Origin of the sequence: Neisseria sp. P0014.S009, assembly GCF_051958155.1 — a bacterium.
Taxonomy (GTDB): domain Bacteria; phylum Pseudomonadota; class Gammaproteobacteria; order Burkholderiales; family Neisseriaceae; genus Neisseria; species Neisseria flavescens_C.
This window is the reverse complement of sequence record NZ_JBQCVS010000016.1, coordinates 1-41,455: the sequence shown is the minus strand read 5'-3', so window position 1 is coordinate 41,455 and position 41,455 is coordinate 1. Positions and strand designations below refer to the sequence as shown.

The 41,455-nt window shown below is 49.5% G+C and carries 40 protein-coding genes, 2 tRNA genes, 1 pseudogene and 1 riboswitch; of the genes and pseudogenes, 12 read left to right on the top strand and 31 right to left on the bottom strand.

Annotated features, from left to right (window positions below):
• From ACTHS4_RS10245 to ACTHS4_RS10180, 14 genes and pseudogenes are all read right to left on the bottom strand, one after another.
• A partial coding sequence (locus ACTHS4_RS10245; protein ID WP_440365895.1) for an ESPR-type extended signal peptide-containing protein occupies positions 1-1,912 on the bottom strand: 1,912 nt, incomplete at its 3' end.
• Between the two features lie 769 nt (positions 1,913-2,681).
• Positions 2,682-2,810, bottom strand: a complete 129-nt coding sequence (locus ACTHS4_RS10240; protein ID WP_371460406.1) for a hypothetical protein — start codon at positions 2,808-2,810, stop codon at positions 2,682-2,684.
• Positions 2,811-3,009: 199 nt separating this feature from the next.
• Positions 3,010-4,590, bottom strand: coding sequence for a bifunctional phosphoribosylaminoimidazolecarboxamide formyltransferase/IMP cyclohydrolase (purH, locus tag ACTHS4_RS10235; protein ID WP_371460405.1), 1,581 nt, complete (start codon positions 4,588-4,590; stop codon positions 3,010-3,012).
• 162 nt (positions 4,591-4,752) lie between these two features.
• Positions 4,753-5,922: pseudogene (locus ACTHS4_RS10230) on the bottom strand (chloride channel protein).
• Positions 5,923-6,030: 108 nt separating this feature from the next.
• Positions 6,031-6,849, bottom strand: a complete 819-nt coding sequence (locus tag ACTHS4_RS10225; protein WP_440365894.1) for a hypothetical protein — start codon at positions 6,847-6,849, stop codon at positions 6,031-6,033.
• Positions 6,850-6,912: 63 nt separating this feature from the next.
• Positions 6,913-7,788, bottom strand: coding sequence for a DMT family transporter (locus tag ACTHS4_RS10220; RefSeq protein WP_440365893.1), 876 nt, complete (start codon positions 7,786-7,788; stop codon positions 6,913-6,915).
• A gap of 76 nt (positions 7,789-7,864) precedes the next feature.
• Positions 7,865-8,599, bottom strand: a complete 735-nt coding sequence (locus ACTHS4_RS10215; protein ID WP_070825658.1) for a glutamine amidotransferase-related protein — start codon at positions 8,597-8,599, stop codon at positions 7,865-7,867.
• Positions 8,600-8,642: 43 nt separating this feature from the next.
• A complete protein-coding gene (locus ACTHS4_RS10210; protein ID WP_003684241.1) occupies positions 8,643-8,882 on the bottom strand; it encodes a Fis family transcriptional regulator in 240 nt (79 codons plus the stop codon).
• 275 nt (positions 8,883-9,157) lie between these two features.
• The gene (locus tag ACTHS4_RS10205) at positions 9,158-9,529 is read right to left on the bottom strand and encodes a toxin (protein ID WP_070825657.1); all 372 of its coding nucleotides are present in this window, start codon (positions 9,527-9,529) and stop codon (positions 9,158-9,160) included.
• Between the two features lie 38 nt (positions 9,530-9,567).
• Positions 9,568-10,572: a tRNA dihydrouridine synthase DusB gene (dusB, locus tag ACTHS4_RS10200; protein WP_440365892.1), complete on the bottom strand. Its 1,005-nt coding sequence runs from the start codon at positions 10,570-10,572 to the stop codon at positions 9,568-9,570.
• A 131-nt stretch (positions 10,573-10,703) separates the two neighbouring features.
• Positions 10,704-11,354 (bottom strand): site-2 protease family protein, encoded by a 651-nt coding sequence (locus ACTHS4_RS10195; protein ID WP_070585035.1) that lies wholly within the window; start codon positions 11,352-11,354, stop codon positions 10,704-10,706.
• A gap of 71 nt (positions 11,355-11,425) precedes the next feature.
• On the bottom strand, positions 11,426-12,670 hold the full coding sequence (locus ACTHS4_RS10190; protein ID WP_440365891.1) for a hypothetical protein: 1,245 nt from the start codon (positions 12,668-12,670) through the stop codon (positions 11,426-11,428).
• A gap of 210 nt (positions 12,671-12,880) precedes the next feature.
• Positions 12,881-14,299: a type I glutamate--ammonia ligase gene (glnA, locus tag ACTHS4_RS10185; RefSeq protein WP_070589404.1), complete on the bottom strand. Its 1,419-nt coding sequence runs from the start codon at positions 14,297-14,299 to the stop codon at positions 12,881-12,883.
• A gap of 238 nt (positions 14,300-14,537) precedes the next feature.
• On the bottom strand, positions 14,538-14,921 hold the full coding sequence (locus tag ACTHS4_RS10180; RefSeq protein ID WP_070825653.1) for a surface-adhesin E family protein: 384 nt from the start codon (positions 14,919-14,921) through the stop codon (positions 14,538-14,540).
• A gap of 166 nt (positions 14,922-15,087) precedes the next feature.
• Between ACTHS4_RS10180 and aroE the strand changes: the two genes are divergently transcribed.
• On the top strand, positions 15,088-15,897 hold the full coding sequence (gene aroE / locus ACTHS4_RS10175; RefSeq protein ID WP_070825651.1) for a shikimate dehydrogenase: 810 nt from the start codon (positions 15,088-15,090) through the stop codon (positions 15,895-15,897).
• A gap of 2 nt (positions 15,898-15,899) precedes the next feature.
• Complete coding sequence (mtgA, locus tag ACTHS4_RS10170; protein WP_003684244.1) at positions 15,900-16,601, top strand: monofunctional biosynthetic peptidoglycan transglycosylase; 702 nt, start codon at positions 15,900-15,902, stop codon at positions 16,599-16,601.
• A 39-nt stretch (positions 16,602-16,640) separates the two neighbouring features.
• On the opposite strand, the gene pncB is transcribed toward mtgA, so the two are convergent.
• Both pncB and ACTHS4_RS10160 read right to left on the bottom strand, forming a co-directional pair.
• Positions 16,641-17,861, bottom strand: a complete 1,221-nt coding sequence (gene pncB / locus ACTHS4_RS10165; RefSeq protein ID WP_049332299.1) for a nicotinate phosphoribosyltransferase — start codon at positions 17,859-17,861, stop codon at positions 16,641-16,643.
• A gap of 92 nt (positions 17,862-17,953) precedes the next feature.
• Positions 17,954-19,249, bottom strand: a complete 1,296-nt coding sequence (locus ACTHS4_RS10160) for a M23 family metallopeptidase (protein ID WP_440365890.1) — start codon at positions 19,247-19,249, stop codon at positions 17,954-17,956.
• A 362-nt stretch (positions 19,250-19,611) separates the two neighbouring features.
• On the opposite strand from ACTHS4_RS10160, the gene ACTHS4_RS10155 reads away from it, so the two are divergent.
• Positions 19,612-20,592: a hypothetical protein gene (locus tag ACTHS4_RS10155; protein ID WP_440365889.1), complete on the top strand. Its 981-nt coding sequence runs from the start codon at positions 19,612-19,614 to the stop codon at positions 20,590-20,592.
• Positions 20,593-20,598: 6 nt separating this feature from the next.
• On the opposite strand, the gene rfaQ is transcribed toward ACTHS4_RS10155, so the two are convergent.
• Positions 20,599-21,681, bottom strand: coding sequence for a putative lipopolysaccharide heptosyltransferase III (gene rfaQ / locus ACTHS4_RS10150; RefSeq protein WP_440365888.1), 1,083 nt, complete (start codon positions 21,679-21,681; stop codon positions 20,599-20,601).
• A gap of 147 nt (positions 21,682-21,828) precedes the next feature.
• Positions 21,829-21,873, top strand: a riboswitch (PreQ1 riboswitch).
• A gap of 3 nt (positions 21,874-21,876) precedes the next feature.
• On the opposite strand from rfaQ, the gene queF reads away from it, so the two are divergent.
• Positions 21,877-22,350: a preQ(1) synthase gene (gene queF / locus ACTHS4_RS10145; RefSeq protein ID WP_003748427.1), complete on the top strand. Its 474-nt coding sequence runs from the start codon at positions 21,877-21,879 to the stop codon at positions 22,348-22,350.
• 101 nt (positions 22,351-22,451) lie between these two features.
• The gene (locus tag ACTHS4_RS10140; RefSeq protein ID WP_440365887.1) at positions 22,452-23,129 is read left to right on the top strand and encodes a 7-cyano-7-deazaguanine/7-aminomethyl-7-deazaguanine transporter; all 678 of its coding nucleotides are present in this window, start codon (positions 22,452-22,454) and stop codon (positions 23,127-23,129) included.
• Positions 23,130-23,191: 62 nt separating this feature from the next.
• Here the strand turns inward: ACTHS4_RS10140 and ubiM are convergent, their stop codons facing one another.
• From ubiM to rplU, 3 genes are all read right to left on the bottom strand, one after another.
• The gene (gene ubiM / locus ACTHS4_RS10135; RefSeq protein ID WP_315038174.1) at positions 23,192-24,376 is read right to left on the bottom strand and encodes a 5-demethoxyubiquinol-8 5-hydroxylase UbiM; all 1,185 of its coding nucleotides are present in this window, start codon (positions 24,374-24,376) and stop codon (positions 23,192-23,194) included.
• Between the two features lie 273 nt (positions 24,377-24,649).
• Positions 24,650-24,922 carry a 50S ribosomal protein L27 gene (rpmA, locus tag ACTHS4_RS10130; RefSeq protein WP_002212328.1) on the bottom strand — a complete coding sequence of 91 codons (273 nt, stop codon included), beginning with the start codon at positions 24,920-24,922 and terminating at the stop codon, positions 24,650-24,652.
• 27 nt (positions 24,923-24,949) lie between these two features.
• Positions 24,950-25,258 (bottom strand): 50S ribosomal protein L21, encoded by a 309-nt coding sequence (rplU, locus tag ACTHS4_RS10125; RefSeq protein ID WP_002216394.1) that lies wholly within the window; start codon positions 25,256-25,258, stop codon positions 24,950-24,952.
• Between the two features lie 263 nt (positions 25,259-25,521).
• On the opposite strand from rplU, the gene ispB reads away from it, so the two are divergent.
• From ispB to ACTHS4_RS10110, 3 genes are all read left to right on the top strand, one after another.
• A complete protein-coding gene (ispB, locus tag ACTHS4_RS10120) occupies positions 25,522-26,496 on the top strand; it encodes an octaprenyl diphosphate synthase (RefSeq protein WP_300482158.1) in 975 nt (324 codons plus the stop codon).
• A gap of 4 nt (positions 26,497-26,500) precedes the next feature.
• Positions 26,501-26,947, top strand: coding sequence for a DUF441 domain-containing protein (locus ACTHS4_RS10115; protein WP_371460404.1), 447 nt, complete (start codon positions 26,501-26,503; stop codon positions 26,945-26,947).
• Between the two features lie 18 nt (positions 26,948-26,965).
• Positions 26,966-27,040 (top strand) — tRNA-Arg (locus ACTHS4_RS10110).
• Positions 27,041-27,141: 101 nt separating this feature from the next.
• On the opposite strand, the gene ACTHS4_RS10105 is transcribed toward ACTHS4_RS10110, so the two are convergent.
• Positions 27,142-28,299, bottom strand: coding sequence for an NnrS family protein (locus ACTHS4_RS10105; RefSeq protein WP_440365886.1), 1,158 nt, complete (start codon positions 28,297-28,299; stop codon positions 27,142-27,144).
• 86 nt (positions 28,300-28,385) lie between these two features.
• Positions 28,386-28,766, bottom strand: coding sequence for a hemerythrin domain-containing protein (locus ACTHS4_RS10100; protein WP_440365885.1), 381 nt, complete (start codon positions 28,764-28,766; stop codon positions 28,386-28,388).
• A 146-nt stretch (positions 28,767-28,912) separates the two neighbouring features.
• Here ACTHS4_RS10100 and ACTHS4_RS10095 point away from each other — a divergent pair, with 146 nt between their 5' ends.
• On the top strand, positions 28,913-29,371 hold the full coding sequence (locus ACTHS4_RS10095) for an RrF2 family transcriptional regulator (RefSeq protein WP_070825645.1): 459 nt from the start codon (positions 28,913-28,915) through the stop codon (positions 29,369-29,371).
• Positions 29,372-29,968: 597 nt separating this feature from the next.
• Here the strand turns inward: ACTHS4_RS10095 and ACTHS4_RS10090 are convergent.
• From ACTHS4_RS10090 to ACTHS4_RS10055, 8 genes are all read right to left on the bottom strand, one after another.
• Positions 29,969-30,044, bottom strand: a tRNA-Ile gene (locus tag ACTHS4_RS10090).
• 93 nt (positions 30,045-30,137) lie between these two features.
• Positions 30,138-30,989: a dihydropteroate synthase gene (gene folP / locus ACTHS4_RS10085; RefSeq protein WP_440365884.1), complete on the bottom strand. Its 852-nt coding sequence runs from the start codon at positions 30,987-30,989 to the stop codon at positions 30,138-30,140.
• A gap of 84 nt (positions 30,990-31,073) precedes the next feature.
• Entirely contained in the window at positions 31,074-32,735 is a 1,662-nt protein-coding gene (locus ACTHS4_RS10080; RefSeq protein WP_107723696.1) for an electron transfer flavoprotein-ubiquinone oxidoreductase, read from the bottom strand.
• Positions 32,736-32,867: 132 nt separating this feature from the next.
• Positions 32,868-33,305, bottom strand: coding sequence for an ExbD/TolR family protein (locus tag ACTHS4_RS10075; protein ID WP_101755979.1), 438 nt, complete (start codon positions 33,303-33,305; stop codon positions 32,868-32,870).
• Between the two features lie 3 nt (positions 33,306-33,308).
• Entirely contained in the window at positions 33,309-33,968 is a 660-nt protein-coding gene (locus tag ACTHS4_RS10070; RefSeq protein WP_049332314.1) for a MotA/TolQ/ExbB proton channel family protein, read from the bottom strand.
• Between the two features lie 102 nt (positions 33,969-34,070).
• Positions 34,071-35,003, bottom strand: coding sequence for an energy transducer TonB (locus ACTHS4_RS10065; RefSeq protein ID WP_114926063.1), 933 nt, complete (start codon positions 35,001-35,003; stop codon positions 34,071-34,073).
• Positions 35,004-35,356: 353 nt separating this feature from the next.
• Positions 35,357-36,253 carry a tyrosine recombinase XerC gene (locus tag ACTHS4_RS10060; RefSeq protein ID WP_371460400.1) on the bottom strand — a complete coding sequence of 299 codons (897 nt, stop codon included), beginning with the start codon at positions 36,251-36,253 and terminating at the stop codon, positions 35,357-35,359.
• Between the two features lies 1 nt (position 36,254).
• On the bottom strand, positions 36,255-36,683 hold the full coding sequence (locus tag ACTHS4_RS10055) for an acyl-CoA thioesterase (RefSeq protein WP_070825639.1): 429 nt from the start codon (positions 36,681-36,683) through the stop codon (positions 36,255-36,257).
• A 150-nt stretch (positions 36,684-36,833) separates the two neighbouring features.
• On the opposite strand from ACTHS4_RS10055, the gene fba reads away from it, so the two are divergent.
• Together fba and ACTHS4_RS10045 are read left to right on the top strand one after the other, a co-directional pair.
• Positions 36,834-37,898: a class II fructose-bisphosphate aldolase gene (gene fba / locus ACTHS4_RS10050; RefSeq protein WP_003686828.1), complete on the top strand. Its 1,065-nt coding sequence runs from the start codon at positions 36,834-36,836 to the stop codon at positions 37,896-37,898.
• Positions 37,899-38,026: 128 nt separating this feature from the next.
• Positions 38,027-38,956, top strand: a complete 930-nt coding sequence (locus ACTHS4_RS10045; RefSeq protein ID WP_440365883.1) for a glycosyltransferase family 2 protein — start codon at positions 38,027-38,029, stop codon at positions 38,954-38,956.
• Positions 38,957-39,020: 64 nt separating this feature from the next.
• Here ACTHS4_RS10045 and ACTHS4_RS10040 read toward each other — a convergent pair whose 3' ends face one another.
• Entirely contained in the window at positions 39,021-40,697 is a 1,677-nt protein-coding gene (locus ACTHS4_RS10040; protein ID WP_070825637.1) for a formate--tetrahydrofolate ligase, read from the bottom strand.
• 176 nt (positions 40,698-40,873) lie between these two features.
• Between ACTHS4_RS10040 and ACTHS4_RS10035 the strand changes: the two genes are divergently transcribed.
• Positions 40,874-41,305 (top strand): EamA family transporter, encoded by a 432-nt coding sequence (locus tag ACTHS4_RS10035; RefSeq protein ID WP_070825635.1) that lies wholly within the window; start codon positions 40,874-40,876, stop codon positions 41,303-41,305.
• The last annotated feature ends 150 nt before the right edge of the window (positions 41,306-41,455 follow it).

Sequence of the window (41,455 nt, the reverse complement as noted above, 5' to 3'; positions counted from 1 at the left end):
TGCCGTTGTCTTTAACATTGGCTTGTGCATTCTTACCGTCTGCACCAGTGTCACCTTTATCGCCTTTAGCACCGGCTGCACCAGTATCGCCTTTAGGACCAGTCGCGCCAGTTGCACCTGTATCGCCTTTAGCACCAGTAGCACCACCACCAATTACGCTCAGGGTGTATTCGTTAGTGCCGTTTGAGGTCATTGTCAAACCGTCACCAGCGATCAGTTTCAGCGTAGTGCCGGCTTTATTTGGGTTGTAGGTATAAGTACCTTCAGGAGCATTGGCCGAACTACCGTTGATGCCATAGAATTCGAACGGATTCAGATTTTCGATGCGATTGGCTACGGCAAACAATTGAGAGCCGTTGATTGCATCGGTAGAAGTTGCAGAGATACGGCCTGCGGCAACGTTTTGGATTTGACGTTCTTTACCTGCAGAACCTATAGACAATACTGCGCCGTTGCCCAAGCCGCTGGTTGCACCTGCAAAGCCACTGTAAGTGTAGTTACCAACAGTAGCGCTGTTAGTAGGTACGAATTTGCTGGTTGTAGAACCGTTACCCAGAGCTACGCTGTTTTCGATAGTAGATTTAGCTTCAGTACCCAAAGCCAGAGTGTTTTTAGCTGTTGCTTGAGCATCGTTACCCAGAGCAGTTGCATATTCACCGCCATTGGCTTGAGCACCACGGCCTAATGCAATCGCTTGAATAGAAGCAGCGTTACTTTGTACGCCCAATGCTACTGCGTATTGAGCACCTGCTTTAGCAGCAGGACCGAAGGCAGCAGCAGAAATGCCGTCAGCGACAGAACCGCGACCGATTGCTACGTCAGAACCTTTTTTAGCTTGAGCGTCGCCACCCAATGCTACTGCACCGTTTTGAAGGGCTTGGGCGCGCTCACCGACAGCAATTGCTACGATACCAGTTGCTTGAGCTTCTGTACCGATTGCCGTTGCCGAACCGGCATTGTTTACTGAGCCTTCCGCATTAGTACCGGCAGAAGTACCATTGGCTTTAGCACCATGGCCTACTGCAACGTCGGAAGCTTGTTGGGCATTTGACTTAGAACCTACTGCAATAGAGTTATTACCAACTGCTTGAGCAGCTTCTTTTGCCTCCATTGAACCACCGACTGCAACAGAGTTTACACCAGCAGCATTAGCTGATGTACCACCAGCAAAAGAGGCTGTACCTGATGCTTTAGATGCAGCACCAACCGCAGTAGCGCGTTCAGCTGAAGCAGCAGAATAACCACCTAATGCAGTTGCCGAACGACCAGAAGCATTAGATTGGACACCAACCGCAACGGCATTATCAACACTTGCAGCAGCGTTCTTACCTGTCGCAACAGTATTGGCTGCAGATGCATTTGCATTAAGACCAACAGCTACTGCTGCGGTACCAGTACCTTTATCAGCACCAGCTGGTACTTCACCACCAGCTTTTGCATTTTGACCAAGAGCAACTGCGGAATCCGCACTAGCATTAGAGTATGAACCGATGCCAACAGATTGAACACCCAATGCGGTTGCTGATGTAGCCATAGCAAGTGCATGGTCTTTGCTTGCTACAGCGAGTTCACCAATAGAAATAGCATTGGTCCACTTGGCAGTAGCTTCGTTACCAATCGCAATTGAGTTTTCATGTGAGGCAGTTGCTTTAGGGCCTACGGCAACAGCATGGCGTCCGGCAGTAGGGTTGGGCACATTATTTGGCGCAACATTAACTGCATCATTAGTAGTAAGATCCGTGGAAGCAATTGCACCGTTTGACACCGCCAAAGCACCTGCCGCCGCAACTGCAGCAGCTACGGCTTTACGCTTGTCAGAAGCGGATTTTTTGCCGTGTGCATGGCTGATTTCGGAAACCGCGGTCCATGTCTGGGTCGCGTGGTTCCAAATGACTTTAAAGACTTTATTCATATCGATTTTCCTGTAAGGGGTTTGATTTCTTTTGGGACGTGTTGCTCGGCTGTAAACCGCCTGTCCACACATTTGCCGCATTTCAGAGTTTCCCCTTTATGCGGTTTCATGCCGTAATCTCGTGTATGCAATTCCCGTGCCAAAAGTCTCCATTCGGCCGAATAGCAGCTAAAAACCTGTTTTATGGGATTTTATACTGATACATTTTGGGAAGCTTGTGAAGTTTGGGAAACGATGTGCCGTTTTTTGTCAGCTTGTTTCTTAACAAGTCACTTTTTGTCAGCTTCTTTCAATGCATTCGGAATCCTGACTCAAATTTTATATGCGTTTGGTTTTACAAATCAATTCTTCCGATAAAGTGTTATTTTTTCAGCCTCAACGGTCATACCCGTTAGATTTACTTGTTGCTTTTTTTAAACGCTTTTTTCTAGTTATTTGATTTTAAAGCTTTATTCTCAAACAATAATAATTACTAAATAATATATGATTTGGATAGTTTCTTTAGTAATAGATTTGAATATTATCTTTTATTTAGAAAAATAATGAAGTTTATATTGAAAATCTGATTAAAACGTGAGACGGTTTTCCATAACCTGTTTTCAGACGGCCTTTGACGTTTTCTAACATAGCAAACAGCAGGCAAATGACACGAATTTATGCGCTATTGAGCCGATGGACAGCGTTAAAAAGGCAAGTGTAAAACTTGCCTTTACGTTTGGGATTTGTTTATTCGCTACTGCAGAAAACTGTGTTGTTTTTTCAGACGGCCTTACCAACGGAATGTTTGGGTCACGCCTGCGGAAGCGCCGTTGTTGCCGGCATAGCCGTAGCCACCGGTATGACTGGAGGCGCAGGCGGTAAGTGTGGCGAGGGCGAGGATGAAGAGGATGTGTTTCATGTTTCTTGCTCTGAGTGGGTTGGTTTTAGACTTGGGGCGTTGTGTTGCCGTATTAATCGGACGGGCTGGGGCTTGGTTGCTTTGTCCTGATTTGCAGTGAGACCGCTAAATTGTTTGATGATTAAAGAAGGCCGTCTGAAAACGGGTTTCACGATATTGAAACTTTGTTTTCAGACGGCCTTTATTTTATATCAGCTTATTAGTGGCGGAAATGGCGGATGCCGGTTACAACCATGGCGATGCCGTGTTCGTCCGCTGCGTCAAAGACTTCTTGGTCGCGCATGGAGCCTGCGGGATGGATGATGGCTTTGATGCCCTGCTCGGCAATGACATCTACGCCGTCGCGGAATGGGAAGAAGGCATCGGAAGCGGCACAGGCGCCGTTGAGGTCGAGATTGGCATCTTGCGCTTTGCGGGCGGCGATGTGGGTGCTGTCCACGCGGCTCATTTGGCCTGCGCCGATGCCGTAGGTTTGACCGCCTTTGCCGAAGACGATAGCGTTGGATTTGACGTATTTTGCGACGTTCCATACAAACATCAGGTCGTTCCATTCTTGTTCGGTCGGTTGGCGTTTGGAGACAACTTTTAAATCGGCGCGGTTGAGGCGGTGGATGTCGGGGGTTTGTACCAACAGTCCGCCGCCGACGCGTTTGAGTTCAAAGCGGTTGGCACCTGCTTCGAGCGGCACTTCCAATACGCGCACGTTTTTCTTGGCGGCGGCGATTTCGAGGGCTTCGGCGGTGAACTTCGGCGCCATGAGGACTTCCATAAATTGGTTGTCGGTAATTTGTTTGACGGTTTCGCCGTCCACTTCGCGGTTGAAGGCGATGATGCCGCCGAATGCGCTGGTAGTGTCGGTAGCGTAGGCGAGTTTATAGGCATCCAAGGTATTGGAGGCGATGGCTACGCCGCACGGATTGGCGTGTTTGACGATCACGCAGGCTGGCGCGTCAAAGGATTTAACGGCTTCCCAAGCGGCATCGGCATCGGCGATATTGTTGTAAGACAATTCTTTGCCTTGCAGCTGTTTGTAGGCGGAAAGACTGCCTGCAGCTGGGTAAATATCGCGGTAGAACGCGGCGCGTTGGTGCGGGTTTTCGCCGTAGCGCATATCTTGCACTTTAATCCAGCTTTGGTTGAACTGACTTGGAAATTCGCCGATTTGGGGCTGGCCGCTCAAGACGTCGTCTGAAAGCGAGGTCAGGTAGTTGGAAATCATGCCGTCGTATTGGGCAGTATGGCTGAATGCTTTGCGTGAGAGGTTGAAACGGGTTTTGTCACTCAATGCGCCGTTGTTGGCTTCGAGTTCGGCGGCGATGGCAGGGAAATCGGCTGTGTCGGTAACGATGGCAACGTGTTTCCAGTTTTTCGCGGCAGAACGCACCATGGTCGGGCCACCGATGTCGATGTTTTCAATCGCGTCTTCCAGTGTGCAGTTTGGTTTGGCGATGGTGGCGGCGAAGGGGTAAAGGTTGACGCACACGAGGTCGATGTTGCCGATGCCGTGTTCTTCCATCTTAGCGACGTGTTCGTCCAAATCGCGACGGCCGAGGATACCGCCGTGGATTTTCGGATGCAGGGTTTTCACGCGGCCGTCGAGCATTTCGGGAAAACCGGTATAGTCGGCAACTTCGATAACAGGAACGCCTGCATCAGCCAAGAGCTTTGCTGTACCGCCGGTAGAGAGGATTTCTACACCGAGCTTGGTCAGGGTTTGGGCAAATTCGACTGCGCCTGTCTTGTCGGATAGGCTGATCAGGGCGCGTTTGATGGAAGACATTTGGATTTCCTTTTTGAAGGTTTAATCAGTATGGGATGAATTTTCAGGGCGGTATTATCCGCTATTTTCGCCTTTTTGGCAGTAGGTTTTTATAGATATTGTTGACAATTTTATTGTAAAAGGCCGTCTGAAACGAGGTTTCAGACGGCCTGATGCTTTTGCCTATTTAAATCCCATTTTCTTTGCCACCCATACTGCGCCTGCCATGCCTGCACATAAGGGCATGAGCAAGGCAACGGGGGCGTAGGTGAGTTCTAAAACAAAGACGATGGCCGTCAGTGGCATTTTGAGGGAAACGCCAAGGAAAACGGCGGCTCCGACAACGGCCGCTCTTTCGGAGGACATTTCTGGGAAAACGCCGTTCCACGCGGCTGCGGCGGCAAAGGCGATGGTACTGCCGAGCATCATGGACGGGGTAATTAGGCCGCCGTATGCGCCTGCCGCCAGCGCCATCAAGACAACCAGCCATTTGACGGCGGTCAGCTCAAGGCTGTGTTGCCAGTCGGTCAATCCGCCAAAAGTCAATTGGTTGCCTGCTTTGCCGTTGCCCAAAATTTCGGGAAACCAAACGGAAATCGCGCCAATGAGTGCAAACATACAGACGGCCAAGGGAATGATTTTGATGTTGTCGCGCTTGATGAAGGGGAACTTTTGGGCTGTGCGCTGGAAAAAGACGGCGGTTGCGCCCAGTATCGGGCCGATGATGACGGAAAACCAAAGTAATGAGGTGTTGATGGAAAGGTTGGTCGGATGATATTGCTGCACGTCGCCCAAGCCGATGCGTGCGACGGCGGTGGCGATGACTGAAGTCAGCAATGCGGCGGCGACGGCTTGCTGCGTTCATACGCCCAGCATGGCTTCGAGGATGAAAAGTGTGGAGGCGAGCGGCACGTTATACACGGCCGCCAAACCTGCACCTGAGGCGCAAGCAATGACCAGCCTTGCGTCGTCTTCGCTCAATCCGAAACGGTTGACGCCGACTGAAGCGAAAGCGGCGGTCATTTCGCGCGGCGCAACTTCGCGGCCGAGCGGAGAGCCCAGCCCGACGGTGATGATTTGCAACAGGGCATGGCTGACTGTTTCAAAAAACGGAAAACCGCCAAGCGGATTTTTAACCACGGCTTTGATACCCGGTTGTGGCCTGCCGTAGCGTTTGAGCAACCACCACCCCAAGCCGACCACCACGCCGCAAAAGGCCACGACCACGACACGCCGCGCAGGGCTTGCCTGCGCTACGCCCTCTCGGAATGAAACATATAGGCCGTCTGAACCGTAACCATAGGCAAGATGTTGAATCGTATGCATGATTTCGGTTAATACAATGCCGACCATGCCGCCGATGATGCCGGTAATGATGAGGGCGGCCCAGAGTTTATGAGTGTCTTTCACGGGTTTTGACTTGAGGTAGTAATGGTTTGATCAAAGCGTTTTTCAGGGGAACTATTGTCCGCCCAAGGGATAGTTTTTGGGGGCAACGTGGGTTTTACCGTTATAAGGGAAAATATATTTCTGATTTTTATAATTTTTCTTTCCTGATACGCCGCTGAGTTTTGCTGTCAACGCCCATACGCCGGATACGGCAGGACGGCTTTTGTCAAAAGCAATTTTGGCTTCCAGGCTGGTATATCTGTCTTTGCAGTCTCGTTTTTCACGCCCTTTCAATTCATCGCAATCGCCAAAATATGCGCCGTTATCGTTACCGCTGATAATAAAGCTTTTACGGATGCGGTTGCTATCATCGGTAAACAGGAAGTTTTGCGAAGTCGTCGTGTCGCCTTGGCCTGTATAACTTGACTCGGCAACATAGCCCCAGTTTTGCGCGCCCACCTGAACAAACTTCCACGCCTTATTCTCCGGCACATCCCCCCATGCGCCGATTTCATCTCTTCCGTGCTGTTTGATTGCCCACTTGCCGTCTGTTTTTTCCAAAACAAACAATTCTGCCAGGCCGGGAGAAGCATGGGCGTCCTGTTTTATTTTTTGTTCCATATCGTAGGCAAAACCTGTGTACAGCACATAACGAGCGGCTTTGCCGTTGCGTGTGACGGTATGGTCGGCAACGGGTTTCATGCAATACATGATGTTGTTAGATGGTGCCTGTCCGTCTTTCGGCGGCTCGGTAAGCTGGCATTTGTGCGCGGCAAGCGGTTGGTTGTAATACTTGGCAATGACGGCCTGTACGGCGGCTTTGTCATTATCGGGTGCAGCCGACGCCAAAACGGGGCAGGCAAGCAAAAGCAGGGAGATGATGCGTTTCATAGAAATTTTCCCAAAATGTTTGATTGAAAAAGTACGGCTACTTTAGGCCGTCTGAAACTGTTTTCAGACGGCCTTTTTGTGTTTGCTGCCGATACGCGCCAACACTCCGGCGACAAAAGTGGACGAAATGACGACGGTAATGCCCAGCGCGGCCATGCTGCTTAAATGTTCGCCCAAAATCAACACCGCCATGATAACGCCGATGACGGGCTCAAGCGAAATCAGCAGGCCGGAGACGTTGGCAGGGACTTTGTTCATGCCTTTGTTCCACAACAGATAGGCGAGCCAGCTGCAGCCGATCCCCATATATAACACCGACAGCGTACCGCCCCACGACCAGTTGATTTGATAGCTGTCTGCCAACACCAGCGAAAACGGCAGACACAACAGCGCCGCCGCCGCCATGGAAGCCGCGGTAAATGCGGGCGCACCGATACGGGCAACCATCTGCTGGCTCGGACGTATCACGCCTGCAAAACCCAATCCCGCAAGTAAAATCAGCAGACAGCCGAACCAGTCAATCGTACCGCCCTCCTCCGCGCCGCCCATTACCATCATGCCCACGCCGGCAAACGCCGCCGCACCGCAAATCCAGTGGTACAGTTTGGCTTTGTCGTTGAAAAAGAAATGACCGACAAAAACCACCAGCAAAGGCTCCAACCCTACCATGGTAACCGCGCTGGCGGCAGACGTGTATTTCAAACCGATAAACTGAAGCATCAAAACGACAACGTAGTTGACAAAGGAAATCCATAACAACGGCTTCCACTCGCTCCGCGGAATCCTACCCAAATGACGGCGGCACGACGGCATCACCATCAATGCGGCAATCAACAACCGTGCCTCAACCATCAGCGCAGGGTCGATCATCTCGTAAGAATACTTGGCAGCGATAAAAGAGCTGCCCCAAATCAGCAGGGCAAGTATTTGATAGAACATGGTCCGACCTTTTAAAAAGGGTTAATCGTTTCTTCTCTATATTTATTATTCAGACGGCCTGGAGGGTTAGCCTTTTTTATTTTGTCTGCGTCAGCGAATCCAAAAAGTCAAAGAGTTTGGCATTCATTTCACTGAAATCCGCCGCTTCGATTTTATCCGGATGCTGGACATAAGTTTGGGCTTGGCTTTGTTCAGCCACATTTTCGCGTCCGTCCGCCGCAATCAGCAGCCCGACGGCTTCACGGTCAAACTCCAAATGGGCCTGGAAGGCATAATGTTTGGGCGCAAAACGGATAATCTGGCGCGGACAGCCTTTGCTGGTTGCCAACACAACCGCCTCATCCGTCAAACCGGGCATATCGCCGTGCCAATGGCCGGTATTCAGGGTTTTGCCCAACAGGGAAACATGGGCATCCGCCAAACCTTCCGCCGTCAGCTCAATCGGATAAATGCCGATTTCACGCTCAGGGCTGCGTGTGTGGCGCGCGCCGTAGGCAACGGATAAAAGCTGCGCACCCAAACACACGCCGACAATATATTTATCCGCCGCCATCCCCTGACGCATCAGGCGCAGCTCGGATTCGGGGTCGTAATACGGGAATGCCTGCCTGTCTTCATCAGGCGATTGCGGCCCGCCCATCACAATCAAAAAATCTATATCGTCCACATTGCCAGGTAGGGTTTCCCTTTCGTACACTTTGGTTGTACTGATGTTATGTCCGCGCCATTGCGCCCATTTCAAATATGCTCCCGGCACTTCAAATGCCTCGTGCAAGATGAAATGGATATTTAATTTATTCGGATTTTGCATTGTTATTTCTCCTTCGACCGTCAGGACGGATTGCCCTGCCGTATTACAGCATACCGTGCTGTTGTAATTTTTTACGCAGGGTATTGCGGTTCAAACCCAAAATGACCGCCGCTTTAGACTGGTTGCCGCCGCATTGCTCCATCACGCAGGCAAGCATCGGCTTTTCCACTTGATGCAATACCATATCATACACGCCGCAAGGTTCCGTACCATCCAAGTCTTTGAAGTATTGTCGTAAGTTTTGTTCAATACATTGCGCAATGTCAGTCGTCGTTTGATTCATCGTGATTGTCTTTCTTTAGATTTGTTTTTAAATGATGAAGCCGTCTGAACATTCAGACGACGTTTATTTGATTTGATTGAATTTACCCTATCCGATTTATATTTATTTTTGATTAACTATCGATTTATTTTGAAATAGATTTCTTTAACTCCTGTTCCCAATCCACATGTTCGAAACGATTGCGCGGAAACATAGAATCAGCTTGATGTTTTTTGACAAACAATTATTTTAACAACTTAAACATAGGGCTTCCTGAAACCATCTCCTCATGCACCCTACTCCTCAAAGCAAGTAATCTTGCCAACCTTTTCTCCGTCAGGTTCGATTTCTGCTACATTATCTCCATATTTATTACCCCAAAAGAAACGCCCATTCTCCTCATACCAAGGTTTGCCCAGTACATACCAAGCCTTATCCAAACTGTCACCGGGGCGGATGGTTTCGCATGTTGCTTTATCCTTCCCTGCACTCAGCATACAAGCATCATGTTGACGACAATCAGGATTCATGCACCTGCTCTTGTCTTCATTCCAATAGCGATCCATTAATTTACAGGCTATCAGATTGTAGTCATAAGCATAAATACCAAATCCTGTCAGCAACAGCGCGGCTATGCCGAAACGTTTGAACCGTGAGGTCAATTTCATATTTACTTCCCAAAAAGAAAAAGGCCGTCTGAAACCCTTTAGTCTTCCCGATAATGGCATACCCAACGGTCGGTTTTTTCTGAAAGTATCTCAAGATAGGCGGCAAGGGTATCGTATTGTGCTGAGGCACTGTCCAAGCGGTTGATTTCCCGGCGTGTTTGTTCGCCGTCGGGCATTTCGTCGATATACCAGCCTATGTGTTTGCGGGCGATGCGTACGCCGGCCACTTCGCCATAAAATTCATGCATGGCGCGGATGTGGTTCAAAATGGTGGCATTGCATTCTGCCAAGCTTAAGGCAGTCGGCAAAACGCCGTGTTCGGCGTAATGTTTTAAATCACGGAAAAGCCACGGCCTGCCTTGTGCGCCGCGCCCTATCATGATGCCGTCGGCAGCGGTTTGTTTGAGGACGGCGGCGGCTTTTTGCGGCGAAGTGATATCGCCGTTGACCCAAACGGGGATGTTCAGACGGCCTTTGGTTTCGGCAATCAGTTCGTAACGCGCTTCGCCTTTGTACATCTGCGTACGGGTGCGGCCATGAATGGCAAGGGCTGCGATGCCTGTTTCTTCGGCGATTTTGGCGATGGTCGGCAAATTTTGATGTTCATTGTGCCAGCCCAAACGGGTTTTGAGGGTAACGGGTACGTCCACCGCATTGACAACGGCTTTCAAGATTTCGGCAACCAAAGGCTCGTTTTGCATCAACGCGCTGCCTGCCTGCACATTGCAGACTTTTTTGGCCGGACAGCCCATGTTGATGTCAATCACCTGCGCGCCCAAGCCGACGTTGTAACGCGCAGCTTCCGCCATCTGCTGCGGATCGCTGCCGGCAATCTGCACGGCCACCACTCCGCCCTCGCCTTCAAAATCGCTGCGGCGCAAAGTTTTTTTGGTATGGCGCAAGCTCGGATCGCTGGTCAGCATTTCGCATACCGCCCACCCTGCACCAAACTCGCGGCAAATCCGGCGGAACGGTTTGTCCGTAATGCCTGCCATGGGGGCGAGTGCGATGGGGTTGTCAATGAAATAGCCGCCGATGTGCATGATGTGTGCGCCAAATTGAAAGGGCTGAAATTGTACAATTTTTAAGCAACTTTTCCAATCGTATTTACATGTTGCACAATGAAAAAGGCCGTCTGAAACTGAATTTCAGACGGCCTTTTCAGCCACAATATTTAAATAAACAGCATGACAACCATCTGCACTGCTGTCTGAATCATGGCAATAATCGGCCAAATCAGTTTGGCCAGCAGGCCGGTAAACAAAAGAATCAGGATAATCCATGTACCGTATGGCTCGATTTTACGGAACTGCATGGACTGTTTGGCGTTGAGAAAGGTATCGAGAAAAATACCGCCGTCCCAAGGCAAAATCGGAATCAGGCTGAATGCGACCCAAATCGAGTTCACCATCACGCCGTAACCGGCCATCTGCACCAACGGCGCTTGATAAGACTCAGGCACATACGCGGCAAGTACGACGACAAAACCCCAAAAGAACGCCAAAATCAGATTGGCAATCGGACCTGAAATCGACACCCAACGCCACGCGCGGCGCGGATCGCGGAAATTGCGCGAATCGATGGGCATAGGACGCGCCCAGCCGAACAGAAAACTGCCTATCATCAGACACACCAGCGGCACGACAATCGTACCGACAGGGTCGATGTGCGGCAGTGGATTGAGGGTCAAACGCCCGAACTGCTCGCCGGTATGGTCGCCCCAATACCGCGCCGTATAACCGCGTGCCACTTCGCGCACGGTAATGGCCAACAACACGGGCAATACTGCCAGCAAAAATACGCCTAAATCAAAATTTGCAAACATGGTTTTCCTTATCAAATATGCCGTCTGAAAACAAAAATATCCTTAAATATCCTTTCAGACGGCCTGAGGCTTTAATCTTCCTGTTTTTTGTCCGAACCGAAAAACTCTTTCAGCTCTCGCCAAGTAATGCCTTTACCTTGCGGATTAAATTTGAAGACTGGTTTGCCGTAATTGCTGTACACGTTGTCGCCGATAATATTGATGGCCTTATGCGTACCGTTAATTTGTATATACATACGGGAAGCCAAAATACGGCCTTTGCGGTCAAGATAATAGTCGACAACAAGATTGTTACCGAATATCCGCTGGACGCTAAGTGGCTGGTTATCACTTATGTTGACAGACATACTGAAAAATTCCCGCGCATTTTTATAATCTTCTTCTGTTGACCCTGGTTGAGGCGTTTTCTGTAATTTCGACAATTCTTCATCAAAAGCCTTAGCCACTGCCTTCATTACGATAGAATCATACTCTGGTTTCATGACATGACGTACACGATAGCGTGCATGATTTGCCTTACCAAAGGCATCCATTTCTTTAAATACATATGCATCGGCAGGCATAGCCTTATTGGCACTCAAAAAAGCACGTACTCCCGCCTCTGCAATATGATCAAAAGGCATACGTTTCGAATCACCGATTTCTTTCAAACTCAATTTTAAAGGTTCTTTGATTAAACGTTTGCCGATTGTCTCATCAGTGTACACACTAATAATGGCAGCAGCACTGGCAGGCGGATCCATATAAATTTCCCATTTTTCCGCATCCAGTTTCATAGGAAGTTTGATACTAAGTTTTTCATTGTGGTTGTTGATGGTCAATTCAGGAATCAACTCAAATTGACGCGTTGACAAATCAACTGCCGACTCATAATTCAGATGAACCCCTTCTATGTAACTGGATATGGCAGGATATTTATCCAGATAATCAACGGCAACTTGTGCGATATTGCCGTCCGGCAAGGCATCAAGCATTGCATTGCGGAACTCAGCCTCTTCTCGTTCAGAAAACTCCTGCTTCGAAGCAGCGTCGTCTTCTTGAGCAACCTCCATAGAGGCTGCCGCCTCCCCCTCTTTGGCTTTGGCATCCTCTGCTTTCGCTTCGGCTTTCTTTTCCACCTTTTCATCTGCCAATACAGCTTCAGCCAATGGGCTGATATATACTTGAGAGCTGCCTGTGATGTTAAAGCTGTGGTCTTCTTTTAAAATACGGTCATTGGAAATCGACATGACCTCGTGCGCGGTTTTGTGATCTAAATTACTGCACGCGCTCAAACCAAATGCCGCAGCAATGGCCAAACCAATTATTTTATTCATTTTGTCCAACCTTTTTGATTAAATGATTTCGTTAGCACAATTTAACACAAGGCACCGATTCCATAAAGGCCTTCAAACGGCATGACTCATTGCTTCTCGCTATTATGGCAAATCAGAATACCCTAGCCAATTCAAATCTAAAGGCCGTCTGAAACTTCAAATCCAGTTTCAGACGGCCTTTGATTTTCTATTTAAAATGCCTCAGCTGTTTTACAGGCTGTAATACATTTCAAATTCCAGCGGATGAGGTGCCATGCGGATACGGCGGACATCTTCCTCTTTAAAGGCAATGTAGCTGTCGATCCAATCTTTGCTGAACACGCCGCCGCGCAGGAGGAATTCGTGGTCGGCTTTGAGGGCGGCCAGTGCTTCTTCCAAAGAAGCGCAAACGGTTGGCACCAATGCATCTTCTTCCGGTGGCAGGTCGTACAGGTTTTTATCGGCAGGGTCGCCCGGATGGATTTTGTTTTGAATACCGTCCAAACCGGCCATCAACAAAGCGGCAAACGCCAAGTATGGGTTGGCGGTCGGGTCAGGGAAACGCGCTTCGATGCGGCGTGCTTTGCTGCTGTTCACGGACGGAATGCGGATGGAAGCGGAACGGTTTTTAGCGGAATATGCCAGTTTGGTCGGTGCTTCAAAGTGAGGCACGAGGCGTTTGTAGGAGTTAGTGGACGGATTGGTAATCGCGTTCAGGGCTTTGGCGTGTTTGATGATGCCGCCGATGTAATAAAGGGCGGTATCGGACAAACCGGCATAGCCGTCGCCTGAGAACAGATTTTGACCGTCTTTCCAAATGGATTGGTGAACGTGCATACCGCTGCCGTTGTCGCCCATAATCGGTTTGGGCATGAAAGTGGCGGTTTTGCCGAAGTTGTGGGCGACATTTTGAATCACATATTTCATGTCTTGGGTTTGGTCGGCGCGTTTAACCAAAGTGGCGAAACGGGTGCCGATTTCCATTTGGCTGCCGGTACCGACTTCACTGTGATGGACTTCCACTTCGATGCCGAGTTCTTCCAAAACATTGACCATGGCAGAACGTAGGTCTTGGCCGCAGTCAATCGGCGCAACGGGTGCGTAACCGCCTTTGACGGTCGGACGGTGGCCGGTATTTTGACCGTCCATGTGCAGGCCGCTTGACCATGCGCCGCTTTCGGAAGTGATTTCGTAACGGGTTTTGTGCATGTCGGTTTCGAATTCTACGCCGTCAAAAACGAAGAATTCAGGCTCGGGGCCGAAATAGGCGGTGTCGCCGATACCGGAAGATTTCAAATAGGCTTCGGCGCGGCGTGCGATAGAGCGGGGATCGCGGTCATAGCCTTGGCCGTCGGCAGGGTCAATGACATCACAGGTAAAGACAACGGTGGTATCATCGTAGAAAGGATCAACAAAGGCCGTAGACGCATCGGGACGCAACTGCATATCGGAAGCCTGAATACCTTTCCAACCGCCGATGGACGAACCGTCAAACGCTTGACCGTTTTCGAACCATTCTTCGGGATCGTCGAGGACGATGCGGGCGGGGATGGTAAAGTGGTGCTGCTTGCCTTTGGTATCGGTAAAGCGCAAATCTACGAAGCGGGCTTCGCTTTCTTCAATCAGTTTTACAGCGTCTTTGATGGACATCTTCAGCTCCTGAGGGAATGAGTTTAAGTTGTTATTCTACCACGGTAAGGCCGTCTGAAATACATCAGGGCACCCGTTTTTACGCAATGAAATATAGTTTCAGACGGCAAGATTGTCAACAATATGCTTCAGTTTGTCTGTTCAAAAGCGGAATGCCCGCCCTTTTGTCCGAATGCCGACAAAACAGATGCCGTCTGAAAGCAGTTCAGACGGCATCTGTTGTTTGGTTTGAAAACGGTCAGCGAGGATAGCGGTTGCAGACAAATTTGTACATACTCTCTCCAACCGTACCGGGAATAACATAATGCCATTCGGCATAGGATGGTGTCTCAGAGCCGATAGAGTTTCCCGATTTGGAATACGCCGTTATCGTCAAAATCCTACGACGTTTACCACCGCAATCTATTTCTTCCAACAATTTAGTTGTATTAAAAAATTTTCCATCGCCAATCGTTTGCGGCTTGGCGTACCTATGTTTAAACCATGCTCTATCGTCCGTACGGCTGTCTGCATCACCAAATATAGTAATGTCACTGTCATTACCCAACAACACCCAATCCGCCGCCACCGCCGGCGTTGCCAACCCTAATGCAAATACTGCCAAGCACAACATCTTTTTCATGTCCGCCCCTTAAATTGTAAAAAATAAAGTTAAATTGTAAAAAAGAAATGACTTTTTTCAAGAAACAAATATTCCATAATGCTACCTGACAACCGTTTCAGACAGCATCGTTTCCATATGTACGCCGCCGTTATAAAATAGCCATCCCGTCTTTTGGAACACGACCATGACTACCCTCCCGCGTTACGCCGTTTTCGGCAATCCCGTTGCACACAGTAAATCGCCGCAAATCCATCAGCAATTTGCGCTACAGGAAGGTGCAACCATTGAATATGAGCGCATTTGTGCCGAAATCGGCGGTTTTGCCGAGGCTGTTGCGGCGTTTCGTGCCGAGGGCGGGCAAGGTGCGAATGTAACCGTTCCGTTCAAGCAGGAAGCTTTTGCGCTGGCGGACGAACATTCCGACCGCGCTTTGGCTGCCGGCGCGGTCAATACGCTGGTGTGGTTGGAAGATGGCAGAATACGCGGCGACAATACCGACGGTATCGGTTTGGCCAACGACATCACGCAGGTTAAAAACATTGCCATCGAAGGCAAAACCATTTTGCTTTTGGGCGCAGGCGGCGCGGTGCGCGGCGTGATTCCGGTGTTGAAAGAACACCGCCCTGCCCGTATCGTTATTGCCAACCGTACTCATGCCAAAGCCGAGGAATTGGAGCAGCTTTTCGGCATTGAGGCCGTCCCGATGGCGGATTTGAACGGCGGTTTTGATATCATCATCAACGGCACGTCCGGCGGCTTGAGCGGTCAGCTTCCTGCCGTCAGCCCTGAAATTTTCCGCGGCTGCCACCTTGCCTACGATATGGTTTACGGAGAAGCGGCTCAGGCGTTTTTGAACTTTGCCCAAAGCAACGGCGCGGTCAAAGTTTCAGACGGCCTGGGCATGCTGGTCGGTCAGGCTGCCGCTTCTTACCATATTTGGCGCGGATTTACGCCCGATATCCGCCCCGTTATCGAATATATGAAAGCCCTGTAACTATGTTCCGCATCATCAAATGGCTGATTGCCCTGCCCATCGGCATCTTCATTTTCTTCAACGCTTATGTGTACGGCAACATCATTACCTACCGCGCCGTCGCACCCAGCAAAACCGCCTTCATGTCCATGCGCATGAGCCAGTTTGCAAAAGAAGGCCGCGATGTCGAGCTGGATTACCGCTGGGTGCCTTACGACCAAATCTCCGTCAACCTCAAAAAAGCCCTGATTGCTTCCGAAGACGCCAACTTTGCCGAACACAGCGGCTTTGACTGGAACGGCATTAAATACGCCATGAAACGCAATAAGCAAAGCGGCGAAGTCAAAGCCGGCGGCTCGACCATCAGCCAGCAACTGGCGAAAAACCTGTTTCTCAACGAAAGCCGCAGCTACATCCGCAAAGGCGAAGAAGCGGCGATTACGGCGATGATGGAAGCTGTTACCGACAAAGACCGCATTTTTGAGCTGTATTTAAACTCAATCGAATGGCACTACGGCGTATTCGGCGCGGAAGCTGCATCCCAGTATTTCTACAAGAAACCTGCCTCCGCCCTCACCCGCCAACAAGCCGCCAAGCTCACGGCGCGCGTTCCGGCTCCGCTGTTTTACGCAGACCACCCTAAGAGCAAACGAATGCACAACAAAACCAATATCATCCTGCGCCGCATGGGTTCGGCAGAATTGCCCGAAAGCGATATGGATTAATTAAAAAGGCCGTCTGAACATTTCAGACGGCCTTTGTTTTTAGGCTTTCTCTTCCGGCTCCGGTACATCAAACACTTGGCGCAGGTAAGCGAGGAAGGTGTTGTTGGTGGTCATGGTTTTGCCCGGGGAGTCGGAGAGCTTGGCGACGGATTGGCCGTTACACTCTACGAGCTTCAAGACAATGTTTAAAGGCGTGTGTCCCAAGTCGTTGGTCAGATTGGTACCGATACCGAAACTGGTTTTGAAACGGTCTTTGAAGTATTGGTGCAACGCCCATGAACGCTCAATATCGAGGCCGTCTGAAAAGGTCAGCATTTTGGTGCGGCTGTCGATTTTGAGTTTTTTGTAATGCTCGTAGGCTTTGTCGCCCCAAACATAAGGATCGCCGCTGTCGTGGCGCAGGCCGTCGAAGAGTTTGGCGAAGTAAAGGTCGAAGTCGCGCAAGAAGGCATCCATGCCGACTACGTCGGTCAGGGCGATACCGAGGTCGCCGCGGTATTCGTGTACCCAGCTTTCCAGCGCGGCTTTTTGGAAATTACGCAAACGTACGTCCAAGGCTTGAAAGGCTTGGAGGAACTCGTGCGCCATGGTGCCGATGGGTGTGATGCCGAGTTTTTTGGCCAGATAAACATTGCTGGTACCGCGCACGATATCGGGAGCAGCTTCTAACAAGGTGCGGATAACGTGTTCCTGCCATGCGAGGGTGTAGCGGCGGCGCGTGCCGAAATCGGAAATAAGGAACGGCGGATCATTCGGATTTTGTGTAGCCGCAATTTCTTTCAGCTGTTGCGCTTTGGCCTGCAAACGGCGCTCGCCCTCTTCGATGACGGCAGGCGTTTCCAAGCGGCGGAAATAGAGTTCGTTGACGATGGCAAGAATGAAAATCTCGAAGAACATCGCCTGTATCATCGGGCCTTCGATGCGGATGTTCAGACGGCCTTGATCGTCGGGGCTGACTTGGACAAAGCGGCGTTGGAGTTGGAAAAGTTCGAGATAATCGACAAAGTCGCTTTTGATAAAGCGCAGGCTGCGCAGATAGTCGAGTTCGTCATGGGTAAAGCGCAGCTGGCACAGGGAATCGAGTTCGCGTTCCAAGTCTTCTTGAATATCGGCCAGCGGATACACCATCTCTTTGTTGCGGCAGCGGAATTCGTAGAGGCTGTGGGTTTGCGGGAATTGGTGCAACACGACTTGCAGCATGGTGAATTTGTACAGGTCGGTATCAAGCAGGGATTGGATAATGGGCTGATGAGCAGACATAAGCTTTCTCTGAGTAAACGTGGGCGTTGAGGTATCGATTTTAATAGGAAAGGCCGTCTGAAAGAAACCTTATTCAGACGGCCTTTATCTTATTAATCCAGCTGCGCTACGGAAACCGGCAAAGAGCGGATGGTAGACAACATCGTGCTGGCATCTTTTTGCTGTTTGCGGAACGCGGCCATATTGGTCGGAGTCAATTTCGGCGTCGGCAGGGCAACGGTAGTCGGGTTAACCGGCTGGCCGTTGACGCGTGCTTCGTAGTGCAGGTGCGGACCGGTAGAACGGCCGGTTGTACCGACAAAACCAATCACTTCGCCGGCGCGGACTCTGCCATCGGCAGGGCTGAACGCGCTCATGTGGCCGTACAGGGTTTCCACACCGTTGGCATGGCGAATCATCACGGTATTACCGTAGCCGCCTTTCCAACCTTTAAAAATCACTTCACCGTCGGCAGCGGCCTTAATCGGCGTACCGGTCGGCGCGACATAGTCGATACCGGTGTGCATACGGACGGTATGCAGAACCGGGTGGACACGGTAGCCGAACGGGGAGGAAATGCGCGTATATGCAACAGGCTCGGTATTAAAGCCTTCTTTTTGTTGCAGGGACTTACCGTTTTGGTCGTAGTAGCTACCGCTTTCTTCGTCGCCTTTGCCTTGGCTGTAATAATAGGCTTGGTAGGTTTTGCCGTCTTTAACCACTTCAGCCGCCAAAATATCGCCGACCGCCATTTGCTGGCCGCGGAAATACATGCTGTTGTACAAAAGACGCACGGTATCGCCTTCGCCCAAGTCGCTCATATTGAACGAGTCGGCAAAGATTTCTTTGAGCTGGATATACACTTCGGAAGGAATTTCGGCACGGAGCATATCGCCGATAGCGGAAGTGCGAATTTGTACGGAGCGCAGGGTCGGCATGGTTTTCATGTCGATTTCGGCATTGGAGATGCGCCATTTGCCCTTAACTTTTTCCAAAGCCACCAAGTTGCGTTCCAATTCTTCATCGGTAAAGAATTGAACGTCGGTCACTTGACCTGAAGAATCGATGCGGATGTTGACGGATTGGTTGGTCCGCAGGTTTTTCATGTCGAGGTTGGCATTATTTTTCGCCATGATTTGCTTGATGTCTTCTTGGTTGACACCCATGCGCGTCAAAACGTCTGCCAAAGAGTCGCCGGCTTGGACGGCTTCTTGCGCCCAATAGCTGGATTGATAGGTATTGGTTTCCACATAAACGGCAGGCAGCTCTTCGGAAATACGCTCGACTTTGAAATCGGTTTGTGCAGGTTGAGGGTCGGTAATGGCGTATGCGGTCATGATGCCTGAAGCCGGCAACAGAAACGCTAAGAGGGTTGCTTTGAATCGAGTGGAATATTTGTTTTTAATCACGCGTTATCCTTAATGGGGCGATCTGTTTTTGAGGTTTGCAGAATGCCGGCACATCCGGCCTGCCGCGACCGCCTGCTGGTTTAAACAGTTTTGGGGATAAAGGACTTTGAGTCTTTTTTCCGATCTGAAAATCAGGTTTTCACTCGGAATGAATGAGGTCGTGTTTGAGATTGACGTTATTATCAGGGCTATTGTGTTGATTTTCACCCTGTTTTTCTGAAATTTACGCCACACATTCTAGCATGACAGTCCATTTTTTCCAAACCGGCCGTCCGAACAGATCTTTTTCAGGGCGTGAGGGCAAGGTTCCGAAACGCATCATTTGTCGCGTAAAATAACGGTTTTCCTATCTATTTGCGCTTATGAAGCTGACCCTCGCCCTCCCCTCGCTCAACCGCTTTGCCGACGAATCCGTCCCTGAGCTTGCCTTACCTGCTTTTAACCGTCTTTTGCGTTACGGCACATTACACAAAGAAACACTCAGGCCGTCTGAATTTTACGGACGCCATTTGTGGAACGGCAGCCTTATTGCCCAAGTGCAACGTTTACGCCACACAAGCCAAAAACGCACAGCCGCTTTTGCCTCTCCGGTTTGGCAACAAATGGGCATGCACCATGTCAACATTATCAGCGGCGAGTTTATCGGCATCCAAAAAGAGGAGGTGCAACGGTTATGTGTGGATTTGTCGGCGTTTTATCAAGATAAAGATTGGCAATTCGAGCCGCTTTGCGAAAGCATGTGGCTGCTCAGTATGCCGACAACGGAAGATTGGGGAGCGGAATGTGTTTTGGATGTGTGCGGGCAGCCGGAAATGGACGGTCAGGCACACGGCAAAGATGCGGTGTCTTGGTTGGCCATGCAGACGGAAATCCAAATGTTTCTCCACACGCATCCGATTAACCAAGCGCGTGAACAACAAGGATTGCCGGAAATCAACGGTTTGTGGCTGTGGAATGATGCGGACGGTACACAGTCTGCGGATATTGTCGCCTCAGACAGCGTATGGGCGCGTTTTTCGGATACGCCCAAACTCGATGCGCCATACGATTTGAAGGCTTGGTTTGAGATGGTTCAAGAAACAGGAAATACTGTTTCAGACGGCCTTATCTTTTTGGACGACTTGGTTTCCACCTTACAAACAGGCGATGTTTGGGCATACAAAGATATTTTGGAAAGCTGGGAAACCCGTTGGTTTGCGCCTTTATGGGACGCACTCGCTTCAGGTCGTCTGAAAACCGTGTGCATTGCCACAGACGGCGAAAACGGCGGCACGCTGGAAATCGGCCGCCGTTCCAAATGGGCATTTTGGCGCAAAGTTAAAACGTTTAACGGATCGTGGTAAGCAGTTTTAAGCCTCCAATGCTTCCAATTTGGCAGAAATTCTATCCCACACATCCTGCAACGGAATCGCTTTCAACAAACGTGTCGGATCGTTGGTATCGATGCTGTCGGGGTGAGGCAGTTCGGCATAATCGCCGGCATAAATGACTTCGGCCTGCTCAGAATATGGACGCCATTTATCCACCCATGACGCGCCAAACAAAGCGATTTGCGGTTTATCCAAAGCTGCGGCGATGTGCATCGGTGCGGAATCGACTCCGACAAACAGCTTCGCTCCCTCAATGGCCGCCGCCAATTCACGCAGGCTCAAGCATCCGGACAACACCCAAATTTTTCCGCCTTCAGGAATATTCAGACGGCCTATAATTTCCTGAAGCATGTATTGTTCGACAGTGTCGGGAGAAGCAGTCAACACGACATTCTGCCCGCTGTTGAGCAGAAGCTGTACGATGGCGGCATTCTTGCCGTCTTCCCAACATTTGAAATGCCAACGCGCACCCGGGTGCAGCAACACATAATCTTCTCCGCCCCAACCCTGCTCACGCAATTTCTGCCGCATGCTTTCCCTTGCATCTTGTGCCACCCAAAGGCGTACTTTCGCATCGGCCACGTCTTCCGGCTGGATAAGCGGCGCAAGGATATTCAATTGGTTTTCAACGATATGATGGCTAGTGTCCAGCTCATGGTTGATAAAATCATGACAGAAACGCCACCAAAAACCGTCGCGCTTGATGCAGTCCAAACCCACGCTGCAACGGGCGCACAGTTTGGCGATTACCGCCGCGCGCCATTGGTCGGACAGGTTGAAAGCCCAGTCGTAATCGCGCGCCTTCAGCTTAGACAAAAGATTTTTCTCACACGCCAACTGCTTGAATACGCCCAGCTTCTTCCAATTTCGGTCAATAGTAAAAATCTGCGCAATCTGCGGATTATCGGCAATCAGCTGCCCCGTGCCGGCATACACCAGCATATCGATTTCGCAATCGGGGAAACGGGTTTTCAGCGCATCGACCACCGGCGTGCTCAAAAGCACATCGCCATGATGGCGCAATTTGATGATCAGAATACGTTTGGGTTGGGCTAAAGACATACAAAACTTTCAGACGGCCTGTTGATTGGCTGCTATTGTAAAGCGGAAAACAGGTTTCATAAAATACAAAACAGGCCGTCTGAAACCTATCCTGCTGATTCATCGCTATAAAATCCGCACAAGTCATGCAATTTATATTACAATCCGCACCCCGTGGTTCGAAAACCTCCCACATTAAAAAACTAAGGAAACCTCATGTCCCGCAACAACGAAGAGCTGCAAGGCATCTCCCTTTTGGGCAACCAGAAAACCCAATACCCGAGCGAATACGCGCCTGAAATTTTGGAAGCGTTCGACAACAAACATCCCGACAACGACTATTTCGTCAAATTCGTCTGCCCCGAGTTCACCAGCCTCTGCCCGATGACCGGCCAGCCCGACTTTGCCACCATCTACATCCGCTACATCCCCCATATCAAAATGGTGGAAAGCAAATCACTGAAACTCTATCTCTTCAGCTTCCGCAACCACGGCGACTTCCATGAAGACTGCGTCAACATCATCATGAAAGACCTCATCGCCCTGATGGATCCGAAATACATCGAAGTATTCGGCGAATTCACACCGCGCGGCGGCATCGCCATTCATCCGTTTGCCAACTACGGCAAAGCAGGCACAGAGTTTGAAGCTTTGGCACGTAAACGCCTGTTTGAGCACGATGCACAATAATCCCGTTCAGACGGCCTAACCGCCCTTTTTATTGCGAGACTTTATTTATTGCACAGTCTCGCAAGGCTTCATGCCGTCTGAAAAACTTCCGAAAGATTTCCATGTACGAATTTACTGCCGCACAGCAGAAGAAAGCTCTCTTCTGGCTGGTGCTTTTCCATATTTTTATTATTGCCGCCAGCAACTATCTGGTGCAGTTCCCCTTTCAAATTTTCGGTATCTTTACCACTTGGGGCGCATTTTCCTTCCCCTTTATCTTCCTCGCTACCGACCTGACCGTGCGCATTTTCGGTGCGCCGTTGGCGAGACGGATTATTTTTTGGGTGATGTTCCCCGCCCTGCTGCTTTCTTACGTCTTCTCCGTCCTCTTTCATGACGGCAACTGGACAGGCTGGGCATCTTTAACCGAATTTAACACCTTCGTCGGCCGTATCGCATTGGCCAGCTTTTCCGCCTATGCGCTTGGGCAAATCCTCGATATTTTCGTGTTCAACAGATTACGCCGTCTGAAATCATGGTGGATTGCCCCCACAGCTTCCACCGTTGTCGGCAACGCTTTGGATACGCTGGTGTTTTTCGCCATTGCCTTTTATGCGAGCAACGATGAATTTATGGCGGCAAACTGGCAGGGCATCGCATTTGTCGATTATCTGTTCAAACTCGCCATCTGCACCCTCTTCTTCCTGCCCGCCTACGGCATAGTATTGAGCATCTTGACCAAAAAACTGACTTCCTTAAACGTCCGTCAAGAAATGCCCGAATCGGTTTTAGCCAAATAAGCAGCAGATAAAAAACAAGGCCGTCTGAAACTTTTTCAGACGGCCTTTTATGTTTTAAACAATTAACCGGTTAATTGTTTGGTAATCAGTTTTTTCAGCGGAGGGAAGTTATTGCTTGCACGCAATACCAAACCGCGCAGCAGTTTTGCCGGAGCAGTTTCATTGGTAAAGAGTTTCAGCAGCATATTGGTGCCGTGGTAAATCGGATGGGCGTGTAGCATATGCTTGGTGCTGTATTTTTCCAGCAGGCTCTTCGCACCAATATCCTGACCGCGTTGCTCGGCTTCAAGAACCAATTTAGCCAAAAGATCAGCACTTGCCAGACCCAAGTTGAAACCGTGCGCAGTAACTGGATGCATACCGACTGCGGCATCGCCGATCAACGCGCTGCGTTTGCCGTAGAAACGTTGGGCAATCATGCCGACCAAAGGATAATTGTGAATGGTGCTGACCAATTCCATATCGCCCAAACGGCCTTTAAGCTGCTCTTTCACACTGGCTGCCAATTCTTCCGGCGACATGTTTTTAATCGTTTCGGCTTTATCGCTATCCACCGTAATCACTGTATTGGTCAAGTGTTCTTCCAAAGGCAACAACGCAATGGTACGGCCGTAGTGGAAGCATTCATATGCGGTATGCAGGTTGGACAGAGTATGCTTCATGCGGCACACAAACATGGTACGGCTGTAATCGTGCATATCGGAAGAAATGCCCAATTGACGGCGCGTTTGCGAGAAGCGGCTATCGGCGGCCAACAACAGACGGCCGGTCAATACTTCGCCGCTTTCCAAAATAACTTGCGCCTCATCATCAGAAGTTTTGACTTCTTTAACATTGGTGCCAGTCAGAATTTTCACGTTGTCCAATTTGGACACGACTTCATAAGCGGCTTTGCGGATATTGTGGTTGGAGATCAAATAGCCCAAGCAGTCCGTAGGCTCGCCGCGTGCCTGAGTCGGTTGCGGGAAATGGAGCTGGTAATCGGAATGGCCGTTCAACACTTTGGCATCGCGCAAAGGATAAATTTCGTCTTTTGGAATCAAATCCCACATACCCAATCGCTGCATGATTTCTCGCGACAAGTGTGTCAGTGCGATTTCACGGCCGTCATACGGCGGATTTTGCAACACTTCTAAAGGACTTCTTTCAATCAGGGTTATGTTCAAACCGCTTCCGGCCAACTCTGCGGCAAAACTTAATCCGGCAGGGCCTGCGCCGACGACGAGAATATCACTGTGTAAGCTCATGGGAGGAATTCCTTGTATTCAACTGATACGGATTTTTTCAGACGGCCTTAAGTTTACTGTGTTTAGCTACATGAGGGTAAATCAAAGGCACTTGATAGATTATATAGAAAGAGTCGATAGAATAAAACAAAGGCCATCGATTGTAAGCACGTTTTTACTTTGGCCTTAATATAAATCAAGCTTCACGACATACGGATTTTATCAAACAGACAAAACAGTCTGACAAACAAAAACCGCATTCCGAAAAGGAATGCGGTTTCAATCGTAAAACGATTATTCTTCAGAACCGGTGTAAGGACGGATGCTGACGGTTTTACGGTTCAGCGCGCCTTTGGTTTTGAATTCAACGTAACCGTCGACTTTAGCAAACAAAGTGTGGTCTTTGCCCATGCCTACGTTGTCACCTGCGTGGAATTTAGTACCACGTTGACGAACGATGATAGAGCCTGCCGGAATCAGCTCGTTGCCGTAGGCTTTAACGCCCAAGCGTTTGGCTTCTGAATCGCGACCGTTGCGGGTGCTACCGCCTGCTTTTTTACTTGCCATTTGTAATACTCCTGAACTTACTTGAAATTAGGCGATTGCCACGATTTCGATTTGGGTGAAATTTTGGCGATGGCCTTGGCGTTTTTGGTAGTGTTTGCGACGACGCATTTTGAAAATGCGTACTTTCTCGCCACGACCATGAGCAACGACTTTAGCTGTTACTTTTGCGCCTTCGATAAAAGGTGCGCCTACTTTTACAGATTCGCCGTCAGCAATCATCAAAACTTCAGTCAGTTCGATTTGGCTGTCGAGTTCGGCTGGTATCTGTTCTACTTTCAATTTTTCGCCAACGGAAACTTTGTATTGTTTACCGCCGGTTTTTACGACCGCGTACATACTCAACTCCATGAGAATTAGGTTAACATTCCGCACACCATGTGCGAAACGAGCTATTCTATTTCTATTTGCCTGTTTTGTCAAAATTTATTTTATTTACAAGTGAAAAGGCCGTCTGAAAGATATGTTGCATGCTTTTTAACTGATATAATCACGCGCTGGATTGCTGATATCTTTATGCAACATTATTACCCCGACCGAATGTACGGGTTTAAACAGATTCATTGGAGCCCCCGCTCCGTTTTATCAACAGAGAATGTTTTATGCTCGAAAACCTGCCTTACTTCCAACGCCACCTGCCCGATGACCTTGCCAAAGTTAATGCGGTCATCAACCAAGCTGTTCAATCCGATGTTGCGCTGATTTCGCAAATCGGCACATACATCATCAGCGCGGGCGGTAAGCGCCTGCGTCCGATTATTACCATTTTGGCAGGCAAAGCAGTCGGGCATGACGATGAAAAACTGTACTCGCTGGCAGCGATGGTGGAATTCATCCACACCTCCACCCTCCTGCACGACGATGTCGTCGATGAAAGCGATTTGCGCCGCGGCCGTAAAACGGCAAACAACCTCTTCGGCAACGCGGCGGCTGTTTTGGTCGGCGACTTTCTCTATACACGCGCTTTCCAACTGATGGTTGGTTCGGGCAGTATGCGTATCTTGGAAGTGATGGCAGATGCGACCAATATCATCGCCGAAGGCGAAGTCATGCAGCTGATGAACATCGGCAATACGGATATTACCGAAGAGCAATACGTCCAAGTTATCCAATACAAAACAGCAAAACTGTTTGAAGCGGCCGCGCAAGTCGGCGCAATTTTGGGCAAGGCTTCCCCCGAACACGAGCAAGCCTTGAAAGACTACGGCATGTACGTCGGTACGGCTTTCCAAATCATTGACGATGTATTGGACTATTCAGGCGAAACCGAAGAAATCGGCAAAAATGTCGGCGACGATTTGGCAGAAGGCAAACCTACCCTGCCATTGATTTACCTGATGCGAAACGGCTCCGAGCAGGCAGCCAACGATGTGCGCCATGCTTTGGAAAATGCCGACCGCAGCTATTTTGAAAAAATCCACGACTATGTCGTTAATTCCGACGCTTTGCCATATTCGATTTCCGAGGCGAACAAAGCTGTCGACAAAGCCATCGCTTCATTGGATGTGTTGCCTGACAGCGAAGTCAAAGATGCCATGATCCAATTGGCAAAAGAATCCTTGGCCCGAGTATCTTAATCCGATGAATTTCAGCTTTGTCCCTTTGTTTCTGGTTACGCTGATTTTTTTGGGCGTCATCAGCAACAACAACTCGATTACGATTTCCGCGGCCGTCTTATTGCTGATGCAGCAAACCGCTTTGTCGCAATACATTCCCTTCGTGGAAAAACATGGCCTGCAAGTGGGCATCATCCTGCTGACCATCGGTGTATTGAGCCCGCTGGTTTCCGGTAAAATCCAGATTCCGCCGGTTTCCGAGTTTATCAATTTCAAAATGATTGCCGCCGTCCTTATCGGCATTTTGGTTGCCTGGCTTGCCGGACGCGGCATTCCCTTGATGAGCGAACAGCCTGTTTTGGTAACCGGATTATTAATCGGCACGGTCATCGGCGTTGCCTTTGTCGGCGGCATTCCGGTCGGCCCTTTGATTGCCGCCGGCTTATTGTCTTTTTTTGCCGGAAAGGTTTAAAATCCCCTCCTTTACCGCCTCGCCATAGTTCAACGGATAGAACGTATGCCTCCTAAGCGTAAAATACAGGTTCGATTCCTGTTGGCGAGGCCACAGTTTCAATAAAAGCCTTTCATACTCTGAAAGGCTTTTTTATTATCAATAATAAAGGCCGTCTGAAACTTTTCAGACGGCCTTCTCATTTCGCCAAACCGTTAACCCGGACGACCATCCGAACGCGGACGGATCAACCAAGGAATATATTTCCATGCATACAAAAGCAAAGAAGCGGCAAACAAAGCGGCGGAGCAACGGATACTGTGCGTGTATGCCGTACCGCTCACAAAGGTAGCCAAAACACGGACAACCGTTGCGGCTATCATCAACCAAAAGGCAACAGGAACCACTTTAGGCGGCGGATAAATAGAGTTGCCGGTATGGCCAAGCGCAGTTCGTGCCATCATGCCCAAAGTCAGTACGCCGATACCGCCAACGCCGATAAGGTGTACGCCCAAATTCAGGAAACTTGAAATCCAATAGGAAAGACCGACCGCAATCAAACCCAAGCCGGTAAACAGATAGCCGGCAAACAAAATCCAAAGCATAGGCTCTTTCAGCACGGCTTTATACCACCAGCGGTACACCTGCACGGTAAAAATCACACCGGCAGCCAGAGCAAATAACGCGGCCAGTCCCGGCAAAATGTTATGCGCCATCAGCATGGCGGTCAGCATAGGCAGCCAAAGTGAAGCATGCGCTACCCATTGAGGGCTGGGAATTTGCGGCACGTTCAGGCGTTTGGACGTAAAGAACGAGATAATCCGCATACCAATTAAACCGATAAATCCGGCCACCATAATCAAACCAGATTGCAAACCGGTCATCAGCGCGATGGCATCAAACGGCTGCACTTTCAGATGGAACGCGAAATGGGTACCGCCCAAAACAAAAATAGCAAATACGGCAACATAGTTGCGCTTGTTTTGAGAACGAATTACCGGCAAAGCCATACACACCGCGCCATACCAGAAAAAGATCGTACCGAATATGCCGCTTGCCGTCCCCCCCCAACCAGGAATAAACATACAAATGCGGGCCAACAGCCAAAATGCGGTCAAACCGGCCAACGCCTTACCACGTGTCGGCGGCTGGCCTGTCCAAGTCGCCACAGCCGTCAATAAAAATGCAATGACAACCAATCCGGCATAGCCCCAAATCATTTCATGGGCATGCCAATAAAAACCCGGCAATTCAGGCGTACCCTGAAAGCCGAAGCCCCAAAGCAGTATAGACAATGCGCCATACAAAGCCGCCAACGAATAAAACGGGCGGAAGGCCATTGCCCAAACCGGGTGTTTGAACAAATCGGTCATGGTGGTTCCTTCAATTTTTATATCATCATAAAACAGCAACAGAGGCCGCCTGAAACTTTTCAGACGGCCATCGACTCCTTTCCCTGTTACACATTTTCAGACAAAGGCAAAAAAGGTTCAATCGCAGGGAAAAGCTCGCGCTCCTCAAAGCGCGCATGATCGCGCAAAGTAACAGCAAACTCCTTATTCCATGATTCATTCATATATTCAGGATGCGCCATCATCGCACGCAATTTGGCATGATCTCCTTCAAAACGCTGCCGCAACGCAGGGTCAATTTTATCCCAATACGGCGCAAACATGGTTTCCTCTTCCAAAAAATGTGGCTCAAGCTCAATAAAATGAGGTTCCAGCTCCGCCTGATGGCTTTGATCGGGCGTACGCAGGAGACGGACGCACAACGACAGCGAGCCATGATGCTCGCGGGAAAGTTCTATTAAGGCAGGGTGGCGTTTCAAGGGTTTCATAAGTTCGTTATAATGGCAACAGTTTGTCAAACTGGATTAATTTAAATGTTTCAGATATTATGAAACCCAATCCCACATAAAGTCAAACAGCCCCTCACCAAGCACTACGCTTTTGACATATAATAAAAATATCTAAAGAGCCAGCCATGTATCTGACCCAACATACCGATTACGGATTGCGCGTATTGGTTTATACCGCCATCAACGACGACACCCTCGTCAATATCAGCACCATTGCCGAGACTTACAATATTTCCAAAAGTCATTTGATGAAAGTGGTTACCTCATTAGTCAAAGGCGGTTTTCTGGTCAGCGTGCGCGGCAAAGGCGGCGGTTTACGCTTGGCAGATAATCCTGAAAACATCAATATCGGTGCAGTTGTACGCCATCTTGAGCCGATGCAGGTCGTTGAATGCATGGGCGATAACAACGAATGCCTCATCACCCCATCCTGCCGACTAACCGGTATCATTACCGGTGCCATCAAAGCCTTCTTCAATCATTTAGATCAATACTCACTGCAAGATCTGCTGGACAAGCCGACTTACGACATACTTTATACACCGCGCATCCCAATCAACGAAATACGCGGAACGGCCGACTAAATCTTCAGGCCGTCTGAAAACAATCCAGCCATACTGAAATAGTATTACTTAAAAAATAAAAAATGCTGTCTGAAATTAAGATTTTCAGACGGCATTGGTTTACAAAACACTCTACAATTAAATAGCTGACTTTCATTCGATAGGTTAATTTTTATGCTAAATATATCGAATATAAGACAACAGAAAAACCTAAAATAAGAATAATCATAGCAACCGTAAAACTTATTCTTAATATTTTCAAATAAAATTTATTGGAGATTTTTTGTATTCCAAACAGTATCTTGAAAAATTTTAATTGCATACTTCTATGAGTAAATAGATATTCAAAAAAACCTATATCCATCCCTTCTGATTTTAATATTTTTATACCATTACTGAATTAATTATAATTGCAATAAAATACAAAAATACTAAACAAAACAGAAAATAAGGCAATAACTTCACCAAACTACTCCTTCTTTTTTAAAAAGAATTTTCCCTAAAAAATATATTGGACGAAATAACCAAATTACTATTGTCAACATGATATTCCAACCCTTCACAAACCAATAAATACAAAAATGCCCGAAGCCAAAAGCCTCGGGCATTTTTAATATTTGGTGGGTCCGGTGGGTTTCGAACCCACGACCAAGGGATTATGAGTCCCCTGCTCTAACCCCTGAGCTACAGACCCGTCAAGAGTAGAAGCGGATTATAGCATAACTTGTTGCTTGTTCAAGATACCGGGCAAATGTTTCAGACGGCCTGTTGGTTTTCTATTCGGGTATTATGCCGATATGCCCAATGCTTCCCAAACTTTCAACGCATCAGCCGTTGCTTTGACATCGTGAACACGGATGATTTGCGCGCCTCTAGCCACTGTGGCCAAAGCGGCTGCGACGCTGCCGTGTACGCGTTTGGCGGCATCTTGTTCGCCTGTCAGCTCGCCAATCATACGTTTGCGCGATACGCCGATCAGAAGGGGGAATCCGGTTGCGTCCATCAACTCAGGCAAATGTTTTATCAGGGTAATGTTGTGTTGCAGGTTTTTGCCGAAACCGAAGCCGGGGTCTAGCGTGATGCGTCCAGGGGCAATGCCTGCTTGAACGCATTCTGCCGCGCGTGCTTTTAAATAGCGCGCGACTTCTTCGACGACATCTTGATATTGCGGATTAAGCTGCATGGTTTTGGGCAAACCCTGCATGTGCATGAGACATACGCCTGTCTTCGGCTGTTGCGCCAGCAATGCGACTGCACCTTCATCACTCAATGCGGCAACATCGTTGATAATATCGATGCCGCCTTGCGCCAAGGCTTTTTCCATAATCACCGTGCGGCGCGTGTCCAAGCTGACGGGAACATTCCACTTGGCGACCTCCGCCAAAACCGGCTGCACCCTGGACCATTCTTCTTCGAGAGAAACATCATCCGAACCCGGGCGGGTAGATTCGCCGCCGATATCGAGAATATCCGCACCGTCTTTCAGCAGCTGCTCGGCATGTGCCAATGCTATTTGGACATTTTGCGAATAGGTGCCGCCATCGGAAAATGAATCGGGGGTCAGATTGACGATGCCCATGATTTTCGGTTTGTCCAAGGCGATTTCAAATCGGCCTGCCTGCCAAATGCGTGTGTTCATAATGCTTCCATTGATGAAATAATAGGATAGAGGCCGTCTGAAACTTTTCAGACGGCCTTTAGGTTTTGACTTCAAAACAGTAAATTACATTCCGCCGTAATTCGGTCCGCTCGCACCCTCAGGACAAATCCAAGTGATGTTTTGCGTCGGGTCTTTGATGTCGCACGTTTTGCAATGAACGCAGTTGGCGGCGTTGATTTGCAGGCGCGGGCTGCCGTTTTCTTCGACGATCTCATATACGCCGGCCGGACAATAGCGCGTTTCGGGCGAGGCGTATTCTTTGTAGTTTACGTCTATCATGACCTGCGGATTTTTCAGCACCAAATGGTCGGGCTGGTTTTCTTCGTGCGCAAGGTTGGCAAGGAAAACACTACTCAAACGGTCAAAGGTCAAAACACCGTCGGGCTTCGGATAATCAATCGGCTTGCATTCGGAGGCTTTTTTGAGCTGCTCGTTGTCTTTGCCGTGATGTTTCAAAGTCCAAGGGGCTTTGCCTCTGAAAATCATTTGGTCGATACCGGTATAGATTGAGCCGAGGTAAACGCCCCATTTGAATGACGGACGGACATTGCGCGCGGCGTAAAGCTCTTGATACAGCCAGCTTTGTTCAAAACGTTGCTGATAATCGGTGGCCTCTTTGCCGCTGTCGAAGCTTTCCACTTCTTCGAGGTTTTCCAACATAGGGAACACTGCTTCTGCGGCAAGCATGGCGGATTTCATGGCCGTATGGATGCCTTTGATGCGTGGCATATTCAGGAAACCTGCGGCATCGCCGACCAAAACGCCGCCTTTAAACGAGAGTTTCGGCAGGCTTTGCAAACCGCCTTCAATCAGCGAACGCGCGCCATACGCGATACGGCGGCCACCTTCAAAGGTTTTGCGGATTTCAGGATGGGTTTTGAAACGTTGGAACTCTTCAAACGGCGACAGATACGGGTTTTGATAATCCAAACCGACCACAAAGCCGACAGCGACTTTGTTGTCGTCAAAATGATAAATAAACGAGCCGCCGTAGGTTTTGCTGTCGAGCGGCCAGCCTGCGCTGTGCATCACCAAACCTGGCTGATGTTTTTCAGACGGCACTTCCCAAATCTCTTTGATGCCCAAGCCGTAAGTTTGCGGCTGACTGTTTTGGTCGAGTTTGAAGCGTTCTATGACTTGTTTGGAAAGCGAACCGCGGCAGCCTTCGGCAAATATGGTTTGCTGCGCCCAAAGCTCCATGCCGGGTTGGAAACTGTCGGTTGGCTCGCCGTCTTTGCCGATGCCCATATTGCCGGTCGCAATGCCTTTGACCGAACCGTCTTCGTGATACAGCACTTCGGCGGCGGCAAAGCCCGGATAGATTTCCACGCCCAAATTTTCCGCCTGCTCCGCCAGCCAGCGCACGACTTCGCCCAAGCTGGCAATATAGTTCGCATGGTTGTCGAAATTCGGGGTAACCGGCAAGTTGAAGGCTTTTTTCTCGGTCAGGAACAAAACCCTGTCCTTCGTCACTGTACGCGTCAGCGGCGCGCCTTTTTCTTTCCAATCAGGAATCAGCTCATTCAAAGAAATCGGATCGATGATGGCACCGGCAAGCGAGTGCGCACCGGCCTCCGAACCCTTCTCCACCACGCAAACGCTGATTTCACGTCCATTCTTTTCGGCAAGCTGCTTGAGTTTGATGGCGGCAGACAAACCCGACGGGCCTGCGCCGACAATCACGACATCGTATTGCATACTGTCGCGCTCGATGGTTTCTGTCATAGTGGTTCCTGTATTGTCATTATTCAATTTAATCCGCTAATTATACAGCTTGGACATATAGTTACCAAATACAACAAAAGGCCGTCTGAAACTTTACTCAAATTTCAGACGGCCTTTACTTATTCAAAGAGATTATTGCGCTTTAGTTTCCGTTACAAAACCGATTTTGCTGATACCGGCTTCGCGCGCCGCTTGCAGGGCTTGGTTGACGTAATCGTATTCAACCGCTTTATCCGCCGCAATCGCCACAATCACATCTTCGTTTTTCGCTTTGGCTTCTTTCAGCTTGGCAGTTACCGTTGCCAAATCCACTTTGGTATCGGAATCGCCGCCAACGACATAAGCACCGTTGGCATCAATATTCAAACGCAAAGGATCTTTAGGCTGCTGCTTATCCTCTTTCGCCGCTTTTTCCGAAGCAGTCGGCAACTCCAAAGGAATTGAGTGGGTCAGCACCGGCATGGTAATCATAAATACAATCAGCAACACCAGCATCACGTCCACCAAAGGCGTAACGTTGATATCCGACATCGGCGCATCATCGCCGGAATTCATTGATCCGAAAGCCATGGTTTAATCCTTTTGGTTCAGCAGGCGGACATGCAGGTCATGTGCAAATGCGTCCATATCTTGCGCGATGGTTTTTGTACCGCGATTGAGGAAGTTGTACGCCAATACGGCCGGAATCGCCACAAACAGGCCGACAGCAGTCGATACCAAAGCCTCACCAATCGGACCGGCTACCGCAGCAATGCTCATTTGACCGCTTTCGCTGATGCCGATCAGGGCATGGTAAATACCCCAAACAGTACCCAACAGGCCGATAAACGGAGCGGTTGCGCCGATGGAGGCCAACGCGGTCATGCCGTAGTCAAACTGACGCATGGTTTGGGACATGCTGTTGCGGATGTGAACAACCAAGTATTCGTTCAAAGGCAATTCGTCAATCAGCGATTTGCTTGTCGTTTGACGGTAGTTTTGGTATGCGCGCAGAGACTCATCGGCAACATTGCTCATTGGTGCTTCTACCGCTTTGGCTTTCTGTACAGCATCGGCCAGCGTAAACGCATTCAACATCAACTCTTTTACCTGAGCATTGCCTTTTTTCGCTTTGCGGTATTTGATGCAGCGAATCACAATGACACTCCAAGTCACCACACTCATCAACAACATCAGGACAAATACACCAATCAGTACCACATCACCTGATTTGAAAACTAAACTTAAATCCATAATTTTTCCAAGTTAAAAATAAAATTAAAATTTCTATCGGGTCATTTAAAAATATTTCCCAACAGCATATATTTTCCAATCAATCAGCTTAGTCCTAGATACTTATTCAAGCGTGAATTTGACAGGTACTTTAAATTCAGTCCAAACGCTTGCATGACAGCTACCATCTTTAACGGCTTTACGCGCTGCATTATCCAGACGACTATAACCACTTGATTTATTCACACTAATTGAATCCACTTTACCGCCGGGACCAACCAAGACTTTCAAAACAACCAAGCCCTCTTCGCCATTTTCAGTGGACAGTGAAGGATACGGAGGTCTCGGAATATGGCAGGTTCCTTTTGCCGGATTGCCTTTACTGCTGCCGGCACCTGTACCGCTGCCACCACCTCCGCCACCGCCGGTACCGGAGCCATGTTCGCCTTTCGCACCGCCGCTGCCGGATCCGCTGCCTTCGCCACGGCCGCTGCCTGTACCTTTCGTACCGCCGCCGTTGCCTTTTCCTTCTCCGCCCAAGGCTTTACCTTCTCCGTTGCCTTTACCGTTTTCAGCAGTATTCGGCCCGGTTTTGCTGCCTGAGTATTCAGATGCTTTGGGAGACGGTTTAGGTTCCGCCTTCGGCTCTGGTTTTGGTTCAGGTTTTGGCTCGGGCTTCGGCTCAGGTTTGGGTTCCGGCTTAGGCTCGGGCTTAGGTTTCTCAATAGGTTTCGGTTTTTCCTTTTGCTGTACGATATCCGCTTTTTCTTTTTTCGTTACCACAGGTTTGATAACAGGTTTGGGCGGCTCGACAGGCTTAGGTTTGGGTTTCGGCTTGGGTTTCGGTTGTTCGGGGGTTGGCTCGGGGGCTGCAGGTGCGCCTTCGCCCTCAGGACTACCGTCGCCACCGCCGAAATCGCCTAAATCGACAAATTCAATATTCGCCATTTCGACAGGAGGCGGTTTGTGCGCGTGCCATAAAAGTGCAACCAAACCGACGTGAATCAACGCAACGGAAGTCACGACGGCTGGAGTTAAAATTCGTTTTTTATCCATAATTCCGTTATGTTAATAGCAACAATTCCCGTTTGCAAGTCGTTTTACAGTCAAAATAAGCATTAATGCTTATAGAGAAAGTTTATAGACCTGCTGTTTTAAAGGCTGTATATCATAATATGATATTAGCTCTCATTACTAATATTATCAAACAAGCGGCCATCTGAAAAGATAAACGGTATTAAAAAAGCCATCGACTCTTACAATTTTTATGCCATCCGCACATCAGGCCAATATTTAAACCTCATCAGACCGATAAAAATTCAAATGGTTTCAAACCATCTGTATTTTTTTATCCATAAAACATCAGGCCGTCTGAAAACATTCTTTCAGACGGCCTGATTCAAACAAAATCATTTTTTCCGTTTCGCCCTTGGGTGCGCCTCATCATAAACGCGCGCCAAATGGTCAAAGTCCAGCTTTGTATAAACTTGCGTAGCGGAAAGGTTGCTGTGACCCAACAATTCCTGTACGGCGCGGATATCGCCCGATGCCTGCAAAAGATGGGTTGCATAGCTGTGGCGCATCATGTGCGGCGAGATATGGCTGGCGCTGCCCACGCGCACTGCCCACGCCTGCAGGCGTTTTTGGATTTGACGCTGCCCCAGCCTGCTACCGTTCTTATTGGTGAACAAGGCCTGCTCGCCCTCTTTGGCAATACGCACCGCCAGATAATCACGCAATGCCGCAATGCTCTTGCCCACCAAAGGCACTTGCCGCTGCTTGCCCCCTTTACCCTTCACACTGACCCAACCTTCGTCCAAAACGATACCGTCCAGATTCAACCCTTGTATCTCGCTCAGGCGTAAGCCGCTGCCATACATCAATTCAAACATGGCCTTATCGCGCACGTCCAACTCGTCATCAACCGGCGCATGGTCAAGGATATGGTTTAAAGGTTCTTGCGGCAGCGCTTTGGGCAGGCGTTCGGGCAGGCGCGGCGCTTTCATATTAAATGTCGGGTCGCTTTCCATGACTTCTATCTGCACCAGCCAACTGCAATACTGCCGCCATACCGACAATTTCCGCGCCAAGCTGCTTTCGCTTAAGCCCTTTTGCGACAGCTTTTTCAATACCGCCACAAAATCACGGCGCGTCGGCAGGCCGTTTTCAAGATTATCGGGCAACAGGCGCATCAACTCGCTCAAATCGCGCCGATAAGCGGAAACGGTATGCTCCGACTTGCCTTGTTGCAGCAAGGTTTTCAGATAGCGTTCAAGATGAAGTGCAAAATGGTTTGATTCCGCCATTTCAGACGGCCTCCAATGCCGTTTTCAATGCCGAAGGCAGACGGCAGACACGCTGCTTGCCATAATCGAAACACACCATGCCTGTCTGCACTTTCGCCAGCACAAGGCCGTCTGAAATCCTACGGATACGGTACAACAAAGAAAAGCCCACACCGGCCACGCCTGCCGCCCCCATTTCTACCGACAGCTCATCGCCATGATGACCTTGCGCCAAATACTGCACCGCCGCATCCGCCATAATCAGGCCTGCCCCTCCGGCATCCATTTCGCTCCAACCCAGCTTCGCCAGCCAACGCATCCGCACTTCATGGCACAAACGCAACACCGCATCGTTTGCCAGATGGCCGCCATAGTTCACATCGCCCACCTGCACCGTCAAGACCGTCTGAAACAAAGGCTTATCACACTCGGCCACCGAAATCCTATCCATTTTGCACACCCGTTTTCAATACTCTGCCATTATAAACCGAGACCCTGTTCGTTAATATATAAAAACAATGTAGCAGCTTGTAGTTTTTCATAGCAAAAAACATTATAATTTATAGGATAAATTTACCCTTCACTACTTCAGGAGCTTCTCATGGCACTCGTATCCATGCGCCAACTGTTGGACCATGCTGCCGAAAACAGCTACGGTCTGCCCGCATTCAACGTTAACAACCTCGAACAGATGCGCGCCATCATGGAGGCGGCCGACCAAGTCAACGCCCCCGTTATCGTTCAAGCATCCGCAGGCGCACGCAAATACGCAGGTGCCCCATTCCTGCGCCATCTGATTTTGGCCGCAGTCGAAGAATTCCCGCACATCCCTGTGGTAATGCACCAAGACCACGGCGCATCTCCTGATGTATGCCAACGCTCCATTCAACTGGGCTTCTCCTCCGTGATGATGGACGGCTCGCTGATGGAAGATGGCAAAACCCCTTCTTCTTACGAATACAACGTCAACGCCACCCGTACCGTGGTCAACTTCTCCCACGCTTGCGGCGTGTCCGTTGAAGGCGAAATCGGCGTATTGGGCAACCTCGAAACCGGCGAAGCCGGCGAAGAAGACGGCGTAGGCGCAGTGGGCAAACTTTCCCACGACCAAATGCTGACCAGCGTTGAAGATGCCGTACGTTTCGTTAAAGATACCGGCGTTGACGCACTGGCGATTGCCGTCGGCACCAGCCACGGCGCATACAAATTCACCCGTCCGCCCACAGGCGACGTATTGCGTATCGACCGCATCAAAGAAATCCACCAAGCCCTGCCAAACACCCACATCGTGATGCACGGCTCCAGCTCCGTTCCGCAAGAATGGCTGAAAGTCATCAACGAACACGGCGGCAAAATCGGTGAAACCTACGGCGTACCGGTTGAAGAAATCGTCGAAGGCATCAAACACGGCGTGCGCAAAGTCAACATCGACACCGACTTGCGCCTCGCCTCTACCGGTGCCATCCGCCGCTTCATGGCAGAAAACCCATCCGAATTCGACCCGCGCAAATACTTGAGCAAAACCGTCGAAGCCATGAAACAAATCTGTCTTGACCGCTACCTCGCATTCGGTTGCGAAGGCCAAGCCGACAAAATCAAACCGATTTCTTTGGAAAAAATGGCAACCAAATACGCCAAAGGCGAATTGAACCAAATCGTTAAATAATCCGTATCTCGGATTCACACTAAGGCCGTCTGAAAACTTGAAAATAAGGTTTCAGACGGCCTTAGCTTTTGGGAAATTTATAGTAAAATCTTCCACCGACTACACATCAAAACACATCGAAAGCAAACATGAAACTCGCCGTTATTTTGCCGGCCTATTGCGCCGAAGCTTATTTGCCCGAATGCTTGGATTCGGTATTGAATCAAACATTCCGCGACTTTTTCGTCATCGCCATCAACGATGCTTCAACAGACAAAACCGGTGAAATCCTCGAGGCTTACACAGCCAAAGATTCACGTTTGCAGGTTTTCCACCTTCCGGAAAACAGGGGCGAGCCGTTTGCCTGCCAATTTGCCATGGATATGCTCAAAGATGTAGAGGTCGAATATGTGGCACGAATGGACGCGGACGATATTTGCGCCTTGGATCGTTTTGAAAAACAAATTCAATTCTTAGACAGCCATCCCGAAATCGATATTGTCGGCAGCCAAGCCACCATCTTTTTTGATGACCAAACCGGAAGAGAACCCGTTTTAAGCGACCTCCCCCTGGTCGACAAAGACATTAAAGCCTTTCTCTCCTTTGCCGCCCAAAACATGTTCAACCCCACCACCATGTGGCGGCACGACAGCATTAAAAACCTCGGGATAAACTACACCGCGACAGAGACTGCGCCCGATTTCCATATGTGGGTGCAATGCGCCCTACATGGCAAAACCTTTGCCAATCTGCCCGAACCTTTGTTGTTTTACAGGATACATCAAACTCAAGAAAGCAAAAAAAGAGACAAAATCAGCAGATCCGTCCAATACACCATGGAGTTGTGGATCAGTCATCTCTTCCCTGATTTGAACCCAGTAGAAGTCACCCTCTTAAGCCGCATCTTGTACGAAAAGCAACTGCGCTTGACCACCGAAGAGCTGAAAACCATTTTTGCCGCCTATGACAGAATCAGCAAAGACCGCAGCATTTCATTGTTTGGCGAAGACCGCAATACAATGTTCGGCATGATAGACAATTTCTTCAATTTCTTAAAAAGCCGGTTGAAATTCACTTAAATTATAAAAGGTCGTCTGAAACCTCGTTTCAGACGGCCTTTGTCTATTTCAAGATCAATCTAAATCAGAACAAGCCGTGAATCACGCCGTCTGCATCCACATCGATTTTCTCGGCAGCCGGAACTTTCGGCAGACCCGGCATTTTCATCATATTGCCGCACAACGCAACAATAAAACCTGCGCCAGCGGAAACAGTAATACCGCGCACGGTAATGCGGAAGCCTTCGGGGCAGCCCAACAGTTTGGCGTTGTCGCTCAAAGAGTATTGGGTTTTCGCCATGCAGATCGGCATTTTGTCCAAGCCCAGTTTTTCCAGTGAAGCGATTTCGGCAGACGCTTCCGCGCTGAAATCGACGTCTTCCGCGCCGTACACTTTTTGGGCAATCGCACGGATTTTGTCTTTAATGCTCAACTCAACATCGTAGGCGAAGCCGAAGTTATTCGGTTGATTTTCGATGGCGTTAACGACTTTGTGCGCCAAATCCGCGCCGCCCGCGCCGCCTTTGCCCCATACTTCGGTCAGGGAAACTTCGACGCCATGTTCCGCACAGGCTTTTTCAATCATGGCCAACTCGGCATCGGAGTCGGACACGAAACGGTTGATGGCAACCACCACAGGCAGGCCGAATACGTTTTTCAGGTTGGAAATGTGTTTCAAGAGATTAGGCAGACCTTTTGCCAAAGCGTCGAGGTTTTCTTCGCCGAGGTTGGCACGTTCCACGCCGCCGTTGTATTTCAAAGCACGGACAGTGGCTACGACAACAGCCGCATCAGGTTTCAAATCCGCCAGACGGCATTTGATGTCGCAGAATTTTTCCGCACCCAAATCCGCGCCGAAGCCTGCTTCGGTTACGGCGTAATCGGCAAGGTGTTTCGCCAGTCGGGTGGCGGTAACGGAGTTGCAGCCGTGGGCGATGTTGGCGAACGGGCCGCCGTGTACAAAGGCCGGCGTACCTTCGATGGTTTGCACCAAGTTAGGCTTAATCGCATCTTTGAGCAATGCCGCCATCGCGCCATTCGCTTTCAAATCTTTGGCGTAAACGGGGCTGCCGTCTTTGGCATAGGCGACAAGGATGTTGCCCAAACGCTCTTTCAAATCGCTGATGTCTTTGGCAAGACAGAATACCGCCATCACTTCGGACGCAACGGTAATGTCAAAACCGTCAGGACGCATCACGCCGTCAACAGGTTTACCCATGCCGTCGATGATGTTGCGCAACTGACGGTCGTTCATATCGACCACGCGACGCCACAGCACGCGTTTCGGATCGATGTTCAACTCATTGCCTTGGTAGATGTGGTTGTCGAGCATGGCAGCGAGCAGATTATTCGCCGCACCGATGGCGTGAAAGTCACCGGTGAAGTGCAGGTTGATGTCTTCCATCGGCAAAACTTGGGCATAGCCGCCGCCTGCCGCACCGCCTTTAACACCAAACACCGGACCCAAAGAAGGCTCGCGCAGGGCGATAACAGAATCTTTGCCGATATGGCGCAACGCGTCCGCCAAACCGATGGTTACGGTGGTTTTACCCTCACCCGCAGGAGTCGGATTAATGGCGGTAACCAAAATCAGACGGCCTTGTTTTTGCGGCAACTTGAATGCTTCGGCAGGATTGATTTTGGCTTTGTAATGGCCATAGGGCTCGATGTTGTCAACGTTCAAACCCAGCTTGGCGGCAATTTCACCAATCGGGAGCATGGTGGAAGACTGGGCAATTTCAGCATCGGTTTTGAAGCTCATGATTTTCCTTTATTGAGTGAGGGAAGGCCGTCTGAAACAATCTCAAGAGACGGCTGGAAGAAAAAGAATATTAGTTCTATTATAGCGTTTTCCAAAGACAAACCGCAGTGAAAATTTCGATATCTCATCAACAAGCGGATTCATATTGTCAACAATTTGAAACAAAGGAATAAAACATGAGCAGCAACGCATGGCTGTTTTGGGCATTGGCATCGGCAGGCTTCGCCTCATTGACCGCCATTTTCGCCAAAATGGGTTTACAGGGCATAGATTCAGATTTCGCCACCTTTATCCGCACCTTGGTCATCCTCGCCGCTTTGGTATTGTTTTTAACCTACACCGGCAAATGGCAGGGCGTGAACGGCTTTACCGGCCACAACTGGACATTCCTCATCCTATCCGGCCTCGCTACCGGCGCATCCTGGCTCGCCTACTTCAAAGCCCTGCAACTGGGCAATGCCTCACAAGTCGCGCCCGTCGACAAATTCAGCTTGGTCTTGGTCGCCCTGATGGCCGTCGTTTTCTTAGACGAACGCCCAAGCACTCAGGAGTGGATAGGCTTAGGCTTGGTAACCGCAGGCGTATTGACTTTGGCTTTGAAACGATAAAGATTGGGACATCAAAAAAGGCCGTCTGAAAAATTTCAGACGGCCTGAGACCTTTGCAAAAAAGCCCTTCCCCCGACAGCTGAAACTCCAAAACAGGTTTTCGTCTATTTCCGCTCCTAATTACTCCTGATTTTACCCAAATATCCCCTT

Coding starts and splice junctions, on each gene's coding strand:
- ACTHS4_RS10225 (WP_440365894.1), bottom strand. CDS start 6,849: ATGAAACGCATCATCTCCCTGCTTTTGCTTGCCTGCCCCGTTTTGGCG.
- ACTHS4_RS10140 (WP_440365887.1), top strand. CDS start 22,452: ATGTACGAATTTACTGCCGCACAGCAGAAGAAAGCTCTCTTCTGGCTG.
- ACTHS4_RS10080 (WP_107723696.1), bottom strand. CDS start 32,735: ATGACAGAAACCATCGAGCGCGACAGTATGCAATACGATGTCGTGATT.
- fba (WP_003686828.1), top strand. CDS start 36,834: ATGGCACTCGTATCCATGCGCCAACTGTTGGACCATGCTGCCGAAAAC.
- ACTHS4_RS10040 (WP_070825637.1), bottom strand. CDS start 40,697: ATGAGCTTCAAAACCGATGCTGAAATTGCCCAGTCTTCCACCATGCTC.
- ACTHS4_RS10190 (WP_440365891.1), bottom strand. CDS start 12,670: ATGAATAAAATAATTGGTTTGGCCATTGCTGCGGCATTTGGTTTGAGC.
- ACTHS4_RS10195 (WP_070585035.1), bottom strand. CDS start 11,354: ATGTTTGCAAATTTTGATTTAGGCGTATTTTTGCTGGCAGTATTGCCC.
- ACTHS4_RS10215 (WP_070825658.1), bottom strand. CDS start 8,599: ATGCAAAATCCGAATAAATTAAATATCCATTTCATCTTGCACGAGGCA.
- ACTHS4_RS10065 (WP_114926063.1), bottom strand. CDS start 35,003: ATGGATAAAAAACGAATTTTAACTCCAGCCGTCGTGACTTCCGTTGCG.
- ACTHS4_RS10180 (WP_070825653.1), bottom strand. CDS start 14,921: ATGAAAAAGATGTTGTGCTTGGCAGTATTTGCATTAGGGTTGGCAACG.
- folP (WP_440365884.1), bottom strand. CDS start 30,989: ATGAACACACGCATTTGGCAGGCAGGCCGATTTGAAATCGCCTTGGAC.
- ubiM (WP_315038174.1), bottom strand. CDS start 24,376: ATGAGCTTACACAGTGATATTCTCGTCGTCGGCGCAGGCCCTGCCGGA.
- pncB (WP_049332299.1), bottom strand. CDS start 17,861: ATGTCTGCTCATCAGCCCATTATCCAATCCCTGCTTGATACCGACCTG.
- rpmA (WP_002212328.1), bottom strand. CDS start 24,922: ATGGCAAGTAAAAAAGCAGGCGGTAGCACCCGCAACGGTCGCGATTCA.
- ispB (WP_300482158.1), top strand. CDS start 25,522: ATGCTCGAAAACCTGCCTTACTTCCAACGCCACCTGCCCGATGACCTT.
- ACTHS4_RS10220 (WP_440365893.1), bottom strand. CDS start 7,788: ATGTTCTATCAAATACTTGCCCTGCTGATTTGGGGCAGCTCTTTTATC.
- ACTHS4_RS10060 (WP_371460400.1), bottom strand. CDS start 36,253: ATGGCGGAATCAAACCATTTTGCACTTCATCTTGAACGCTATCTGAAA.
- ACTHS4_RS10205 (WP_070825657.1), bottom strand. CDS start 9,529: ATGAAATTGACCTCACGGTTCAAACGTTTCGGCATAGCCGCGCTGTTG.
- purH (WP_371460405.1), bottom strand. CDS start 4,590: ATGTCTTCCATCAAACGCGCCCTGATCAGCCTATCCGACAAGACAGGC.
- mtgA (WP_003684244.1), top strand. CDS start 15,900: ATGTTCCGCATCATCAAATGGCTGATTGCCCTGCCCATCGGCATCTTC.
- ACTHS4_RS10045 (WP_440365883.1), top strand. CDS start 38,027: ATGAAACTCGCCGTTATTTTGCCGGCCTATTGCGCCGAAGCTTATTTG.
- ACTHS4_RS10115 (WP_371460404.1), top strand. CDS start 26,501: ATGAATTTCAGCTTTGTCCCTTTGTTTCTGGTTACGCTGATTTTTTTG.
- ACTHS4_RS10075 (WP_101755979.1), bottom strand. CDS start 33,305: ATGGCTTTCGGATCAATGAATTCCGGCGATGATGCGCCGATGTCGGAT.
- dusB (WP_440365892.1), bottom strand. CDS start 10,572: ATGCACATCGGCGGCTATTTCATTGACAACCCCATCGCACTCGCCCCC.
- queF (WP_003748427.1), top strand. CDS start 21,877: ATGTCCCGCAACAACGAAGAGCTGCAAGGCATCTCCCTTTTGGGCAAC.
- rplU (WP_002216394.1), bottom strand. CDS start 25,258: ATGTACGCGGTCGTAAAAACCGGCGGTAAACAATACAAAGTTTCCGTT.
- ACTHS4_RS10095 (WP_070825645.1), top strand. CDS start 28,913: ATGTATCTGACCCAACATACCGATTACGGATTGCGCGTATTGGTTTAT.
- rfaQ (WP_440365888.1), bottom strand. CDS start 21,681: ATGTCTTTAGCCCAACCCAAACGTATTCTGATCATCAAATTGCGCCAT.
- ACTHS4_RS10055 (WP_070825639.1), bottom strand. CDS start 36,683: ATGGATAGGATTTCGGTGGCCGAGTGTGATAAGCCTTTGTTTCAGACG.
- ACTHS4_RS10100 (WP_440365885.1), bottom strand. CDS start 28,766: ATGAAACCCTTGAAACGCCACCCTGCCTTAATAGAACTTTCCCGCGAG.
- ACTHS4_RS10155 (WP_440365889.1), top strand. CDS start 19,612: ATGAAGCTGACCCTCGCCCTCCCCTCGCTCAACCGCTTTGCCGACGAA.
- aroE (WP_070825651.1), top strand. CDS start 15,088: ATGACTACCCTCCCGCGTTACGCCGTTTTCGGCAATCCCGTTGCACAC.
- ACTHS4_RS10035 (WP_070825635.1), top strand. CDS start 40,874: ATGAGCAGCAACGCATGGCTGTTTTGGGCATTGGCATCGGCAGGCTTC.
- glnA (WP_070589404.1), bottom strand. CDS start 14,299: ATGTCCATCAAAGACGCTGTAAAACTGATTGAAGAAAGCGAAGCCCGC.
- ACTHS4_RS10210 (WP_003684241.1), bottom strand. CDS start 8,882: ATGAATCAAACGACGACTGACATTGCGCAATGTATTGAACAAAACTTA.
- ACTHS4_RS10105 (WP_440365886.1), bottom strand. CDS start 28,299: ATGACCGATTTGTTCAAACACCCGGTTTGGGCAATGGCCTTCCGCCCG.
- ACTHS4_RS10070 (WP_049332314.1), bottom strand. CDS start 33,968: ATGGATTTAAGTTTAGTTTTCAAATCAGGTGATGTGGTACTGATTGGT.
- ACTHS4_RS10240 (WP_371460406.1), bottom strand. CDS start 2,810: ATGAAACACATCCTCTTCATCCTCGCCCTCGCCACACTTACCGCCTGC.